We start from the raw sequence: 56,799 nt of genomic DNA on the forward strand, positions 1-56,799 counted from the left end.
CGGATGGCCGCTTTTATGTTTTTCTCAATTTCTTTTTTCTTTTCAAAGGTGATGTCCAATACATCAGCCAAAAACAATTGTGGAAAGGCTGCCGAAGTTGTCTGTTCCACACAACCATGGGGATAGCGCAATAGATAGTCCATCCGTTTTGAAAAATCCATAGGAGGCAAAGTGGAAAATTCAATAAAGGCTTCGTTGGTTCCCGAAGTTCCAAAGGTTTCAAATGGGACGGTATATGAACCATTGGCCTCAATGGTATACAGTTGACTTTTTGTAGTTATGGGATTTGGATTTTCCACATCGATTTCTGTTTCGCTGCTGGCACGTTCACCAGCTCCGGAAGCACTCACCTTAATGGTTTGGTATGATGAAGAGGGATTAACCTTAAATTCAAAGTTTACTATCTGTTCACCGACCGCATTGAACTTGATGTTTTTGGAAGTGCCATCAAGTGGCTCCAACGCTTTTCCGGCATCAATGGAAACCTTTACGTTTTTTACTTTGGGTTCCATGGCAAAAACAGTAACGGGAATGGTCACTTTTTCGCCTGGGGACAATTTTCTCGGGATGGACGTGAGCACCATGAGCGGTTTACGTACCGGGGTGGTCTTTTCGGCATTGCCGTAGGCACTGTTTTGGTTTCCGGCAACGACCATGGTTCTTACAGCCCCTACATAGTTGGGCATGTCTATGTTATGCGAGGCCTTTTCACCCGCGTTTAGTGTAAACGGCCCCAAATAGGTTACCACGGGTTTAAAACGCTGTGCTTTTCTGTTTTTGGCACCTTCACCAATACCACCTCCACCTATGGCATATATATTATCCACGCTTATGGAGTAGGCCCCCATAACATCATCAAAAATATCGAAGGTTTTTACACCTAAGGCCTGCCTTGCATAAAACGAGCCGTGAATGTTTGGTGTTTGAAATCTTGTTAAGTCCAATAACCCTTCATCCACCACCGCCAAGGAGTAGGTCATAGCTTTTTTACTAGCTTCAGATACGGTAACCTTAAACGATTTTTCGGGCTCCAGAACATCGGGCATTGTAAGCTGGGGCTCCAAAATAGTGGCTGGATTTTCCACCAAAAGAGGCACTACACCATAGAGCCTAATGGGCATGTCGTTTGAAACCTGTCCATGAGGTTGCAACAAGGAAATATTTATATAGGCATTGGGGGCCATTTCTGTGGAAATGGGTATCGATGCTTTGGTTTCTTTTGCCGATGTTTCTATCCATTGCTGGGCAAGTACTTCGGTGCCATTTTCTATACTGATTAAGGCACGTCCTCCTCGGTCTGAAGGAAAGGTTATTGTTGCTTCTTCACCCAATGCGTATTTTTCTTTATCTGCGGAAAAAATCAAGATTTTGGAACTTTCTGTGTCAGCAGAGACTGGTCTTCTCCACCAGTTGCGGTAAAAATAAGCTGTGCGACCGGTGGCATGGCCTGAGGCTTCGTCGATTACCCGAATCAAAAAACGGCCACTTTCCTCATCGGGAATATTGAGGGAGAAATTTGCCTTGCCATTGCTTCCCGTTGTTAAATTCAGCTCTTTGAATGGGCGGTGTACCATGGCATTTTCATAGCGTGAAAGGTTATCGCGCCCTCGGTTCCACCACCAGCGCCACTCAATTTTGAATACCTGTACTTTTAGTTTTCGATGGCCTGAAGGATTTCCTTGAGCATTGACAGAGGCAACATCAAAAGTGGTGCTTTCGTCGGTCAAAAATGAGCCGTATTGTCTTGCTTTGGGTGACCGAAGTCCCACAAAATGGGAAAAGGGGGCGACTTTTTTTGAGAATACATCAATGGAAAAATCCCCTCCACCTTCAAAAACCTTGGTGGTGAAGGTAGCCTGAAGCATACCCGGAGCCTTTCCACTGACATTTATTGTTTTGTTGATCTCGAGAATACCGTTGGCATCCAATTTGGAGGATAACCATTGCAGTTCTGTTTCATTGAACGTGCGCACGGGATCTTGAAAAATATAGTCCCTCAGTTTTGGAAATGGTTGATTGGTTGGTTGTAATTGTGCATTGATATCGATTTTGAGATTTCGGGCTGGAGCACCGTGCAACCATTGCACTATGGCTTTTCCCTTGTTGTTGGTGTTGGCGTTTAGGACTTCGTCTTCAAATTGAAAATCTATTTTTAGCCTATTCGGTTTTACAGTGGCCACTTTCAAATTTTTGTTGAATTGGGCGCCCCCCACAACAATTTTGGCATTCCAAGTACCCGTTGGAGCATTGGCTTTGGTAGGTATGGGGAAATAATAGAATTTTTCCTCTTTTTTGGCATACAGACCATCCGATATGTGGGCGGCATTTTGGGCAAGCACGTTGTGCTGTACCAATTTACCTCGAGCATCGGTAACTTCCAGTGCTACGGGATGGTTCTTGGGCAACGGATTTCCTTTATCGTCCAAGACAAAAGTTAGGTGAATGACATCTCCGGGGCGGTGTACTCCTCTTTCAGTATAGATGAATCCTTGTAATCCTCGTTGCAGTTCTTCGCCCGAAACATCAAACTTGCTCAGGGAAAGCGCATTGCCATCCATCAGTTTGGCATAGGCATAATTGCTGTTTTTCTCTGCTACGGCAAAGGCAATGTTCTTCTCTCCATCGTATACGGCAAACCCAGAAGCATCGGTAGTAACTTCCGCCAACAATTGCTGTTGAAAGTTGTAAAGTTTAATTATTGCATTGGCTTCAGGCTTGGTGGTCAACAGGTTGGTGGCAGCAAAATGATAGGAACGATTATTTCCTTTTTTGACAATAAGGCCTAAATCACTTCCTAAAAGGTTGGTTGCCGCTACCCGGTCATAGTTGTAGTAAGCCTGGTGGCATGGGTTGTCCCTTTCCTGCCAATTGTAGTCATAATTTCTCCAATAATAGATTTCATTGTCCCAATACCTTTCTTCCAAAGTTTCCTGTTCCGAATCCTGAGTAGCAAATTCGTCGGGGACCTGTTCATTTTCTTTGGAATCTTCACACACATAGGTGGTATGCTCCTTTTTAAAACTAAATTCAATACGGTACAAAGATCCCGGGTCAATCTTGATTAATTCAGAAAAGTCCAGAGCATGTGCTTTCCAATAACTGTTGTTTTCATCTCCGTTTTCCGTCAATGGAATCACTTTATAGGCTACCCTTCTTCCCACAGGCCTGAAATCTGGATTATAAGCCGGGGTAAGGTTGTTATTTTGTAGGTATTGCAATATGTTGTCCTCAAAAACTTGTATCACCCTCACTTCTACAGCTGAAAGGTTGACGGTCTCAAAATAGATGGGTGTGGATGCGGCATTGGGCAGAATGGTTCCTTTGGAAATAAGACGGACATTGGGCTTTAGTTGTTCAAAGGAGACCAGTTCCGAGAATGTGTTTTTAAGGGTAAATCCATAGTCGCTTTTTATGCCTTCATAAGCTTGGATGCGCACTTCTCCCAAAATTCGATTGGACGGATACACCTTTAACACATTTCCATCAATCTCGTACCTTAAACTTTCGGCATTTTCCACAGTTACCAACCCATTCAGGTTTTGATTTTGTTGTAAGGGTTCCGAAAAATTCAGCGTCAAGACAGCATTGGGTGCGGAGGAAGTATGGGCATCCACAATTACAAATTTGTTTTTGCCCGGGATGGGATACTGCTCTGAGCCCTCATTTTCAATACCTAGTTGTTTTCCATTCCATCGAATGATCAATTTACTATCGTCTGTTTTACGGGCAATACTGTCAATCTTAAAGCTAAAATATTGACCATCTGCCGACAGGTCATCCCATTTTACAGCGATGCTGTTATCGCCCTGCGTTACGGAAAGAACACCTTTTATTTTGGAGGCATCCAAGATATCTGAAGCGTCCAAGGTGCCCGACAAATATTGCCAATCCTTGCTATAAGATTGAAGGTTTCCCAAGTTGATTTTGAAATCAGGCGCAATGGTCCTGAAGCTGAACGTATATTTTTTGAAACCCGGTTCAATGTCCTCAAAAAGCTTTTTCAGGGCCAGTGTTACGGTGTACTCTGTATCTGGCCTTAAATATTCCGAAGGTTGAAAAATGAGCTCTCTCCCATTTTCCAAGATTAGCTTTCCTTTAATTTTGGGAGAGATTTTAAGGTAGTTTTCGGGTATTTCCTGGGTCAGTTCAAATTGATCCAACTGTTGGGCCAAGGCAATTATTATCGGTGAAGAAATGCTTTGATTCCCGTGGGTATGATAGCTGATGTAGTCTTTAAATTTAAAGAGATTGTCAGTTTCGCTGGAATCTATTTTCTTTTTGCAGGAAACAACCAAAATAAGAACAGAAAGAACAAGGGTTTTGAAAGAACATGCCATGCTGAAAAAGGATATTGATTATAAGAATTTTTTAACCATAACCAAGATAGTTAAAATTAGATAGGAGGGAATCCAAAGTTTATGGATGGGGTGTTTAGATTTACGAATGATATTTGCAAGAAGGATGAAACATTAGGAAATATTTAGCACTCACCATCGAATAGTGGAATAAGAAAAACTATAACTTCCATCCATTAATCAATTAAACAACCTAATCATGAACAAACTTCTGGCAACACTACTATTGGTTATTGGATTGACAACATATACCCAAGCTCAAGATTCTGATTATGATGAAGTGGTTAAAACAGTTAACTACTATCTGAATGGAGGTACCAAAAACGATTTTCAAACCCTGAAGAAGGCCTTTCACGAAACCGCAATCATGAAGTTTATTGGAAATGATGGATACACAGAGATCAATGCGCTGGAATTTTTTGAAAAAGGCATGAAACCTGGCCCTAAACAAAATAGAACCACCCGAATATCGAATATCTCCATCGCAGGAAATGCCGCAAACGCTCGATTGGAAATCGAATATCCTGATTTTACCTTCATCGACTTTATGAACTTACTTAAGGTTGATGGAGAGTGGAAAATAGTGAGCAAAATATTTTATAGAAAAGTTGATTAACCTAAAACCTTATATAATGACCCTGAAATATGTAGCAGCAATAGTATGCATAGGCATTTTCCTTACTTCTTGTCAAAATACAACGAAACAAGAAGAAACTGCAACCATCGACAATACGATTACCAAAGAAGAGGCATTGGAATTATTGCACAATTGGACAGATGCCTATCTTGAAGGAGATTCAGAACGGTTGAAGACTCTTCTCGATGATACTTGGATCTATTCCGGGAGTATAGATGGGTCGACCTCTAACAAAAGTACAACTATAACCGAATTTGAATCCGCTGATTATTCATTTGATGAAATAAAATATCAAAATTTGGATGTACGACTCTTCGATGATATTGCTGTGGTAAGGGGTTTGGAAACCATGGTGATTTTGGGAAGCTCCAAACAAGATACCACAAAATTACGTTTACGATTTACCGATGTTTATAGGAAAACCAATGGAGAAGTTAGGGCAATAGCAACGCATAGTTCACCAGTGGAATGATTGATTGGGAGACATTACCATCCCCCTGAGGCGCCACCGCCACCAAAGCCGCCGCCACCGAATCCACCACTAAAACCACCGCCACCAAAGCTGCCACTTCCAAAACCACCAGAAGAGCCTGAGCTTCGACCCATATTGCTGAGGATAATCATGTCCCAGATATCGGGTCCTCTGCGTCTTCCTCCTTTTCCACCCCGGTTATTTCTATTTTTTCGAGATAGAATGATCATCATTATGATAAAGATGAGTATAAGGAAAAAGACTTTCTTGGGAAACTGTGAATCCTTACCGAAGGTTCGCTCTTCTTTGAATTCACCCGTCAGGACTTGAAATATAGCATCGGCACCTTGGTTAAGTCCCTGGTAATAATCTCCCTTCTTGAATTCCGGAATAATCACAGACTCAATTATACGCTTGGACATGATATCGGTAAGCGCTCCCTCAACTCCATATCCGGTGTTTATGGCAATTCTTCGGTCATCTTTGGCCAATAAAACCAAAACTCCATTGTCTTTATCTTCTTGCCCGATGCCCCATTTTTGACCCCATTGTGCCCCAAGGAAATTTATGTTTTCTCCTTCGGTGGAACTAATAATGGCTAGAACAATTTGCGTTGAGGTACTGTCCGAATAGCGAATCAATTTTTGCTCCAAAGCACTACGCTGTGCAGTGGACAACAAATCTATATAATCATAAACGCTGGTCTGTTTTTGGGGTTTTTCAGGTATGGAAAATTGCCCCCAAGCTATTGAAACAAAAAGAAAAGTTACAAGAAAACTAACCTTTGGATATGGCATCACTCAATTCGTTGGTATCGTTGTGGTCCCATGGGAAATGGTCCTCCAGTTCTTTGCCTGCTCTTAAAACACCTTCAATAATACCTTGTTTGAAGTTTCCCTGCTTAAAATGGGAGGCTATAACATCTTTTGTGGCGTTCCAGAAACCTCTAGGCACGACTCGGTCGATACCCGAATCGCCATACAAAACAAACTTTTTGTCATCAACGGCTACATAGATCAATACCCCATTGGCATCTTTTGTATTGTCCATTTTTAAAAAATGAAAGAGCTGCTGAGCCCTACTGAAATGGTCTATTTTGGCAGTGGCCTCAATGTGCACACGGATTTCACCAGATGTATTCTTTTCTGACCTTATGATGGCCTCAATAATTTCCTGCTCTTCCTCCTGCGTTAGAAATTCCTCTACGTGTGACATGGCTATTCAAAATCAAAGTTTACCTCTGGCGCATCTTCGGCGCCTGGCTTGGAACTGAAAAGGGCAATGGCGTCAAAGTTTGCAATACTCGCAATGATATTGGTCGGAATTTGATTAATTTTAATATTGTAATCCCCAGCGAGGTCATTGAAACGGTTCCGTTCCACATTAATACGGTTTTCTGTTCCCTCCAATTGCGATTGCAGTTCCAAAAAGTTTTGATTGGCCTTTAGTTCCGGATACCGCTCTACGGTAACCAAAAGTCTGGATAATGCAGACGACAGGCCGGTTTGGGCTTGCTGAAATTCTGCCAGTTGTTCCGCTGTGATGTTGTTGGCATCAATGGTGGTTGAGGTTGCTTTAGCTCGAGCTTCAATAACATCGGTTAGTGTCTCACGTTCAAAATCGGCTGCCCCTTGAACTGTTTTCACCAAGTTTCCGATAAGGTCACTCCTACGTTGATACGAACTCTCAACATTGGCCCATTGTTTGGTGGCTTGCCCTTTCATGTCAACAAGGGTGTTATTGGTGCTTACATACCAGCCTCCAAGTATAACAGCCAATACAACAAGCACAATTACTGCAAGAATGCCTTTTTTCATTTTCTGGTTTTTTAGTGTTTATAGTTCGTCTTTGATTTTGAGGAGTTCGGCCTTCACCTTTTGAAGTTTTCGAATCACCTCAAACTTTGAAAGTGTTTTTTGCTTCTGTTCACTCAAGTGCGTTTTTGCCCCATCCAAAGTAAACCCTCGTTCTTTCACCAAATGGTAAATCAGCTGCAGATTTTTAATATCCTCAGGAGTAAACTTACGATTGCCTTTGGCATTTTTTTTTGGCTGGAGCACATCGAATTCCTTTTCCCAAAATCGAATAAGGGAAGTATTCACACCAAAAGCCTTGGCTACTTCACCAATGCCATAATATCGTTTTTCGGGAAGATCTATATGCATTAATCGAGGGATTGGTTCTCTTGGTTGGCAAACTTGAGCATATTTTCAAACTCTTCTGCCGTCAAACTTCCATAGTAAAAGTTAATGGGATTGATGCGTTCCTCATCCTTAAAGACTTCATAATGCAAATGGGGCGCTTCAGATCGGCCCGTGTTACCGACAAAGCCAATTAGATCTCCTCTTTTCACTTTTTGGCCAACGCTTACGTTGTATTTGCTCAAATGCGCATATAATGTCATATAGCCATAGCCATGGTCAATTCGGATGTGCTTGCCATATCCGGAAGATCGATTGTCTGCCCGCTTAACCTTTCCATCACCGGTAGCGTAGATGGGGACGCCCCGAGGAGCGGTAAAGTCCATCCCCCAATGCATTTTTCTTGCTTTGGTAAAGGGGTCGGAGCGCCATCCATAACCGGATGCCATTCGTGTTAGATCCTCATTTCGGACAGGTTGAATGGCAGGAATGGATGCCAATAATTTTTCTTTTTCCTCAGCCAATTTGGCAATTTCATCCAACGATTTGGATTGGATTACCATTTGTTTTTGAATGATGTCCAAACGCTGTGTGGCGTTGATGATTATTTCGGAATTGTTGAAACCGTCCAGGGACTTATAACGGTTAACACCACCGAAGCCGGCCCTTCGTTGTTCTTCAGGGATGGGATTGGCCTCAAAATACAAGCGATAGATGTTGTTGTCGCGATCCTCAATGTTGGCCAAGACCTGCTCCATTTGCTCCATCTTTTTGTCTATGATCTCAAATTGAAGTTCATAGTTCTGAACCTCTCGTTCCAACGATAGTTCTCTTGGGGTGTTCAACCAGCTTGTATTCAAAAGTATAATAAGGCCCAAGAATCCAAATAGGGCAGAACCAGAAAGAAACAGGAACAGATTCCTGTACTTTTTGGATTTTTTGGGTTCTATTTTCCTATAGGAAAGCGTATCCGGGTCGTAATAGTACTTAACTTTAGACATGAAGGGATTTTATCCTATTTTTGCTCACTCTTCTAATCAAAACAAACAAATATAAAAATTGTTTTGCTTAAAGTGTTAATTTTAATAAAACCCTAGCAGTTCCGATGACATCCCAAGAAATCAGAGCCCAATTTTTAGACTTTTTTAAAGGGAAAGAGCACAAAATAGTCCCTTCGGCGCCGATGGTCATAAAAGATGACCCCACGCTTATGTTCACCAATGCCGGGATGAACCAGTTTAAGGAGTTTTTCTTAGGAAACACGCAGTCCAAGGTAAAACGTGTTGCTGATACGCAAAAATGCCTACGGGTGAGTGGAAAGCACAATGATTTGGAAGAAGTGGGCAAGGATACCTACCATCATACGATGTTCGAGATGTTGGGGAATTGGAGCTTTGGGGATTATTTTAAAAAAGAAGCTATTGCGTGGGCTTGGGAATTGCTCACCGCTGTCTATAAAATAGACAAAGCGAGTTTATATGTTTCCGTTTTTGAAGGAAGTGACGATGCGGACAACCTTGAAATGGACAAAGAGGCTTTTGACCTTTGGAAATCCATAGTACCAGCGGACCGCATCATCATGGGAAACAAGGATGACAATTTTTGGGAAATGGGAGACCAGGGTCCCTGTGGCCCGTGTTCTGAAATCCATGTGGACTTAAGAACCAAGGAGGAAAAGACCAAGACCCCAGGGGCTTCTTTGGTCAACCAAGACCATCCTGAAGTGGTAGAGATTTGGAATCTCGTTTTCATGCAGTACAATCGCAAAGCCGATGGCAGCTTGGAGAACCTGCCGGAAAAACACGTAGATACCGGAATGGGTTTTGAACGCCTATGCATGGCGCTTCAGGGCGTGAAGTCCAACTATGACACCGACATCTTTAAGCCCTTGATTCGGGAAATCGAGATTATTACCGGACAAAAATATGGCAAAGATGAGGAGACAGACATTGCCATTCGGGTCGTGGCCGATCACATTCGGGCGGTGGCTTTTTCCATTGCCGATGGACAGTTGCCCAGCAATACAGGGGCTGGTTATGTGATTCGTCGCATTCTCCGACGTGCCATTCGCTACGGATTTACCTTTTTGGACATTAAAAAACCATTTATATACCGTTTGGCAAAGGTGTTGAGTGAAACTATGGGCCAGGCGTTTCCAGAACTTCGGGAGCAGCGTCAGTTGATAGAGAATGTTATGAAGGAAGAAGAAAGTTCCTTCCTGAGTACTTTGGAACAAGGCTTGGTTTTATTGAATTCCGTTATCAAATCATCCAAAAATAACACCATTGAAGGTGAAAAGGCCTTTGAGCTCTATGATACTTTCGGATTTCCCATAGACCTCACCGCCTTGATTCTTGAGGAAAAAGGATATGAATTGGATGTGGAAGGTTTTGAGAAAGCCTTGAAAGCCCAAAAAGATCGTTCTCGCTCCGCATCGGAAGTGTCCAAAAGCGACTGGAATATCTTAATGAAAGATGCTGAACAGGAGTTTATTGGTTACGATAGTCTTGAGGCCCATGTAAAACTGGTAAAATACCGAAAAGTAAAAACAAAAAAAGAAGGCGAACAGTATCAACTGGTTTTCAACCTAACCCCTTTTTATCCTGAAGGAGGGGGTCAAGTGGGGGACAAGGGTTATTTGGAATCTGCCAATGGAGATGTCACGTATATCGTGGACACCAAAAAGGAGAACAATGAAATAGTCCATTTTGCCACTTCACTTCCCAAAGATGTTTCGGGAACCTTCAAAGCAATGGTTGATGAAAAACAACGATGGCGGACAGCCTGTAACCACACAGCCACCCATTTGCTGCATCAAGCCCTTCGGGAGGTTTTGGGAGACCATGTAGAACAAAAAGGCTCTGCAGTGCATTCTAAATATTTACGGTTCGATTTCTCCCATTTTTCCAAGCTTACAAGGGAAGAACTTCGCAAGGTTGAAAACTTTGTCAATGCCAGGATAGATGGTCAATTGCCGTTGGAGGAAAACAGAAGTGTTTCCATGAAAGAGGCCATGGAGCAAGGAGCCATGGCACTTTTTGGTGAGAAATACGGCGATACTGTTCGTACAGTTCGATTTGGTCAATCTATTGAACTTTGCGGAGGCACCCACGTGAAGAACACGGGAGATATATGGCATTTTAAAATTGTTTCTGAGGGAGCTGTAGCTGCTGGAATTCGAAGAATCGAGGCAATTACCTCGGATGCGGTGAAAGAATTTTACTTTCAGAATAATCGCATGCTGTTCGAGATAAAGGATTTATTGAACAATGCACAAGATCCCGTCAAAGCAGTGGTTGGTTTGCAAGATGAAAACAGCGCACTGAAGAAACAAGTGGAGCAATTGTTGAAGGATAAGGCCAAAGGCCTAAAAAATGAATTGATAGGTGAACTTAAGGAAATCAACGGCATTCAGTTTTTGGCCAAAAAGGTGGATTTGGATGCTGGTGGAATCAAAGATTTGGCCTATGAAATGGGTGGACAGGTATCCAATTTATTCCTTCTGCTCGCTACTGAAAAGGATGGAAAAGCATTGTTATCCTGTTACATTTCCAAGGATTTGGCGTCCAACAGTGGATTGCATGCCGGAAACATTGTACGAGAATTGGGCAAACACATCCAAGGAGGAGGAGGCGGTCAACCCTTTTTTGCAACCGCAGGAGGGAAGAACCCGGCAGGTATTGAGGCTGCTTTGGACCAAGCCAAGGAAATGGTAAGCACAACCGTTGAAAAATGAGTTTTTTCAAAACGAAAACAATCAATTGGAAATATATTGTTGGAGAAATACTTCTCCTTTTTGTAGGGATTAATTTGGCCATTTGGTTCAATGACTGGAATACTTCAAAGGTTATCGAGAAGGACAAAGAGATTGCCCTGAACAAAATAGAGGGCGAAATCAAGGCTAATTTGGAAGAGTTGGTTGAAAACAGTGCCCAGAATCAGAAAATCCCTGCCTTCTATAAAGCAATCAACCTATTAAGAAAAGAGGATTCAGGGCTGGTAGTGCCTTCAAATGAAATCCGAGCACTGGTTGAAGAATTTCCTGAATTTGTACAAAAACTGGATTCCACTCCGGCAGATAATGGCCTTTACCAATACGAGATGGATACCTTCATTAATCTTGAAATCACCGATTTGAGCAGCATTGCTTGGGACATTTCCAAATCCACAGGAATATTTCATGAGTTTGGATATGACTGTCTTTATGAGCTTCAAGCCCTTTACAATACCCAAGAATTGGTAAAGAGTGAAATTAGAAATGCCACCAATGCCCTTCGTGACCAATCTATTGATGACTTAATCAGAATTTTGGGGGTGTTGCGCCAATTGGAAGAACAACTGGAAGCGCAGTATAAAAATATGCTGGAGAATATCAGCAACTGCAAATAGCAAATCCTTGTCATTATGAAACTTCAAACCCATGTTCCACTTAAAAGGACCGACAATCCCATTGCATATAGCAGTAAAATTTTCCTAGTTGGCTCCTGTTTTGTGAAAAACATAGGTGGCAAACTCGATTATTTCAAGTTTCAAACATTGCAAAATCCTTTCGGGATTTTGTTTCACCCCCTTGCTGTCGAAAAATTGATTCATCGAGCGGTGTATAGTCACAATTACCAAAAAAGTGAAGTTTTTGAACGAGATGGGACTTGGTATTGTTTTGATGCGCATTCAGATATACGGGGCCAATCGGAAAAGCAGCTTCTTGAAAAACTGGACGAAGGACTACGGTTGACCCGGGAATGGCTTCAAACGGCCACCCATATCATCATTACCTTGGGAACGGCGTGGGTATATGAGCATTCTGCAGGTAATTCGGTCGTGGCCAATTGCCATAAAGTACCGCAAAAACAATTTTCCAAAAAATTGCTTTCAGCAGATGGCGTGCAAGTCAGCTTGGAAAATAGCATCAAAAATGTGGAAGAAATCAACCCTCATGTACAGTTTATTTTCACGGTATCTCCAGTGCGACATCTTAAAGATGGTTTTGCCGAAAATCAGCAAAGCAAAGCCCATCTTATCGCTGCTATTCATTCAGTATTGTCTTCTCGGGTGCAGTCGAGAAATCTATTGTATTTCCCAGCTTACGAGATCATGATGGATGAGTTGAGGGATTACCGATTTTATGAAAAGGATATGGTGCACCCCAATGGATTGGCCGTTGATTATATTTGGGAGAAGTTCAAATCAACCTGGATTGATTCCGAAATCTATGAATTGATGGATGAGGTGGATACCATTCAAAAGGGATTGCAACACCGACCTTTTAACCCAGAATCCGAGCAACATCAAAAATTTAAGGAAGTACTGAGGACTAAAATTGCATATCTTCAAGAAAAGTTACCTTTCGTAAAATTTTAGTGATGAAAAAAGTACTGGCCGGAGCCTTGATTGCTCTGGCGTCCGTGTTGATTTATAAATCTTGCTCCTCGGAACGGAATGATAGGGCAACACTTCGTGAAAATTCGATGCTCATTCAGCAGGAACTTAAAAAAGTATCCAAATTGATCGTGACCGAAGGACATTTTTCCGAAGTGTACAATTATAAGGATTCGAAGAAACTGTTTGGAGATCTGGTCACCGCGGATAAAAAGGCTTTGGTGGTTGTGAATGCGGAGGTCACCGTTGGGTACGATTTATCCCAGGTGGAGTATGAAATGGATGAAGCACAAAAAACAGTGCATATCACAAGAATCCCACCCGCAGAGATTAAAATCAATCCCGATTTTGAATATTACGATGTCACCGCGGATTACCTTAATCCTTTCAGTGCTGAGGATTATAATGCCATCAAGCGCAGTGTAAATGCCTCCTTGTTGAAAAAAGTAGCGGTATCTTCCTTAAAATCCAATGCGGAAAACCGATTGATCAGTGAACTTTCCCGAATTTATGTATTGACAAATTCATTAGGTTGGACACTGGTCCACAACCAGAAAACTGTTGATGCACCTTCCGAATTTATTGCACCTCTGAAAGACTAGCGTCCACCAATGCAATGCCGTCATCAATCAAGTGCCCCACTTTCGGATTGTTCAGTTTGACGGATTCCAAATGTTCCAAAATTTCTTTTTGATATTCCCTATTGTCGTCCTTTTTGGCCAGCTCATAAAGTTCGACTGAGAGCAACCAATCCTGTGGATGTTTGATCTTTAGCTCTTGGAAGACCTTGTTTCGCGAAATGGTGGTGTTTTTGCCTTCCCTGAAGTCCCGTATTTGTTGATAATAGGCTTCCAGTTGCATTGTTTCCGAACCCTTTTTGGTCTTAATGGTGGTCTCCGTCAATTGGTGGGTGATCAAATCAAAACTATGCAGGTCTGCAGGTCCATTATAGGCAGATACAACCTCTTGTCCCACTGCCATGTGATAGAGTCCCCATTCTGGTGCAAACAACGTGTTTCCATTGTGGGTCACCGTACAATCCTCAAAAGTGATCAAAATGATTTTCCCCATAAGGTTTCTCGTTCCCGTAATTATTTTTCCTTCCACATTTAGGCCACCTTCAAACTCCAGTGACGTTCGTTCCCCTTCATAAATATTATAGGCCCTCAAGTCTCTTGGTCCCATGTCCTCGATGGCCAAATTGATGCCTTTCAACTTGCCAATGGGCATACCGAAACCATCCGGATGCGACAAGGTTCCGTGACCTACGAGTTCTTTTTCCCTGTAGGCCAGCGCAGTGGGACCTTCGGTTTGAATGTAAATTGGGTTTCTTTCGTGGGCTATTACGTTTTTGAACGTACCAGAAATCTGGATACCGGTGCTGAGTTCCAGGGTTCCCAAGGCTTGGGATTCAATCAATTTTTGTACTCCGGACAGTCCACCAGTACGTAGTGCCATGGTGTTGGCGAAATCTTCCAGAACCTGACTCAAAAAAGCAAAATCGGGGGTAACAAAAAGTTGGGGTTGTGGCTTGGTGATGTCAAACTCAGTATGTGCCGCCTCTATGGAATAGGGAATCTTCTTCACTTTGTCCGTCATGCACCAAGTGCTTTCACCAATGGAGGAGAGCAATCCTGCTCCATAAATTTTTGGATTTTCCACAGTGCCTATGAGCCCGTATTCCACCGTCCACCAATGCAGGTTTCGTATGAGGGCCATTTCACTGGGTTTGCCCATGTTGTTTTGGAGTTGTTCTATGTGCTTTTCGGCTTGCTCAATTTCTTCTTGAGGTGTACCATGGGCCTCTTTAATGATGGAAAGGTGGCGGACCGCATCATACAATTCGTAATCCTTGGCACTGGATATGGCTTTACTGCCAATTTCCCCAAACCGTCGCAAGTATTCTGCATATTCTGGGTTTGCAATGATGGGCGCATGTCCCGCACCCTCATGGATGATATCCGGGGCCGGGGTATATTCAATATTTTCAAGTTGCCTGATGTCTGAAGCTATGACAAGCACATTGTACGCCTGAAATTCCATAAAGGCTGATGGCGGGATAAAGCCGTCCACCGCCACTGCGGCCCAGCCTATTTCTTTCAAAATACGGTTCATGCCGTACATATTGGGAATATGGTAAATGGAAATCCCAGTTTTCTTCAATCCCTCCGCATAGGATTCGTGGGCCACGCGACTTAGATAGTCTACATTTTTACGCATCACATAGCGCCAAACTGCTTGGTCAATGGCTGAATAGTCATCGTAATTTTGGGGTTTTATATATTGCTTTAAGTGCTTGGGCAGTTTGTCCAAAATAGGGTTCGACTCGTACTTCATGCTTTCGTTTTTCTAGCTTAAAGATACGAAATCAGGATGGCTTTCCCATACTGTTGAGGATATGACAGACAAAAAAACCGCCCAAAGGGCGGTGTTGAAATCTTAGTTTAAGGCGATGGTGGTGTTCGGAGGATATTCCTTTAAAATTTGAGAAACAAATTCACGGATACGCTCTTTTTTTCTTTCAATATTGCGGGTGTTGTTCAGGGTGCCAACCCCACGACCTTGCCATACCAATTCCTTCGTATTGGCATCGATCACATCAATGTAGAGCGAACCTTCGGTACGAGTGCTTACATTGTTGCCCCAGCCCCAGCCCCAACCGGGACCCCAGACCCATGGATTGTAGAAGCCTCCCCAGCCCCAGCCCCAACCAAAGTTGTTGTTGTAAACATCTACGCGTTCACGCTCTTTGGTAAAGATGCTGATCAAAACATCGGGTTGTTCCGATTTCACGAAACCACGGTTGTTCAATTCCGAATCTATGGCCCTAAGAATGCGTTTCTTATCCAAATCGGAGATTTGTGCCTTATCAATACCGGTTTTGTAAAAAGCATAGCTTTTGTACGCATTAAAATCAGCTTGTTGGTCGTAATCGGAAATGACGCGCACCGAGGCACAAGAAGTCAAAAAGGCAATGGCCAAAGCGGTCAGGGAAAATAATCTTACATTTTTCATAGTTCTTTTTTTGAAGTTGTGGAAGCTCTTGAACAACCACAAATATTATGCCGAAAAAAGCTTATTGGATGCTGCTTGTTTTGTAGTCAAATCCATACGGGCAGTGCCTGCAACCACTTTCACAACAATAGCCTCTTTTTAGTAGATATTGCTCTGTGAATACCTTGTAACCCTCTTCAGAAAGGTAGTAATCGCCCTCCTCTAAGGGAATATGCTCTTTCATAACTTTTTAGGCCGCATTTTGATACTAAATTTAGAACATTCTCCCGAGAGTCCCCAGTATTTTATGTTTTCTGAAACAAATGGTTATTCACCGAAAATGTTGAAAGTATTATCGATGGTATCCAATTTTCTTATTCAATTCCAGTTATATTAGAGTTAAAATTGGATAGCCTGAGTGATTTTAGTCTTTAAACACTTTTTCTACAAAAACTACGTAGGCCTGTCGTTATGGCCCTTCATCATCCTTAAGGAGGATTCCCTTAAGACGGATGGGGTGCTCATCAACCATGAACGAATCCATCTAAAACAACAGCGAGAATTACTGATTGTACCCTTTTATCTCTGGTATATGCTGGAATGGCTGTTGCGGACCATCCTTTATTTAGATAGTTACCGTGCTTACCAGAACGTTAGCTTTGAACGTGAGGCCTATGCCCATGAGAAGGATATGACGTATCTTTCCCGAAGAAAAACCTTTGGTTTTTTGGACTATTTGACGCGTTAAGCCCATATTTTGAACATTCCGAACCAACATGTGGATTTGCCTTTGTTCCAATCCCGAGGGGTGACTTTGCACATCAAAAGGGAGGACACCATTCATCCGCTTATTTCCGGGAATAAATACCGCAAACTCAAATACAATTTAGAGGAAGCCGAAAAAAAAGGGTATGACACCTTACTCACCTTTGGCGGGGCATTTTCGAACCATATTGCGGCGGTAGCCTGTGTAGGAAAGGAAGAGGGTTTTAAAACCATAGGAATCATTCGTGGGGAAGAGTTAACCGACACTTGGAACCACAATCCGACCTTATCATTGGCCCATGACAACGGCATGCGGTTTCAATTTGTCCCGAGAAGTCAGTATCGCCAAAAAAAGGAACCACACTTTTTGCAAGAATTGAACGAGCGCTATGGAGATTTTTACGTATTGCCTGAAGGCGGAACCAATGCTTTGGCCGTAAAAGGCTGTGAAGAAATCTTGACCGAAGCTGATGCCCTGTTCGATGTAATTTGTTGCAGTGTCGGTACAGGAGGGACCCTGGCAGGGCTCATCAACAGTGCAAAACCCCATCAGCAGGTGTTGGGATTTTCCGCCCTCAAGGGTGACTTTTTAAAGCTGGAAGTGCAAAAACTAACTCAAGGCAGCTCGTGGGAACTCATCACCGATTATCACTTTGGTGGATACGCCAAAATCACAGCGGAATTGGTACACTTTATCAACAATTTTAGAAAAAATACCGGTATTCCCTTGGATCCCATTTACACCGGAAAGATGCTTTTTGGTATTTTTGAACTCGTAAAGCAAGATTTTTTCCCAAAGGGAACCCAAATTTTAGCCATTCATACCGGAGGATTGCAAGGGATACAAGGCATGAATTTGGTGCTTAAAAAGAAGAACGTACCGTTATTGGATATAGGATGAAACAATTAGGATATGCACTGGTAGTGGCGTTGCTGTTGACGGGATGCGGCTCGAAAAAAAGGACCGTTAGCCAAAGAAACTCAGAAGTCAAAACAATCCAGACCGAGAACATCGCCGAAGAAAATACAACCATACCCAAGAGTTCGGGGCGTTTTGTAAAATTTCCCATTGCCAGTACCGAGGAATACATCGAGACCTTTGCTGAGATTTCCCAGCAAGAGATGAAAGCCTATGGCATCCCTGCCAGCATCACCTTGGCGCAGGGTATTTTGGAGAGTGGTTCGGGCCGTGGCGAACTTACCCTAAAGACCAACAACCACTTTGGCATTAAATGCCATACGGGTTGGGAGGGTGAATACGACTATCACGACGATGACGAAAAGGGAGAGTGTTTTCGTAAGTATAACCATCCCATGTATTCGTTTCGGGACCACAGTATTTTCTTGTCCACACGTTCCCGATATGCTTTTTTGTTCAATTACCGACGGGATGATTATAAAAAATGGGCGCATGGTCTGCGACAAGCAGGTTATGCTACCGACCGGCGCTATCCTCAAAAATTGATATCCATCATCGAACGCTACGGGCTGGACCGTTACGATGATGCCGTGGTTCGCGGTGGCGGCATTGAAGTGGTGCGCCAACCTAAATCGTACGAAGTTTTCACCCACAAAGTCGTAAAGGGGGATACGCTTTATGCTCTATCTCGTAAGTATGCCATTTCTGTGGAGGAATTGAAACAATTGAACAATCTCAACGGCAACACTATTTCCGTTGGGCAGGAGTTGAATATCCGAAGAGAGAAATCGAAGTAAAACACGTCAGTTCGAGTGGTTTGCGCCTTTAGGGGCAAACTATATCGAGAACTGGAACGGCAGTGCTTATTCTCGATACAATTCGCCAGCGCGAATTACTCAAATTGACGCAAGGCTTCTTTCCCACTAAAAGGATGTTTATTTTTGCTGCTTGTTTGTCGTTCCTACGTCAACCTGAACTGGTTTCAGGTTCTCACGGGAGGCTTTTGACCGATGATTATGTGATGCTGAACCAAGTTCAGCATGACGAAAGATAGTTAACAAAAAGACCATATGATCTACCAACGAAGCAGCGCCTTGTTCGCTGAAGCCAAAAAATACATCCCCGGAGGGGTCAATTCGCCGGTACGGGCGTTCAAGGCGGTGGGGGGCGACCCCATTTTTGTAAAGGAGGCCAAAGGGGCCTACCTCTACGATGTGGACGGCAACCAACTTATCGACTACATCGCCTCTTGGGGACCCCTGATTCTCGGCCACGCCTATGAACCCGTGATCAACGCGGTGGTGGAGAAGGCCAAAAAGGGCACTTCCTTTGGAATGCCCACCGAAATTGAGACTGAATTGGCGAAGTTGGCGGTGTCCATGGTACCGAATATTGACAAGATCCGCTTTGTGAACAGCGGTACCGAGGCCTGTATGAGTGCCGTGCGCCTCGCGCGCGGGTACACCGGCAAGGACAAGATCATCAAGTTTGCGGGCTGCTACCACGGCCATGCGGATGCGTTTTTGATACAAGCGGGGAGTGGTGCGGTCACTTTTGGCAGTCCCAACAGTCCCGGGGTGACCCAAGGCACGGCCAAGGACACACTCTTGGCCAATTATAACGATTTGGACAGCGTAAAAACTCTGGTGGAAGCCAACAAAGGGGAAATCGCCGCCCTAATTTTGGAACCCGTGGCTGGAAATATGGGTTGTATCATCCCTACCGATGAATTTATCCACGGTTTGCGCAAGCTGTGTACCGAAGAAGGCATTTTGTTACTTTTTGACGAGGTGATGACCGGATTTCGATTGGGAAAAGGCGGTGCACAGGAAGCGTTGGGCGTGGATGCCGATATGGTGATGTTTGGCAAAGTGATTGGGGGCGGACTGCCCGTGGGCGCTTTTGCCGCCAAAGCCGAAATTATGGCGCATTTGGCTCCGGAGGGGCCGGTATACCAAGCAGGGACCCTAAGCGGAAACCCTTTGGCGATGAGTGCCGGATTGGCCATGCTCACCGAACTGAACAACCGACCTGAAGTGTTTACCAGCCTGGCCGAAAAAACGGAATACCTCCACAAAGGCATTACCGAGGTATTGACCGAAAAAGGGGTAGTGCATAAGATCAACCGTTTTGGCAGTATGATCTCGGTGCATTTTACGGAAGAACCCGTAATGGATTTTGCCTCCTCTGCCAAGGGCAATAACGATACCTTTAAAAAATACTTCCACGGCATGCTGGACAACGGAGTGTATTTACCCCCCTCCGCTTTTGAAAGCTATTTCCTAAACGATGCCCTAAGTTATGCGGATTTGGATAGGACGGTTGAAGCGGTAAAAACTATATTTTAGGAGTTTTACCACCAGAAGGATTCTGGCGGGAGCGGGGGGTTATACATTGTTATGTGCTGTCAATTTCACCCAATTACTTTGTTTTCTTGCAAAAGGTTCATAAATTTTTATTCCAGTGTTTACAGCATTTAAAATATGAGAAAATATTGGTAGATGACCTCCTATTGCATCTATCCAAAAACAAATTTTAGTTTCTTTATATTCTTTTATGTATTTTAATTTTTTCAGCGCATTATTTGCCTTTCTTAAATCTTTTCTCAATTTTTCTTCAATATTAATGTTTCCTTGATGAAAGGAATCCAACCAAAGTGACATAACATTTCTAAAATCTTTGATTTCCTTTTTATTCCTAAAATAAAAGGCTTCTTCAAAATTGTCAGGTTTAGGTAAGTATTTGATTTCATCCGTTAATTTAATCTCTGCTAGATAATAAAATTCGTCAATAATGTCTGTTGTTTGTATATGGGAAGATTTTGAGATGTATTGAGAATCTAATGATGATGCAAAAATTGATTTTCCTTTTATCGAGTCGCTGATTCCAATATAAGCTATGTAAAAAATATCTTCGACTATCTCTATGAAATAAGAATAATATCCAATTGCAAAATCTTCTTTGTCAACATCTATATTTCCTTCTAATACATTAATAATTTGGTCAAATGCATTAGACGCTATTTTAAGGTCATTAAAAGAGTAAAATTGGAAAATATAATTTAAAATCTGTGCTTTTCTATTTCTTAATATTTCTAATGCTGAATTATATAAATAAATTTCTTCAATATTGGCTTTCGGGTCACTTCTTAGATTCCATAAAATTCTAACAGGATGTGAAATATAATCTAAATCATTTTTATATTTCAATAATCCCTCACTATGAAATCTTGATAAATCATAATCAACGTCACTGCCGATATCATAAATTTTATCAAATAAGACCAGGTATAGTAAAACTTTATCTTTGTTGTCAAAGTAAATTTTTTTAGAAATAAATCGTCTGGCATCATATAAATCATCAGTGATTAAACCCTCATTTTCACCCATTGAAATGAAGGTTTCCCATAATGTTTTGTCAAAAAATGCTGTTTCAAATTTCATGATTGCACATAACGTTTAGTATATGAAAAGTAGGCGGTTTCGAAGCACAGAACTTTCAGTTAAGCACAAAGTTAGATGTGAGCCAAAACCCTTTATTTTACTGCTATTTCGCCTATTTTTTATATACATTGTTGTAGCCAGTACTTTTCACACATTTAAAGTTCCAATATAATATTCAAATGTGCTTTTATATTCGTTTGTCAAAAAGTCAACACTGTAATTTTCGTTAGATGAATAAATATGCACTTTTCCTGTTTCGCATTCAAATGTTATATCTTTTGCAGAATTCTGTCTTATTTTATTGTGATTGGGATATCTAGCGTAATCAGAGTCATTCGAATGAGCTTCCCCCATAACAATAATATCTGGATCCATTGCATCAACCCATTCTTGTGGTAGTTTGGCACTTTTTCTTCCGTGATGTGGGGCAAATAATATATTTGTTTTTCCAAAACTGACTTTGTCTTTAATTGCTTCCATAAAATCAGTTTCCAAATCTCCCATCCAAATTGCAGTCACACTATTTTTAAGTTTGTATTGGATGATGCAAGATATATTGTTGAATGCTGTTCCATCTTTTGCTTTTTGAAGTTCAGCTTTATAGTCAGAATTTGAGGTATCTGGCCATAATATATTTATTCCAGAACTGCCTAATTCTTTACCATTTTTATCAGGCCCGTCATCGTTCATCCATTTTCGTTTGCAACCTTTATAAATGTTAAAAGCTTTTGTCGAATCTCTTAATTTTTTATATCGGTTAAAGCTTGTGGTTTCAATTGGTTTTGTTGCCTCATTGTCAACACAATAAAAATTCAAAATTTCGATTTCATCATCTAGGTATTCTAATTGTTGAATATGGTCTCCATCTGGGTGTGTTGAAATAAATCTTGAAATGTCTTTATTTTTTTTCTCTTCTTTTATTTCATTAACGATGTCCTTTCTGTTTTCAGGTTTTAAACAACAGTCAATTATAGTGAAATTTTCAGAGCCGTGCTTTATGTAGTACATATCTCCAAGACCAACAGAAAAGGATTTTATTATACTCATAGATTTTTATTTTTTTTCTGTTCTTGATGCCACTCTTTTAACTACAAATCCTGTTTGTTTGCGGTATGAAAAGACAAATAATACAATTAGAACAATTATTAAAAGGATATAAGATACATTCTGTGATATGTTCAGCCAATTAGAAATAGCTTGATAAAGTTTAGATAGAAGTAAGAGACAAAAAAGAGAAATCAATGTTCTGTACATATTATTGATTTCAGAGAATAGTTCGATTTTCTGGTCTTTGTCGCTAGCAAAAACAAAATCTTTGTAATCAGCAAACTTTATAAATTTCAATTTTTTACTTTGAAGGATTTCTCCGATAACTAAAGAACCAAATCTGCTAATTACTAATCCAATGAAGTAATACAAAAAAGCTCCCAAAAAATTATTATTCTGCACCAAATCATATTCTGTTACTTCGCGAAGAAGAATCACAAAAATTATTCCCGGGAATAAATAATTGAATAGGTTGTAAGATGATATTTTGTCTATTATTTCTTTCATATCTCGTATTGGCTACAACTTGTTTATATCAGCATAAAATACATCCATATACCTCCAAAGGGGCATGTTATCGATGTATTTGGTAATCTTTTATTCCAAAAAGCGGTACGGGTCAAGGTGTGTTGGGGAGGAGCAACAAAATACCAAAATTGGCCGTTTTCCCATTACACAAAAACCTTAAAAAAACTGGGGTTTTTCTACAATTTCAGTGAGATCCTTCGCTTTGCTCAGGACAAGAATTTTAGCCTTTAATGATGTAGCGTAAAAAGGTGTCCACAGCCTCCGAGCGGCCCAAGGGTTCCAAAAAGCAAGTATAGATATTCACCAAAACGGCCAAATAGGTGGCCGGGTGTTTTAGTTTTTGGTATTTCCAGGCGGCCAAGAGGATCAGTGCAATAATCAGCGCTTGGGTCAGGTAAATGGGAGCCATAATGTCGATGTTGGGCCAGTCCTCTAAATGTATCAGAACAAACACATTCTGTATACCGCGCCCCAAAGCTGGCATCATAATGATAAAGACCGTACTGATCAGCCACCAGGCATGGTCTTCGAGGCTTTTTCGTTTTATAATACTCATGACGATGGCATAGCCAAAAGCGGTGATCATTATAATCTCCACAGCCGCTACGCCCATAAAAAACCAGGGTTCAAAAGGGCCAAAGGCATCCCGCAGTTCTGCGGAACGGTCGGCATTTACAATATCCCGGTGCAGCATGCTCAAAGCGGTAATGCATACCCCACCGGCCAAAAACATGCCAATAATGCCATTGGTGCGGTGCTTATCTAGTTTTCCACGCGTCGCGTAGTAGGGTTGTAAAATCAGGTAGAGGTACCAAAGCGTTCCGGTCCAGTAATGGATATGCACGGACCAGGCGTTGTCCGTAAAATCACCCCAATAATCCCTAAAAATTCCAAATTGCATCAATACCATGGGAAGAAGCATCCATAGGTGGAGGGTTTTGTATTTTTCCATGTTTCTTGAGTTGGTGGTTACCAGGGGGGAAGTTTGCTCCCGTAAGATAACCATATTTTTTGAATGTAGGGAACAAAAAACGGGGCTAATGCCCCGTCTTTCAGCTAACTAACTAAAAAACCGAAACTAAATCGGTTTGATCCATAGCAGGTGTTGCCACCGCTTTTTTTCTTTCAAAACCAACAAAATGTTGATGAGAAACAGTCCTCCCGTCTGGAGCAGTTCGCGCAGTTCGTCCCGTTCCAAAAACAAATGAAATAGGAAAATGTGGAGTGTGATGGGCAGTAAAAACACCGCTCCTACAAAACTGGTGCCCTGCAAGATCAGTAACAAGCCAAATAGCAGCTCGCAAATGCCCAATACCTGCCAAAAATAACCGGTCTGCTTCGCTCCGCTGATGTACAGAATCTTCTGGAGGGTGCTTTCCTTTTCAGGCGAAGTGAATTTTTCGGCCTTTTCCACCACTTCTACAGGCGATGGAATGGGCTTTTGGAACTTTTGGATGCCGCCGTAGACCATAAAGCCACCCAAAACCAAGCGGAACACGATAAAGAGTATGTTGATTGCTTTCATCTTAGTTGGCAGCTAAATTGGTTTCTCCTTCATTGGGGTTGTACACATAATTGAAGGTATACATACGGGACTCATCCATAAAAGGGTCGGGTACTGCTGGTGCATCCCGGTAATAGCTTAAAATCTCCACCTTGGCGTACCTGCCATCATGGGTTCGGAACACCAAAACCCGCCCAGGAATTGGGCTTAGCGTAAACGTAGCGGGATTGTAGTTGTACCAGCCTTCGCCACTTCCGGTTGGGATGGCAAAAGCCCCATCGGCATCCACCTCAAAAGTGAGTCCGGCCGCTGAGGTCACCTCGGCGAACAGTCCTGTTTCGATGGCTGCTCCTCCGTTTCCGTTTCGTGCGGGTTCATCGTTGGTTCCCGTTACAGTACCTCCGTTCACGGCAATGGTGGTTCCGCGAAAGGCGATGTCCCATTCGGTATCGCTATCGGTTACGGCCCCGGTTTCAAAACTGAACTTGGTAAAGGGTCCGCCTGCGGGTTCCCCTTGACTTCCTGTTTGTGGGGCTTCCAGATTTTCCATGGTACCGCTGACCAGATTAGCCAAAACCGTGAATGAAGTAGTGGCATCCTGGGTAAATCCATTGGCTGATACGGTCACTGCTCCCGAGGTAGCACCTGTGGGCACCGTAACCACTAGTTGGGTACTGGTCGCTGAGCTTATGGTCGCCGGTACGCCACCAAAGGTCAAGTTGATGGCAGAAACATCCGGAAAATTGGTTCCGGTGATGGTTATTTCGCTGCCCACGGTTCCTGAGTCCGGCGTGATGGCGGTCACGGTAAATTCCGCAACGGTATCCCCGTCGTCATCGCTACAAGCCATAAAGGCGAACAATAAAGTACATAGGCTGAATAGTTTCAAGGTAGTTTTCATGTAATGGTGATTTTTAAAATTGAATATTGAGTCTTGCAAAAAGTTGTGTTCCAGGATTGATCAATTGTTCGTTGTCCTGGGTGGCCAATGGATTTGATCCTTGAAAGTCCAACAGGTTATTGGCCCCCAATTGCAATTGATAATGTTCGTAAAACGTCTTTCCGAAGGAAAGGTTTACCAGGGCGTAGCCATCCACAAAGGAATTGTCCAGTTCGTCCAGTATATCGTTTCCATTTCGGTCGGCAAGTCCAAATCGACTGCGGTACACGACGCGCAGGTTCGCATTGGCTCCCCATTCCGGCACCTCGTAAAATGCCTTGAAATTTAAAGTATGCCGGGAACGGTTTTCCAAACCGAAGTAATCGCTGCGCTCCAGACGGATGGTTTCCAAGGTTTCGGGATCACGTCCAAAGACCTCTCCATTCTCCACGGCATCCTCTTTATCCTTATCGAATGCATAGAGCAATTGATAGCCTGCGGAAAGATTTAGATTTTCGAGCGCCTTGTATTGCAGGTCCACTTCCAGCCCTTGGGTGTACACGCTTTCCCGGTTGATGTAACCAAAAACGTTTTGTCCATTGGTCTTGGCGGCCAAAATGCGAGTGTCAATCAGATTTTCGAAGTCGTTTCGGAAGAAATTCAGGTCACTGCGCAATTTTCCTTTTTTGAAACCCACCCCTAGGTTGATCCCTACCGAACTCTCGGCATCCAAGGGCTCACCAAGGTCATTGGGGTCCACGGCCAAGTTGGCCACTTCATCATTGGCCTGCAATCGTTGGATGCCCTCGGCTTCCACTTCTTTGCCAAACACGGAATAGCCACCTCCGGACGCATTGGTGAAATCGAGGTAGAGTTGTCTAAAATCAGGAGCTTTAAAACCACTGCCCACGGAACCTTTTAGTGCCCAATGCGGATTCAGATCATAGCGGGCGGATAGTTTCGGGCTCAGTTGGGAATTGTATTCGCTGTGGTTGTCAAAACGGGCCCCGGCGATGATGTTGAGTTTTTTGAGCGGTCTAAAATCATATTGGGCAAACACATATTGGGAGTTGAAGGTAATCTCATCCGCAAAAAGCGAACGATTTAGCGTTTCCAAATTATAGCCGCCTCCAAGAGTCAAGGTGTTGTCCGAACTGAAATTATGGTTAAAACGAACTTCTGGGCGAAAGAGTTTTTGGTCAAAATCGTTGTCGAGCAGGATTTCATCATTAATGGGATCTACGGTCTGCTCGTTGGTGCTATAATTGGTATAGTAGAATTCATATTCAAACCCTGATTTGTCGGTAAGATTATGGTCCAATCGCAAATGAAGGTTGCCGTCCCGCTCTTCACTGGTGCCCGAAGGGATGTCAAAATCTTGTAAAAAATAGCGTCCCGAGGCAAATGCCTTTAGGTTTTCGGAGACATTAAAATACAGCCTTCCATTTAAGGTATAATTGAAAAAGGGATTCACGGTCTGCCCCTCTTGGTTCGGGGTGAGGTCGAAGCCATCGGTGCTCAAACGGTCCACAAAAACAGAATAGCCCAGTTTCCCTTTTCTTTGATTGAGGTTGATGGTACTGTTTTGGTTGTTAAAAGAAGCCGCCCGATGGGAAATTTGCCCCGTTACCTTATCCGAATTCGGTCGCTCGGTGATGATATTGATGACCCCGCCCAAAGCTTCTGAACCAAAAAGACTGGAGGATGGCCCTTTGACCACTTCAATTTGTTTTATGTTGCCGATGGCAAAACGGCTCAAATCCAAATTTCCGGAGCTTCTGCCCACCACGGGAACCCCATCGATCAACACCATGACATAATCCGAAGCGATGCCTTGAATCTGTACGCCTTCGCCACCGCCAATGGTCACATCTGGGGTCATGACTATTCCGGTCTGTTCGTTCAGAATTTCGTTCAATCGTGTTACCCCAGAACGTGCAATCTGCTCTTTGGCAATTAAGGTCACGGGTAGGGGCAGGGAGGAAAGCTGGCGTACCGTTCGCGTGGCCGTAACCACAACCTCTTCCAGATTTTCCGTAAGAATCGAGTCGCGTTCGGTCTTTTCTTGGCCTAGGGCACAAGGGGTGGTAAAAACGAAAAAAATAATCAGAAAATTATTTTTATTTAGACTCATTCTTATTTAGATTTGCGAACAAATATATATTTATTTTTATTCAATCTAAATAATAATAAAGTTTTTTTATCACAATCCAATTAACAGACCACATCATGAAAACACGACCTTTTTTTACCATTTTAATGCCACTTACTTTATCGATTACTGTGCTGACCGCGCAAACCAAAAAAGAAGCCGATCGCCAAGCCATTCTGGATATGTGCGGTTGTTACGACATTACTTTTAAATACACAGAGACTTTTGCTCCGAGCGAGGATTATGAAAAAAAACCAGATTATACCGCTTCTGCCTTAGAGCTCGCACTACCCATTATTAATGGAAATGACCAAATTTCCATTCAGCATCTGTTGGTAATCAATGACAGTACAGTGATCAAGCATTGGAGGCAAGATTGGCTTTATGAAAACCAAGAGGTGTTCCACTACGAAAAGGACAACAACTGGACCTTTTCCAAATTACCATCGGATGCCGTAAAAGGACAATGGACACAAAAAGTGCATCAAGTGGATGATAGTCCAAGGTATTCGGGATCTGCCAGTTGGGTGCACGTGGATGGAAAGCACTTTTGGGAAAATAGGAGCGATTCCCCACTGCCCCGCCGCGAGTACACCAAACGCAGTGATTACAATGTTATGAAACGAGGCAACCGACATGAAATTACCGACTACGGTTGGGTGCATGAGCAGGATAATGACAAAATAGTGAGGAAAGAAGATGGTGAAGCTATTTTGTTGGCCCAAGAAAAGGGAATGAACATCTATAAAAAAGTGGATGACCAAAAATGCCAAATAGCTTTGGATTGGTGGCAAGGACATAAAGACTTTTGGGCCGAAGTGCGTACCGCCTGGGACCAAGTTTATGATCGAGAAGGAAACTTAACTTTGTTAAAGAAGGTAGATGACAAGCCACTGTACAAATACTTGCATGCTTTGGAAGAGGAGCGAGCCAATAGTTCTCAAGTTCTGGAAGTGCTCAATCGTTTTGTGGCTACCACGGCTGAACAAAATGAAGTTACTGGCAAATAAGTTACATCGCTTAAAGGAGAAAAGGCCGTGAAAATCACGGTCTTTTTTTGTCTTTCACTGTTTCATCTGGAACTTTTTCGAAATTTGATTAATTTAAACGACGATGACACGAGACATTATCAACATCAACGATTTCATCATTTTGGTGGAGGAGGCCCACGTAGGCAAGGAAACACTTGACACCTGCAGGTTTGATGAGCCTGTCATTGCCGTGGCCTTTTACGGTTCTGGTAATGTGGACCTTACCATGCGCTATGATGGCAAAGAGAATCGCTACAAGCACACCAAAGGTTTGGCCCTGGCCTTTTATGCGGACGAGACCGTGGATGCAGAGCATCGGGTTTCTGCTGACAGACCTTTGGAATGTATAGTAATTGCAACTTCACCGCGAAATTTGGAGAAATTACCAAATGCCGAAGGCGACCTTTTTTCGGAATTATTGGAAGAACTGGTCAAGCCCTCCGACCACTATGTCGAAGGTCCTCGGTTTTTCATGACCCCGGAGATGCAATCTATCGTGGATCAGATTTTTCACAATCAGCTTAAGGGAAAGACCAAGATGATGTTTTTCCGCAGTCAAATCACCGCCCTGTTGTCCTACTTTTTTGGACAATTGGCCACGATGCCCTCGAATACGATAAAGCGTTCGGAACGGGAGAAGTTGGAGGAAGCCAGAACGATTTTGTCCAACAACCTTGACAATCCGCCTTCCTTGTCAGAACTGTCCCTGCAAATAGGGCTGAACAGTTTTAAACTCAAGAAAAATTTCAAAGAGGTTTTTGGGGTGCCTGTATTCAAATATTTGCAAAATGAACGGCTGAACAAGGCGCATGTACTGCTTCGTGATGGAGAGGCCACGGTACAGGAAGCAGCCTGGCATGTGGGCTATGATAGTCTGAGCTCTTTTTCGAACGCGTTCTCCAAAAAATTTGGCTTTCGACCCAGTGAGATACGAAGATAGACTTCAAGCGGTACTGGGAACAACAGCATAGATAGCAACCTTTTCCTCTTTTCCTTTTAGGGGAACATTTCCCTTCGATTCAAAATTGTAGCCATTGACCTGAAGTTGGGTTTTCATTGCTTCAGAGAGCAATAATTCACTACCCAATGCGTTGCATTGGCCCTGGATTCGGGCAGCGGTGTTTAAGGTGTCCCCGTGATAGGCAATTTCCTTTTTATATTTTCCTACTTCAGTGACCGTAACAGTGCCTCCGTGCATTCCTGCCTTAAAAAATGGTTGGACCCCATATTTTTTCAAATAATACCCCTCTTTATTTTTCAATGCTCTTTTGAAGCTGAAAAAGGCTTCAAGGCAGTGTGATTTTTTAATACCATCTTTCAGTGGCCAGGTCAATACGGCTTCATCACCTACGTATTGGTATATTTCAGCTTTATTATTCACGATGGCCATTCCCAAATCATTAAAACAATCTTGGATGAAGCGGCTGTAATCCAAATGACCCAACTTTTCAGCCAGTTTTGTGGAGGATTGTAAATCCAAAAACATGAATATCCGCTCTTCTTCATTTGGGGAATAGAATTTTCCCCGCATCAATTTCCACAAGTTGGTTCCGCCCAACATCAGACTAATCTGTTGGAGTGCCGACAAGAAAAAGTCCACGAAAAGCACATAAAAATAGATGGCTCCGCTCCCTGTATCAAAGGCAAAAGTCCAAAAGTGTATAGAAGTTCCAAAATAGAGTTCATATACCCCATAGGCAAGCAAGGTGAGCAGTATGAGAAACAGCAGGGAGTACAAAAAACGAAGCAGTAAAAGCCGTTGAATGGAAATATACTTATAAATACGTTCCTCGACCAATATTTGCGCAAAGCCCGAAACAAAACCCATTAGGGGGCCCAAGGTCACAGCAATCATCATGCTGGATTTAAAATCAAACTGCAAGGTTCCCAACTCCATCGTGCCAACACCTCTCACAATACTGAGGAAAATAAAGGCGAATGTCCATCCAACACAATAGAAGCGTATGATGCGCCACCTACGGCTATGAAAAAATGAAATTGCCATGAATTTCAAAGGTATCCTTTTCGAACAAATCTTCCTCCATTTCAAACAAATGTTAGGAGTAAGGTGAACCTAGTTTTGTCCTGTAATCAATGAGTAACCATAAATCAAAAACAATGAGGAAAGTAAGAGCAATAATTATCGGAACAATTATCTGGGCACTGGGAGTGAGTGTGTACTCCCTATCCTTTTTGGCAAACATTATGGAAGATGCACAGCAACAGGCCAATCTGGTCTTGTTCATCGCGGTAATGCCGTTAGTCTGGTTTGGGTCAAAACTGTACTACAAAAAGGGTAACAGCATGCATGGATATTTTGTTGGGCAGACCTTCTTTTTGGTTGCCGCGGCCTTGGATGCTTTGATCACCGTACCCTTTTTAGTGATTCCAAATGGTGGAAGTTATTTTGAATTCTTCACTGATATGGGTTTCTGGTTGATAGGCCTGGAGTTTATCGTCACTGCAACACTGTACTGGTATGCAAAAGTGTATACAAAATCCCAAACAACAAATTAATCACTTTATACTATTCAATATGGAAATTACAACAAGCAACGTCATGCTTTTAGTTACAACACTTTTGTTTGGTCTGGTAGCCGGACTGTGTTTCACCTGGGGTAACGCTGTAACCCCTGGAATTGGACAATTGGAAGACATGGGGTACCTGCAGGCTTTTCAAAAAATGAATCGGAGTATAGAAAATCCCTTATTCTTTGCAGTTTTCATCGGTTCCTTTTTTGTGGGAATCGCTACAGTGTTCATTAATCGAGGAATTTCTCCAACCCATTTTTGGTTGGTGACAGCTGCGGTAGCCATCTACTTTGTAGGCGTGGTACTCATCACAGTTTTTGGCAACGTTCCTTTGAACCAAATCTTGGATAAGACGGACTTAATAAATAGTACGACTCAAGAATTGGCGTCGCTCAGGGAAAAGTTTGAGCAACCGTGGAATCGGTTTCATAGGATTCGAGTGGTATCCGCAACCCTCTCATTTGCACTTTTGATTATTGCAGGAATTGGAAAATAAGCAACACATAAATAATAACATCAAAAATTCAAAATCATGAGAAAAAATGTATTAGTAATCGGCGGAACAGGAAAAACCGGTAAAAGAGTGGTCGAAGTTTTAAACCAAAGGGGTCATAATGTCCGCATAGGATCAAGAAGTCAAAACCCTGCATTTGATTGGGACAGTCAGGAAACCTGGAGTTCTGCCCTAGAGGGAATGGATGCTGTCTACATAACGTATCAACCCGATTTGGCGGTGCCCGGAGCCTTGGAGGCCATAGAAGGGTTAACCAAGGAGGCAATACGACAAAAGGTAAAGAAACTGGTTTTGCTTTCGGGTAAGGGTGAGCGAGAGGCAGAGCTCTCTGAGCAGGTGGTTATCAACTCTGGTTTGGATTACACTATTGTCAGGGCCAGCTGGTTCAACCAAAATTTTAGTGAGAGTTTCTTTTTGGAACCCATTCAGCAAGGGTTTGTGGCACTTCCGAAGGCCAATGCCCAAGTTCCTTATGTGGATGCCAATGACATTGCCGCAGTTGCTGCTGAAGCGCTCACAAACGATGAGCATAACGGGGAGATTTATGAATTGACCGGTCCTCGCTTTTTGACCTTTGCAGAAATCATGAAAGAAATTGCTCAGGCGACGGGCAGGGAGATTGCCTTCACCCCAATTGCATTGCCGGCATACACGAAGATGCTCAGAGAGCAGGGTGTCCCTGAGGATTACGTTTGGTTGATCGATTATTTGTTCACTGAGGTTTTGGACAATCCCAATAATCAGGTTATCACTGAAGATGTTGAAAAGGTGTTGGGCAGAAAACCTATCGACTTTTCAGACTATGTGAAGGAAACCGCTGCTACCGGAGTTTGGAGCCAAACGGTAACAATTTAGGGGATTATCATCAATCAAAAAACGGAAAAGCGGGCCCATATAGGGTCCGCTTTTTTTAGATAAGTTCAACCAAGTAGTTGTAAGCCATGCCTGAAAGAATGGCCAGGCCAAAACTTAGCAAAGTCCCAATTAACACATATTCGGTCAATTTTCGGTTTTTTCCCTTATTGAGGTCACCGAATCGAAAAACGGATTTGGCAGTGATTAAAAGACCGATGGCCGACCATTGTTGTACCAAGATAAACCCAAAGACAAAAAGTCGTTCCAGCATTCCTATATATTTCCCGGCGTTTTTGAGCGAACCACCCTCACTAGATTCATCTTCTTTGACAATTTCCGCAATATATGGCGCCAGAAACATCCGCATGATAATCCCGCAGACAAAGGTTACGAATACCAGAAAAGTGGTCAACAGCAGATTTTTTTCTCCGAACAGGGTGTTGAAATCGATTTCAAAAGGGGAGACCCAATATACCATTGCTGCCAACACAAATAAATGAAGTGCTTGATCCAATACAAAAAGCCATCGAAAGTTTTTTTGGTTGGTCAATGCCAATTTTCCGAGATCAATCAAATAGTGGGTGACAATTATAATGCCGACAAGTCCCAGGTATTTAAATTGGAGAAGTAGTAAAAGGAGGAGTAGGTGAACTCCTATATGCCAATACAAATATTTGGATTTCCACTTTTTCTCAAGCTTATTGGATACCCAATGCTTGGGTTGAAGGGCAAAATCACCAATAAAATGGGCTAGGAGGAGTTTTAGGGCCAGTAGTGTCATAGTTTTTCAAGTTGGATGCTGTAAAATTGGATCATTTTTTGGATTTCGTCAAAACCGGCCTTATTCAACTCCTCACTGATGTTGCCTTGGGACTTGTTGAGGATTGATGCCAGTTCCCGTTGGTTCATTTTTGGGTTTTCTAGAGCATGCTTCACCGTTTTGGAGATGGCTGGGGTCCAATGATCCATGGTCAAAAGAGCGAGACCCAAAAGCAGGTTAATGTGCCTGTCAAATTTTTCATCGGGGGATTTGAGGGCCAGGGTTTGCTTCTTGAGGCCCTCAAAACATTTTCCTGAGTTTACAAAGGCCTCTCCGTTGGATTCTGTTATTTTTTCGGCCTGGTATGTTTTTTCTCCTAGCCCTATGGCCATTCGAACATCGATATTACGCAATTGTTTGATACATGCCTTTATGTGAATGCTGGCCTTCAGGGCTTTTTCGGGGGTTGTTTCCAGTTGAAAACTATCACCTCGGTAAATCTCCCAAGCAGAAGGTTCATTGCCATAGTGGTTTAAGGCTTCTTTTAGCAAGGGTAGCCATTTGGAGGCGTTTTGTTCCGTGGAATTTTTGATGTCCCCCGTGATTACGGCAATCATTTTTGTTTCCATTTAAAAGAATCTGCTAAATCAAAGATAATTAAAAATATCTGTTTATTTACAGATAATTAAAAATATCTGCTAAAAAGTAGATATTTAAAGTAATGGAAAAAAAAAGAAGCCACACCCATGGCTGGTGTGACTTCTAAAATCAACAAAAAACACGCTATCCTCTTCTTCCTCTCTCCTGCATTTTCTTTTTGCTGTGCATGGACTTGTGCAGTCTCATTTTCTTCCAAACTTCATACTGCTCTTCGGTCAGTACTTGCTTCATTTTTTGTTGCTGGGCAATTTGACGGTCCAAACGAGCGTTTTCCATTTCAAATCGCTGCTCAGGAGTGGGTTCCTCCCAATCTCCACTTTCTTTTTTGCCCTTAATCTCCTCACGCCTAGCCTTGCGGTTTTCTGCTTCCACTAAACTCAGCTTCATTACCTCATCTTGTTGGGCTTGGGTAAGATCTAAGGCCAAGGTCAACTTTTTGGTTTTTAAGGTAGCCAATTGTTCCGGCGTCAAATCATGGTGAAAACCCTTGTCCATTCCACGACCTTCATGTCTTTGGCCCATGGCTCCGATAGTGGTCAGTACGACCAATACAACTACTAATTGTTTCATATGTTTAAATTTTTAAATGATTTGGTAGTTGGATAACAAGCGCTACCGATGGTTTAACCATCCTGGTCTCATTTGAGAAAAATTTAACATGTAATGGGAAGGACTGTTGTTATTCGACCAAAAAACCGTCGGATTCCTTTTTGGAAGGAACATCCGTATCCTCAAAATCGGCTTCCACATAAGTTTTGGATTCCAATTGATTTTGAAATTCATCATGCTTTTCAATAGCGTAATAAATAAAACTGGCTGCTAAAAAGCATGAAAAATAGAGAAGACTTTTGATTTTGTAGGTCATGATATTACAATTTGGGATCACTAAATTAGGGAAAGCGTTTTTCAATCCCCATGATATGTTGTGAAATTATATTTTTTAGATGTATGCCGGACAAAAGGCATGGTATAATCGACAAAATGCAAGGTTTGGCGTAAAAATTGAATGAGTTAGGACAGTATCTCCTGAAATTGATTGAAGCCTTTATGTTTTTTAAGGGAGTTTTTCGACCCAAAACAGGAGCTTTTTAACTTTTTAGAAACCCAAAAGGGACAAAATCGATTGTTAAATAATTATTAAGACACGATTTTTACCGCAAAGTGCTCAACCTTTGGGAACTCCGTATTTTATTGATGCTTTCGACGAAAACCCCAACTATTGCTGGCCTCAGGGCGGATATACTTTTCTTAAAAAAATCTAAGTGAGTGTAACAATTGTGTTTTTGTGCCGTCTTATAGGCATACAATATCAATCAAAAATTCAATCAAAAAATGAACAAGTTATTAATGATTTACGGATGTGTGCTATTGAGTAGTTCCGCCGTAGCCAACGACCAACAAAGTGCAGAGGCAGCCATTTTTCAAGACGATTTGGAGTCTTCTGTCACGTTTGAGAACAGTACAACAGCATTGAGCATAAATGCAGAAGAATGTGAGCAAAGCTTTGAGCCATGCAACTTTATTAATGAGCATGTATATGAGCTAAGTCTGGATGAAATAGTTTTTATAGAGGAAGATTCGGAGGTCAATCTTGGTTTTGACACCACCGACTACCTGCCTGAGGGTTTCGACCCTTATGAAACCTATTTTGATTTGAATTCCATCATATATCTTGAAAGTGAAGTCGAATTGGACCTAGGGTTCAACAATGAAGATTATCTTCCAGAAAGCTTTGATGCCTATACACAAATTGTGGAGATAAGTTCAATCAACTTCATGGAAGAAGAGGATTTGAAACTAGGTTTCAATACCGAGGACTATCTTCCCGAAGGTTTTTCACCTTATGAGGAATATGTGGACCTCAAAGCCATTCCTTATATCGAGGAAGATGTAAAGTTGGAATTGGACCTTGACAGTAGCTACTATTTGCCTGAAGGCTTTAATCCGTTTACCGATGTATTGGATGTGGCCTCTGTGAATTTCATAGAGGAAGAAGAAATGGATTTGGGTTTTGATACCAGTGCGTATCTCCCAGAAAATTTTGACCCCTACGTGGCGTCAAACTAAGTAGGATGCATTAGTTTTCATTTTACAAATTTTTGAGTTAGTTAGTTGAAAGGCCCTCTATCAGAGGGTCTTTTCTATTTATGGTTTTACTTTTATCACGCAACGTTTTCGTTAACAAAAAAATAACAGAAAAATTGATAAGGAGAACCTGTTAAAAAAAGGATTTTGAAACTGGTAATCCTGCAAATTTTTATATCCTAGATCAATAGCTTTTCAAGAAATTCTTCAAAGGATTGCGAACTTGGTTTTTACGTAATTTCCCACAATACGTTAACAAAAATCTAATTGTAATAATCTTAGCATTTTCTGGTTGTACATTTGTATAAACAATTAAAAAACGACCATTATGACCTACAGAAATTATTTGATGATAGTTTTCGCAACAGCTGTTTTGGGCTTTACAGCCAATGCTAATGACATATCCACTTCTACCAAGGAGCTGGATGTTCAGAGCATCGAGTTTATTGAGGAAGACCACAGCTACGAGTTGGGCTTTGATACTTCAAAATATTTGCCAGAAGGCTTTGATCCCTATCAAGGACAGTTTTCAGTATCATCGATTAATTACATGGACCTTTGTGAAGAAATTGAGCTGGGATTTGAAACGACGGAGTATCTTCCAGAAGATTTTAATCCTTATGCAGAATAAGTAAAGTTAAGTTAGTTTCTTACTTTTTTTTGAGTTAGTTAGTTTATTAATGGCCTCCAAACTTGGGGGCCATTTTCATTTAGAAAAGTAGCGGTATCACAAACTGAAAGACTAAGATCAATAATCCCACCGCAATTAAGTTTAAGATAACCCCAACCCGTGCCATTTGTGCAATTTTAATATAGCCGCTTGCAAAAACAATAGCGTTGGGCGGTGTGGCCATGGGCAACATAAAGGCACAGCTACTGGCAATGGTCACGGGAATGAGCAAATAAAGAATGGGGATTTCCAAGCCAAGGGCAATACCAGCAACCACAGGAGCCAAAACAGCAACCAGGGCTACATTGCTCATCAATTCCGTCATAAACAACATTAAAAAAATAAGTAAGGCAGCGGTGAACAGAATACTTATTTCGCTTTGCGCAATGGCGTTGGCCACCAAGTCCACAATACCACTGGAGCTCATACCCTGGGCCAGGGCAAGTCCACCCCCGAAAAGGATTAGGATTCCCCAAGCCAGTTTGGAAGTGTCTCTCCAGTAAATGATAAAATCACCCTTTTTAAGATTATAAGGGATGGCGAAAAGTGCAACTGCGGCAAAAATACTTATCATGGTATCGGTCAACCTAAGAGCAGGAAAAAGTGCGTTGATCAGCGTCCGAAAAATCCAAAGAAAAACGGTGATTCCAAAAATGATGAGTACCATCTTTTCCTTACCGGATGTGGGCCCCAATTTTTTTAGCTCGTTGTCAATAACTTCTTTGGAAGCATTAAAAGTTAGATCCCGGTTTGGATACATCCACTTCACCAGTACCAGATAACACACCCCAATCATAACAACGGAAAAGGGCAGACCAAGGGTCATCCACTTTAAAAAAGAGATTTCAGTATTGTATTCGTTTTCCAATAAACCTATCAGAACAGAATTGGGCGGAGTACCAATTACCGTGGCAATACCTCCCGCATTGGCTGAGAAAGCTATACCTAACATAACACTCAAAGCAAAGTTTTGGTCGTTTTTGGTGAAGCCGTCCTCATCATCAATCAATAAATTGATTACGGATAGGGCAATGGGCAGCATAACAACCGTACTTGCCGTATTACTGATCCACATACTGAGTGTTGCCGTTGCAATCATAAAGCCCAGAATAACTTTATTCGGGGTTGTTCCGGTCAATCGAATTATGTTTAGGGCAATGCGTCGGTGGAGGTTTACCTTTTCCAATGCCAACGCCATGACAAACCCACCGAAGAACAAAAAAACAATGGGACTTCCATAGTTGGCACCCACATCGGCTATTGGCAATATTTTAAGAATAGGTAATAATAGTAAAGGCAAAAGCGCAGTGACAGAGATGGAAACTGCCTCGGTGATCCACCAAACAAGCATCCAAACGGCAACCGCAATTACGGCATCACCCTTTTCGGATACCAACTCCATGGGTAGATTAATCAAGATTAAAAAGGCCAAAGGGCCCAGCAAAAGGCCCATTTTTTTGCTTAGTTCCATATGGGATTCTAAACTAAGGGTTTTGGAGATTAATTAAAAATGAATGAAGAAATGAAATATTTATCAGCTTATTTTTTATTCGTATTCTACACTTTTTTAAATCATGGCTTTCCAATTTTTTTTATGAAGTCTACATTTTTTTGAGAATGGATTTCAATTGTTTTAATCCATGGTAAATGTTTGGACAATACTGTTCAATAAAAGATTGATCCGACACATGATTTTTTGAAAAACCTTTGGTAGCTGATTTTCCGTCAAAATCAACATAAGCTAACCGAAAATTCAATGTATTTTCATTATAGTAAAAATCTGACCCTGGTAAAAGTGCAATACCTCCATATTCCAAAAGATAGTTTGCAATTTCTTTACTTGTAAAAAGCTGTTTTTCTGCAAAAAGGGCTCTGTACTTTTCAAAATCTACCATTATATAAAACCCTCCTTGTGGCTGTGTGCATTTGACGCCAATGCCCTCCAACTCATTAAAGACGTAGTGACCGATTGTTTTTAAAATTGCGGTGTTTGTGGTTATTTGTTCTAAAACTTCCTTTTTCAATGAGAAGGCCTCACATGCAGCATACTGTATGGGTGATGCTACGGCACTGAAGGTTTCACTGAACAAAGAGCTGAAATTTTCATGCATGAATTTCAGTTCTTGGGGCAATGCCATAAACCCTAGTCTGTATCCCCCGGCAGAAAAAATCTTGCTCAAACCTCCAAAAACAATCGTTTTTTTTGGGTAATACTCGCCAATGCTGGAGGACCTACCATTTTGAAAACTCAGCAGGGAGTAGATTTCATCAGAAAGCACAATAATGTTGTGCTCTTTGCATACTTCGGACAATGATTTTAGTTCTTCCGCCGAATAGACCGCCCCCGTTGGATTATTCGGGGAATTTAGAATCAAGTTTTTTTGTCCGGCAAAGTTGTTCGCACAATAATCCAATAGGATATCTGCAGTTACCTTATAGTTGTTTTCATGGGGTGTTTTCAAAATGGCGTATTTTCCACCCTTTGATTTCACTTGTGGAAGATAGCTTACCCAACTTCCCTGTGGGATTAAAAAGACGCCTTCAAGCATCAAAATAGTTTGATAGAGTAACTCTTTACTACCGGGGCCAATGTAGATGTACTTGGGATTGGCAACAACACGATGGTATTTTTTCAAATAGGAAGAAATATTTTCCTTCAGCTCTGGCAAGCCCGTGGAAGGAAGATAATCGTTGTTGTCCGCATTGTCTATCAGCGCGGCTACAATTTTTTGGTGAATGGTAAAGGGCGACTGTCCAAAACCAAAATTGTATACGATATGGCCCTGATTGCGTAATCGCTTTACCTTTTGGTTGATTGCCAATGTAGCAGAGGGCTTAAGATTTTGTATCCGGGTGTTAATCTCTATCATGATAGCACATTATATAAACAAAGAAGCTCCAAAAAATGAAGCTTCTTATATTTTGAATCGAAAACGGTATTATTCTTATTTGATTTTAAATGTCAACCTTCCAAAAATGTACCTTCCGTTTATTCCAAATTGAACTGATCTTCTGGAATAGATGAACCTACCACTTGACCGGAAAGCAGGATCGTTTTCGTCAGGATAAACATCCAATAGATTATTTGCTCCAATGGTTAATCTTAAATCTGGAGAAAGATTATAGCCCACCGTTAAATCAGTGATTATCTTGGCTCCAAAAGTAGTATCGACCGTTGGGTCATCATTGTTTGTTGCTTCCTCCACTTCTCCGAAATAGCTGTTTCGCAAAAAGAAATTCCAGTTATCACCTACTCGAACATTATGTGACAGATTTCCCTTGGTGGTGGGTACGGCCGACTCTAAAAAGATTCTGCTGGTTGGATCAAAATAGGTGTCGCTTAGCCCCGCATTCGCAACTGCCGTAGGCACTTTGACATTTTCAACACTGGTTTCTGAAAAAGTGAAGGCCAAAGTATTGGTCAATGAGATATTATCCGAAATCGTGGCATTGTGATCTATTACCAAGTCCACTCCCTTTGTTTCGGTATCTACAGAATTGGCAAAGAATGCCGCTTGCGTGGCATTGGCTTGAGCAAATAGCGCAGCTAATTCCGGATCACCCCCATCATCAAACTGCCCCGTCAATACAACCCTGTCATCAATATTCACAAGAAAACCATCAACTGTAAATTTGAGGTTTGCATTGGGCACCCTTGCCGTGAAACCTGCAGCCACACCAAAGGAAGTTTCTTCTTTGAGTTCCTGAATGCCTAATAATCGAGCGACCCTTGAGGTGTTTGAAAAAATACCCACTTCGTTGGGCACGCCGTCCACAAATAGCGTAGAGGTAGAATTAAAGTGGATTTGGTGCAATGAGGGAGCTCTAAAACCTGTTTGCAGACCTCCCCGGATGTTGAAGTTTTCTGACGCCTTGATTCTTGATGCCAATTTGAAATTGACCGTACCACCAAAATCAGAGAAATTTTCATATCGGACCGCTCCACTCATTAAAAAGGATTCTGAAAAATCGGCTTCAACATCAAAATAACCAGCGATTGAGTTCCTAAATGCATCTATCTCGTTGTCGGGTTTAAAACCTGGGAACACCTGGATACCACCAGGTCTGGAACTGCCAAAAAAGTCAGTGGGTACAACTGAATTGGGGTCTGTTGGATCGTGAACATTGCCCAAAGTATTGTATTGTGCATAAGAGGCTTCTTCCCCAGCTACTATTGCATAGTTTTCTACGCGATACTCAGCTCCAAAGGCAATGTTAAGTCCGGCCATTATGTCGCCAAAGAACTGGCTCATATCAAAATTGGTGGTATTTTCACTATAGTTGAACCCACCCGAGTCAGCTTCAAATGGCGTTGAATTGGCCAAGGAGGCATTATTCGAATTGGTCACCCTATACAGAAATGAGTTTTTCCCATATGAATTGCTAAAATCAACGTTCCAGTCTCCAAGCATACCTCGTATGCCAAATGCTGCAGATTGGTCTGAGATACTAGAATTGATTTCAGGTCTAAAACCGTTAATATAGGCTGGAGTATAGGCTCTAGATTGAAATGGCAAGCGATAAAAACCTGCGGCATTACCGGTTTTGAAGCTAATACCCCCAAAACCATAAAGTTCAAGATTTTCTCCCAAGGGAATTGATAGATTGGCAAAGAACTGCGCTCCTCTCAACTCAGATTGACCCACTCTCATATTGAAGTCACTTCTGACCAAATTTCGTGCGGACAATTCTGACTCTGTCACATCGGCATTAAGTATTCCCTGAAGCTCTTCTTTGGTTTCACTTCCTGTAAGGGTAACCCCGGCCGCACCGGCGTATTGAAAAATATCGTCTAGGTCGTCGTCCAAGAGTAATGAGATGTCATATCCGTCCGCAGCAGCGACCCTTTCAATCGAATTGTACGAATTGAATATTTGTCCTTCCCATTCCAGCATTCGATTGGTCCATCCCCTGTAGTTAAAACTACCGGTAAAGTTCACGAAACCTCCTTCATCCCCAATGGGAAGGCCGTAATTAAGGCCCAGATTCACTTGTTCACCGTCAACTTCTTTTTCTGGACTGCTTTCGCTGGTAAAATTGGCTCCAGTGGTTACATCTACCTGAAGTTCATTCACATTCCGTCTGAGCACAATATTGATTACTCCGGCAATGGCGTCGGATCCATATTGAGCGGCAGCTCCATCCCTTAGAATTTCTATTCGTGAGATTGAATTTGATGGTATGGTCGTCATATCCGTTCCAACACTACCACGCCCAAACGTACCATTTACATTTACCAATGCCGTTTTGTGCCTACGTTTGCCATTGATCAAGACTAGTACCTGATCGGGACCAAGTCCTCGCAAAGCCGCTGGGGCAATATGATCCGTACCGTCGGAAATGGTCTGTGGGTTTGAGGTAAAAGATGGCGCGGCATAATTCAGGATTTCTTCAACAGTTACCTGTGGAGATGATAATACCAATTCTGTAACATCCAAGACATCGACAGGCACAGGAGTATCTGTAGCTGTCCGATTCACATTACGGGAACCCACAACAACGACATTCTCCAAGGCCAAGCCAGCTCGCAGTGTGACATCGAGTGTACTGCCATTTACAATTACTTCCTGTGTATTGAAACCAACATAGGAAAAAACAAGAGTGTCTCCAATGTTAGCTTCAATGGAATAATTTCCATCAAAATCTGTAATTACACCGGTCGTAGTACCCTTAAGCAGGATTGAAACTCCCGGTAAGGGTTGGTTCTGGTCGTCGAAGACCGTTCCCGTTACCTCTTGTGCTAGCGAGGCAAAAGAAACCAACAAAACTGAAAAAAGAGCAAGTGTTAATTTTTTCATGGTTATATTATTTAGAGTTAGGTTCGCATGTTTAAATCATAGAAATTGTTAAAAAAATCAATATCACACAATTTTTACCTATGTAAGGTATTGATTTTTATCTAAAAGAAGATTTTTTTTATGGATTCTATAAATTTTTTTAATGAAAAAAATTCGGAATGATTTGGTGTTTATTCAAAAATCTTTTGAGTCAGTTTTAGGATTCTCAGTAAAGATGGAAGATATGCCGATAGACTAAAATGCTATCTATCCAGATATTAAAACTCCTTTCAAAAACGAATTTTTGGTGATTTTTTTTAGAAATCTCAAAAAGAAAAACCTAACTATTCTAATAGGTCAACTTGATATTTTGAGCTGGGACAGGTATCAGAAAATAACAAAAGTTGGGTTAAAGTTTTGAAAGAGCAAAGAGACCATCGTCCCTTTTTTCAACTTTAAATAGGCCGTGTTTAGATAGGTTCTTTGTGCTCTTATCCCATTTTTTGCCACTTAGCCCTGCTTTTTCCTTAAGTTCAGCAAGAGGCAACTGTCCAATAGGTTTTAAAATATCCATAATCACTTTTTCCTCATCCGTAAGCTCCACTTGTTTTTTCTCAGGTCGCATTTGTGGGAAGAAAAGCACTTCTTGTATGGATGAATTGTTGGTCAAGAGCATCACCAAACGGTCAATACCGATACCGATACCAGAAGTAGGAGGCATGCCATATTCCAGGGCGCGTAAAAAATCTTGATCGATGAACATGGCTTCATCATCTCCCTTTTCAGAAAGGCGGAGCTGATCTTCAAAACGCTCCCGTTGGTCAATGGGATCGTTGAGCTCTGAATACGCATTAGCTATTTCCTTGCCATTGATTATGAGTTCAAAACGTTCGGTTAGTGCGGGATTGCTTCGGTGCTCCTTCGTCAGCGGACTCATTTCTTTGGGGTAATCGATAATGAACGTCGGTTGTATGTAATGATGCTCACATTTTTCGCCAAAAATCTCATCAATAAGCTTCCCAACCCCCATGGTTTCATCCACCTCAATGTCGAGTTTTTGGGCAACCTCCCTAAGCTGGGCTTCATCCATGCCAGCTACATCGTATCCGGTATGGGTCTTTATGGCTTCTAAAATGGGAACTCTGGGGTAAGGTGCCTTAAACTCTATTTCATGGTCACCCACCTGTACCTTTGTGCTTCCTGTGGCATCAACAGCAACTTTTTCAAGTAGTTTTTCCGTGGTCTCCATCATCCAATTATAGTCCTTGTAGGCCACGTAAAGTTCCATTACCGTAAATTCTGGATTGTGGGTGCGGTCCATACCCTCATTGCGGAAGTCTTTGGAGAACTCATAAACGCCGTCAAAGCCACCTACAATCAGCCTTTTCAGGTATAATTCGTTGGCAATTCTGAGGTAAAGAGGCATGTTCAACGCATTGTGGTGCGTAATAAAAGGCCGAGCTGCTGCCCCTCCCGGTATAGGCTGTAGAATAGGGGTTTCCACCTCCAAATACCCCATATTGTTGTAAAATTCCCGAATACTATTTGTAATTTTTGTCCTTTTGATGAAGGTGTCCTTTACGGATGGGTTTACCACCAAATCCACATAGCGCTGTCTATAACGCAGTTCAGGATCGTTGAATTCATCATAGACTTTACCTTCTGCATCCACTTTGGGTAGCGGCAGTGGATGTAAGGCCTTACTCAGCAAGATGAAGTTCTTCACCATCACGGTTTTTTCTCCAACTCGGGTTTTGAAAAGCACACCTTCCACACCTATGATGTCACCAATATCAAGCAGCTTCTTGTATACTTCGTTGTACAGTGTTTTATCTTCACCAGGGCATATTTCGTCCCTATTAAAATATACCTGAATGCGCCCATCACTATCTTGAAGCTCTGCAAAGGAGGCCTTCCCCTGAATTCTTCTGGACATCAATCTACCGGAAATCACCACCTGTTTTCCATCCTCAAAATTGTCTTTGATGCTCTTGGAAGTGGCATCAACAGGATATAAGGCCGCAGGATAAGGATTTATTCCCAGGGCTCTCAACTTGGTCAATTTTTCCCTTCGAACGATTTCTTGTTCCGATAGTTGCATAGACTGAAAAAAAATTAAAGCGCAAAATTACACTTTTGCGCTTTAATTCCTTGTCTTGGCGTTGTTTATTGAGCGTAATTGGGTGTATAGGGCTTGTTATGGACAATTTGGGCCATGTCCTCCTCCAAAGATTCGATGGGACTTTCCACAATCCGATTGGTTTCTCTACCATTTTTAAAGAAAACCATTGTGGGCACTTTGATGATATTGAGCCCTTTTTCTTTGCCTGTGGGACTTTTTTTGTAATGCTCCTTGCGTCTGTCCAATGCCACTATTTCCAACTGTTCCATAGGGTAGTTGGCCTCCTCCAAAATTTTTAAAAATCTGGGCGTTTCCCGCTTACTGTCGCCGCACCAAACGCCCAAAAATAGTTTGATGTCATATTTCGCCAATTTTCTCTGGAAAAGCTTTACGAGAGATGCATCAACTTCGTAAGAATCCCATCCCCCGTGAAACCAAGCGGCATAAGGTTCAGCTTTCAGTCCTTCGAGATTGATTTGTCCTACCAGAAATTTTCTACCGTCTTCTTGAACGATTTCTTTGTTGAATTCCTGGGAAAACATAAATAATGTACACAGCACAAAAGCAGGTGTCAAAATGTGTTTCATGATTTTTCGGTTTTATGATTCGGACCGAAAATCCATAAAATGCGATTTCAAAATGATTTTGGACAGATGGAAATCAGGACTAGACCTGGGGTTGATTTTATTTTTTGAAACAAGCTTCTACCTCTTCACGAGAAGAAACTTCCAGTTTTTTGTACAGATTGTTAATGTGTGTTTTTACGGTACTATGGCTTACGAAAAGGGAAGCGGCAATCTCCTTATTACTTTTCTCTTCCAGGATATGCTCCACGATTTTTTGTTCCTGTGGAGTAAGTCTGCTCCACAGCATAGTGCTCTTTTTTGCGGCCTTCGTTCTCTTGGAAATAAAAAAATAGATGTTTGCTCCTACGGAAAGAAATAACAGTACTCCCAAAATCCAATTCCAATCCGGTGATTTTGGCTCAGAAAATGAGGCGAGTTGTTTGTCGGTGGAAATTTCTGCTTCATACTGAGTTGTAAAGGAGGTATTGGGATATTTGGACTGAAGCCGGTCGGAAAGTTCGTTGTAATATGGGTTTTTGGATACATCTTGAAGATAAAACCTATAGGTTTTGTTTCTTCTATCCGATAGAAAATCGTAAATGTATAGCTCCGCCAGAGGTTCTTCTGTATCGGCGCCAAACTGTTGCAATGTAGAGAACCATTTGTTTAAATTGAGTTTTTTGTTGGCTTCACTGGGGAAATCCATAAAGTCAAAGGCCATTGCTTCTTTCAAAGCATCGATTTCAAGTAAAAGCGACGCCTTTAGATTGGTTGAAGCAATGGTACAAAGAGGCTGGTTCTCAAAAGAGGTGGGAAGATGAAGCGTATCCTGATTATGGGCAATGAACAAGATACTTTCACTATTCTGGCATTCCCCCAAAAAATGATCAGTGTCCATCCCTTCGAAGCAACCATCCACATGAATACGGTATATGCGGTCGCTGTCCAAAAGATTATCACCTTCAAACTGAAAGAAGCCCAAGGAATCCACTTTGGTTTTACGGATAATCTGGTTCAAATAGATGCGAGACGCTTTTCGGTAATCCTCCACCAAGGAGAGATATACAGATTTTCCAGAATTGGATTTAGCGACTTCCCCGGTAAACCGATATTGCCCAAAGAGCAACTCAGTATTCAGAAATAGGGATAAAACGATAAAAACCCGCATAGCACACCAAAAAAACAAACTAAAAATAAAGGTTTTATGTAACAAATCGGGAAATTGGACAACTAATGAATAACATCAATCAAATTTAAGAACATGAGTTTCTGGAGAGTGCTTCTTGCCATTCTTTTTCCGCCTTTGTCCGTCATCGGAAAAGGTTGTGGGTCTTTTGTTATTGTATTACTTTTAACGCTTTGTGGATGGGTGCCCGGTGTTATTGGAGCCCTCGTCATCTTGAACAATACAAACTAAAGTGATACACATGAAAAAAATCCAAATCTTGGCCTTGATGGTATTCTTGGCACTGTTCACCGCATGCAATTTTACGGAAGAAATCCACTTGCAAGAAGACGGTTCGGGAAAACTTTCCATCTTTTTTGATGGTTCCGAACTGATGGAAATGGCCGGAGAAGAAATGCAAAAGAACAATGAAAAACCTGTGGATTCCCTAATTTATTTTAAGGATTTTCTAGAAGCAAAAAAAGACAGTATCGCCCAATTACCAGAAGAAGAGCAGGCCAAATTAAAAAAATTGGAGCCTTTTACCCTGCACATGCTCATGAATCCCGAAGAGAAGTTGATGAAGTTTGACCTGTCCAGTGAGTTTAAGCAGATTGCCGAGGTGAACGATGCGTTCAACACGTTCCAAGAGGCCAGCGCCCTAGGTCCAGGAAGCAGTGCAGATCAACCAGGGCCAAAACCGATGGAAAATCATTCTACGGAAGTCAATTATAGCTTTGAGGATGGGGTGTTCACCAGAACGGCAAAAATTCTGGATGAGGAGCTTTTTGAACAGAGTTTGGACAGCTTGCAAGGAGCGGACATGTTTCTTTCGGGTTCTACCTATACTTTAAAATATCATTTTCCGCGTAGGGTGAAATCCGCTTCCATAGAGGAGGCCACGTATAGCGCTGATGGGAAAACCCTTATTTACGAAGTAAACTTCATGGATGTGATCAAAGATCCCAAGGCGTTGGACCTTAAGGTGGAATTGGAAGATTAGTTGGACCGTGAAGCACTTCGTATCTTTGTAGGATGAACAAGAAAGTTGTCCTTCAAGATTTAGGCCACAAGGATTATAAGGAAACTTGGGATTACCAAGAGGCCCTGTTCAAGGAAATTATTGACCTAAAGGTCAAAAATCGAAGGGAGAACACCCAACTGCCCACGCCCAATCATTTTCTATTTGTGGAACACCCACATGTGTACACTTTGGGCAAAAGTGGAGACATCGGTAATTTGCTGGTGGATGAAAACATACTCCAGGAAAAAGGTGCCACTTTTTACAAGATCAATCGCGGCGGCGACATTACCTACCACGGACCGGGGCAGGTAGTGGGCTATCCCATTTTGGATTTGGACAATTTTTTTACGGACATCCACAAATACCTGCGGTTTTTGGAGGAAATGGTGATTTTGACCTTGGATGAATACGGGCTTGAAGCAGAACGCTCCAAAGGAGAGACAGGGGTATGGTTGGATGTTGGCACCCCTTTTGCCAGAAAAATTTGCGCCATGGGCGTGCGTGCCAGCCGCTGGGTGACCATGCATGGGTTTGCATTGAATGTTAATGCCGATCTTGGTTATTTTGACCTAATGATTCCCTGTGGTATCAAGGACAAGGCAGTGACTTCGCTCAATGTGGAACTTGGGAAAAAGGAAGTTGACATGGACGAAGTGAAACAGAAACTGCAGCACCACTTTCAACAACTTTTTGAAGCGGAAATGATGCTCCAAAACAGTGATGCTTAATTTTGACTTACACATCAATTCATTGGCGGCCCTCGTCAATATCTGCTCCAATTTTTAGGAGAAAAAAGGCTAACTTCACTTATCGTCGGATATAAATTATTAAAACGAATTCATATCCTTAATAAGTTGTGCTCAATTGTAACCTTTGACATTTTTAAGCGTCTTTATACAGATGTTTAATATAATGTACATGAAACAATTAATATTAGTCTTAGTCATTTGGGTGTTTTCGTTTAAGATGTTTGCCCAAACTATTGAACCAAAACCATTTGAATATCCCTTTAAAGTGCTTGTTTATGATTTGCCTACAGCATCAAATGGCATAAATTACAGGATATATATCAGGGAACCCCTTAGAGATGCTGAAAATGGTGAGCAAGCTTCTGCCTTCTATTTTCTTGACCCTTTAAGGTTATTTGTTCCTTCAGCTGCAATGAGCTCCAATTATGAATACTTTAACTATATTCCATCTGCATATTTCATTGGTATAGGCTATAGCAATGAAGCAGACGGTATACCAAAAGTAGAAAATCGAACTAGAGATTATACACCGACCAAATTCACTCCACCTGATAGCACTCATTTTCTCGCATCCAGTCCTGTAGATTATATTGGTTCAGGTGGTACGGCCGCATTTTTAAAAGTTCTTAAAGATGAGCTTATTCCTTTTGTTGAAGAGCATTGCAATGTAAGTGATTCTGATAGGGTTTTAATTGGAAATTCCCTTAGTGGTCTAGCAGCAACACATACGTTACTTACCCAACCAGACTTGTTTAATCGTTATCTTATTATAAGTCCATCGTTATGGTGGGACGATTGGAACAATGACAGGCATGACAGATATGTTATGAAACAAGTTTCAGCTCTGAATAAGAATTTATTCAGTAGTGAAACGAGAGTATATTTTGCAGTTGGTGAAGAAGAAGAAGGCATGGGGATGGTTACTGACTTGTATCTTTTGGTCAATAAACTAAAAATGAAAAGGATTGATAATTTGAAATTATTTTTAGATGTGCTTGAAGGAGAGCAACATGAGGGTGTCTTTCCTTCCGCGTTTATGAAAGGAATTATCGGAATATATAGCAATGAAGAAAAAAGGAGACCATCTGCATCACCAGTTAAATGGGAAAATTGATAAGAAACACTGAGCATAACATTTTGTATAAGCAATAGCGGGAAAGTGCTTAAATTGAAGGGCTGTAACCCGTTCGAGCTTTGTTTCGGTTTGACAGGTTTGTGGTACGCAAATCGCTACTGCTCATACAATTCACCGATAAGTGAACCTACCATATTTTTCTCCTTTTATTTGCAAAGCAAATGAGGCTGACACCTTGTGTCAGGTTCTCTATGTATCAACCAAAAAACCGAGGCACCCGAACCAGGTCTCTCCATATTGTTTCCTAAAGCTGATATGCCGTTAGCGCTACGGTTCCTCGAAGCGGACCATCCACGTACTCATAGTCTTCCGATTTCATCATACCAATACCTTCGGCCAACCACTGTTTGGTATGTGAATTAATGGTGGCTCCCATGTTCATGATCATATCATGGCTAACAATAAAACATTCTCTGGACACTCCATTGGGATCCGTCAAGGTTTCCGTTCCTTCCACTTTACGGTTGACCATTTTTATGGAGATGTTCATTACGCCAGGAGTACCGCCCGATTTTAGTTGCATTTCTGCATCAGGAAGGGGAAGCCCCACGCTAAGTTCATTGGGGATATAAATATTGGTGCCGGTAACTTCGACATCTATATTGGAATATCGAGATAAAATGCCACCTCCCATAGAATTGAAATCCATGGCAACTCCGTCGTCAGTACATGAAATGTCGTAATGTGCATTGCTCAACACGGTTCCACCTCTGGCCATGGTGTAGGTATAGCGTCCAGAATCGCCGGTTACTTCGTTCACTTCATATGTTACAGTTCCTTGCGCAGTATTGTCTTGGTCATACATGGTGAGTGTAAACTTTGCCCCTTCTATCAAGGGATAAAACTTACTGCACCTGCCTTGGGCCATCAGGATATTACCGCCAAGGAAGAGCGAAATTAAAATGGTGTAAACTATTTTTTTCATGGTTATTGTTTTATGAATTCCACTCTTCTGTTCTGGGCCTTGCCATCCGGGGTATTGTTATCACCAACAGGATCAGATTCTCCCTTGCCTTCGCTCGTCAATCGGCCGGAATCAATCCCGTAGACGGAAACCAAGGCATTTTTGACGGCTTCAGCACGATTCTTGGACAATTTCATGTTGCTCTCTTCCGAACCATCGGCATCGGTATGCCCCACAATTTTAAGCTTCATGCTCGATTCCTGTTTCAACACTTGGGAAATCTGCCGGATGATTCCCATGGATTGGGGTTGAATATTGTCCGAGCCCGAATCGAAAAGAATCCCGTTAGTGGATATTTTCCCTTCAGAAATCAATTTTCTTCTTAAATCGACACCGCCCTCAGCCACTTTTAAGTTGGTGATGAACACTTGCTCTTTGCCATCCTTGAATCCGTTGGCATGGAATTTAACTGTATTTATTACGCTTCCCGGTGCTATCAATCTGGGGACGTCGACATACTTTACTTCATTTACCCACAGTCTAAAACGTTGGTTGTTTACTGCAATGGAAATGTGGGGACTATTCAAGACCTCGTCCCGAATATCCGCTGCAACAGTACTACGTATTTCACGTTTTCCGGCAATGTTGTTTTGAATGGTAATCCCGATGGGAGAATATTGGCAAAAAGGAATCTCTGCGTACGCATAATTTCTTCCTTGGTCAAATTTGTCATTTTCACTTAGGTAGATTGCAAGCTTGCTATTGGAGGACGTCTTCCTATCTATGCCGACTCCAGCGATATCAAATTCGATGGTATACTCCTCTGGCAGTTTGGGGACATCAGGAATATAATAGATGTTGAATCCAGATTTGATGCTTAACCATTTTTGTGGGGAATCACCTAAAGTTACTATTTCCCCGCCCGCATTTGTATTCCACTTAGACGGAAAGTCGCCAACAAAATCATTGCCAAAATCATCGAAGAACATAAGCTTGTCACCGGGAACATAATCAAATTTGCTGTAGACGGCAATGGTTTTCTCGGAACTTGAAGCTGCACCTTTATTGGAACCCGAAGAACCTTCCGAACCACCTCCCGAAGAATTGCCAGAAGAATTACCAGAATCGGTTCCACCACCATTGGTATTTGGAGCTTGTTTACCCCCAGAACCTGGTTCCAGAATACTGTCAAGGGCTTGGTCGGTTTTTTCGGATGTTTCCTTTTCTACTCGTCGTTCTACTGTGCGTTCGGCAGCCTTTTCAGCTTTTTTTGCCAGTTTTTTGAAAAATTGGGCATTGGCGTTAAGTCCAAATCCCAACATCAGCACAATGGACAATGAGATTTTGACTACGGATGAGGTTTTCATTTTTATAGTGTTTTGATTGTGTGCTCCTTAAGGTAAGAATAAGCACTTGAATCTACAAAAAGAACCATACAAAACACCTAAACTTGTATGTTCGGCTCAAACAATTGTATGAATAGTTGTATACCCCTTATTAATTCATTTTGTAGACAATCAAGGAATTTTCCTGATCTTTGGCAACCAGCTCCAGTTTTTTGTCGTTGTCCATATCGGTTAGGTCAATTAAAGAACTACCAAAGACAGGAAAGTTTGCAATGGGTTCGGCCTGGCTGTCGAACATATAGATCTTTTGGTTTTGGATGTCCGTGACACTCACATAAATTTTGTCGTAGATGTAAAAAATCTTGGGTTTTGAGTAAACGCCCAGCTCCAGTTCCACTTTTTTGCCCTTAATACTAAGAATATTGTCGTTCATCAGCGCTAGGGTCTTGCTTGTGGCATACATGCCGTGGTCTGCGTTCAGGTTAAAGTTGGTGGCAGTGAGCTTTCCACGGGTGTCTATTTGATGGAGCACACCTTTTTGGTTGGTCATTGAAATTTTATTTCGATAAAGGAACACTTCGTTGGATGAAAAATCGATTTTCTCATCCACTTTGATCCGTTCACGCCCCACGCGATGTAAAATTTTGATTCTATCGTTTTCCAGTTGAAAAACAAGATAATCCTTGTTGCCGACCCGAAAGTGCTTCGGAGTTTTTATGATGGGGCTCTCTGCCTCTTTGAAGGTAAAACCACTTACTATTTTTCCGCTGTTGCCGTACATATAAACTTTGCGTCCTTGCGTAATCACGAATCGATAGTCCTTTTTGCCTTCATAATCAAATACAGCCAGTGGATTTAGGTTGCCGCCCTCAAAATCAATCTTAAAAGGAGGCACTTCATCCCCATTGCGGTCAATGATCATAAACTGGTTATTGGTACAAAACGCCAATTGTAGCCTTCCATTTTTATAGATGTCCACTTGAGCTATGGCGCCCTGTATGCGTCCTTCGAGCTGTTTGGACCAAAGCACCTTGCCGTCCGTTGAAATAAGATAGAGCACATTGTTTTGATCTTGAACCACGATTTCCTGTTTGTTGGTTCTGTGGTTCTTCACAAATTGTGGGTCGATGGCCAAGTCGGTATCCAGTTCCAAGGTGAACAACGGGGTCACCGTATTGCTCTCAACGGCACGTCCAATTTTGGAAATAAAAACATTGAAGTGCGCAAAATCATTTTCGGACACTACTTGGGATGCAAAGGCAAACTCCGAAAGATCTGCTTCTTTTAGGGAATTGGAAAGTTCGGGGGAAAATTCTTGTTCGGCAAAAAGTTCAATACCAGCTTTATCTGCAATAAAAAGCATGGAAGACTCATTGGCTAGTGGGGCTTTCGCCGTGGTAAAAATTGCAGAGCTTCCAAAGGAAGAGGTTCCCCTGTAATTATTGATTATGGTCTGGAGTGGTTCCTTGCTTTCAGCGAACACGAAGCTGTTTTCCAAAATAGTGTAAAAATTGGACTGAAAATCTTGCACCAGTGGGGCAAATGCTTCAGTGATGAGATCAGGAATACCCAATCCAATGATCTCACTGCCTTGGTAGGATTGTGTGTTGGTCTTGTTGCTTTCCAAGAACTCAGAAAGGCCATCTGTACCAAACGAATGTAAAACAACAGTTTTTTGACCGTTAAGATAGATGAGTCCTATCTCTTCCGTCGTTTGGAATAGCGAATCTATTGGCTTTACACGGTCTAAATAGGTATTCTGATTTTTTGCGAAGACCTGATAATCATCAAAAGTATACGAAACCACGGCCTGTGCATTTAAAGGGGCCACCAAAGGTGTTTTATTTAAAAGGGGAGAGGTGCCCTTAAAAAGGCTGATAAAACTTTTGGTTGAGTCTGATGCCAATGCTACTCCGTTTAGGCTGAACGCATCAGAATTGGCCGAAAAATCCAAGGACACCCATTCAGAAAAGGGGTGGTCAATTTTATCTTGGTTTTTATGAAGTGAAAGTAGTGAATTGTCCTCGGCCAAATTCAAAAATAGTGCAGCAGACTTATCTGGGTCAACGGTTTGATACAATTTTTCCAAAGACGGATCAACAGAATTGCCTTTTTTGGTTCGTACTATATTTTCCATCAAAAGTTGGGAAGAACTCAACAATATATTGTCGCTGTCATGCCATCCAAAAATGGTATTTTCCTCCACAGAATACTTGGTTATCTTGTGGTTTTGGTAGTTCAGTGTTTCAACGGTTTTGTTGGAAGCTTGGTCAAGATCAAAAAAATCCGGACTATTCTTGGCAACCATCACAAAGCCATAGTTTTCCTTTCCAATTTCATAAATCGCTAAGAGGCACGGTTGTTCGGCGGCCACATAGTCCAACGTCTTCATTTCGTCGGTCAGTGCTTGGTTCAACGCAAAGTTTTTTGTGTTTTCCAAGAAAGTATTGTTCTTCAATTCGCTCTTAAAGTTGGACAGATTGGTGATTTTGAGTATGGCGGCTGGGGTAGGGGGCAAATAACCCAATAAGGATTCTTCGGTTGGCAACTTTTTTTGACAGGATATGATCAATGACGCTGATAAGAAAAACAGTACACGCAATTTCATTGTTGAAGTTTGAAACAAAGTTAGGACTTTTAAATATCCAAGGTCAATTGTTCGGGTAGTTGTCTAAAGCTTTTTCGATGATATTTTGTCAACCCATATTTTCTTATGGCCTCTCGGTGTTCTTTTGTGGGATATCCTTTGTTCTTTATCCAATTGTACATCGGAAACTCTTGGTGAATGGTGGCCATATATTCATCGCGATAGGTTTTGGCCAAAATGGAGGCAGCTGCAATACTCCTGTATTTACCATCTCCTTTTATTATGCATTTGTGCTCAATACTAGGATATGGCTTAAACCGGTTGCCATCCACCAAAATAAAACTGGGATTTTGTTCCAAGGTATCCAGGGCCCGGTGCATGGCCAAAAAAGAAGCGTTCAAAATGTTCACTTGATCGATTTCTTCTTGAAAAACATGACAAACCGAAAAGGAAACCGCCTCTTTTTCAAGAATTGGTCTTAGCAAATCCCGTTTGTTTTCGGAAAGCTGCTTGGAATCGTTCAGCAGTTGATGTCCAAAATTTTGGGGCAAGATAATGGCCGCTGCGGTCACTGGCCCGGCCAAACAGCCTCTTCCAGCCTCATCCGTTCCGGCTTCATCCAAATATTTATAGCGCTCTTTTAACATAGGATGTCGATGTTCCAAAAAAAAAATTACGTACCCTTGGTCAAACCAAAAATAGGAAACCTCTTTGTACTAAACCTACTAGAATGTAAGCGAGGAACTTTTCACATTTCTTTAGAAACAAAACCTATACCTTTGCCTCACCAATATAATGGAATGAGGTTTTTATTTTTTGCCCTGCTTCTTTTTCTGGGTCAAATCCTACAAGCACAGCAAGATTCACTTCCGCCACAAAAAGAGGTGGATTCCCTAAAAATGATTGTGGTTGATTCGATCAGAACGGCACAAAAAGATTCTACGGTTTTAGACTCTGTTTCTGGTGATGCAGGAAGGTTGCAACAATTTAAAAGGAAGCAAAAGCAGGAGAAGAAGATGGACTCTGTTACCATCAAGGATTACAAGATTGTTTCCCACCACCGGGATACCGTGTTTCTTGACACTACCCTTACCATTCAGAAAGAATATATATACAATTATATACGGCAGGACGATTTTGAATTGATGCCCTTTGCCAATATTGGGCAACCTTATAACATATTGGGTAGATCTTTTTCCCAAGAGAGCTATTATCCCAAAATTGGTGCAGCAGCCAAGCACGCCAATTATTTTGAAGTGGAGGACATGAAATACTATAACGTACCAACACCCATGACGGAACTGATGTTCAAGACAACATTGGAACAAGGGCAGCTTTTGGATGCCATGCTGACCTTTAATCTTTCCAAAAGGTTCAATGCATCAATTGCCTACAAGGGATTTCGTTCTTTGGGAAAATATAGGTTTGAACAAGCCCAAGCAGGAAACTTCAGGACTACCTTTAATTACAGTTCCCAAAATGATAGATATAGCCTAAGGGGACATATAGCCGCACAGGATTTAGAAGCCCAAGAAAATGGAGGATTATTGAATCGGGATCAGTTTGAAAATGACGAGGAAGGGGAGTTTGAGGATAGGTTTCGAATTGATGTACGATATACGGATGCCAATACAAGAATTTTAGGGAAACGATACTATTTGGACCATAAGTTCAAGTTTCTAAAAGGTAAAAAGGATTCGTTGAATCCGAAACCAACTACTTTAAGCATTGGTCACGAATTTATGTATGAGACCAAGTTCTACGATTTTACACAGACTTCGCAAAACGATGCCTTTGGCGAAGACCCATTTTTGGTTCCGATTGAGGATAGAGCAAGGTTAAAGACCATGTTCAACAAAGGTACATTGGCATTTTCAAACAAGTTGCTGGGGAAAATTTCAGGGGGAGTGGGGCTGTACAATTACAATTACTTTTTAAACAGTGTTGTTATTACAGATGAAGGCACAATACCCAATAAATTGGAAGGAGAGGAAATTGTGGTCAATGGTGCATATTCCAAAACAGTTGGCCCATTGTCCTTACATGGGGATTTGAATTATACCGTATCAGGAGAACTTACCGGAAATAGTTTGAATGTTTTGGCAAAGTATCAGATTAATGAGAATAATACTGTATTGGGGGGAATCAATTTGATGTCCCGCATGCCGGATTTTAACTATCTTCTGTATCAGAGCGAGTACCGAAATTTCAATTGGTTCAACGCCAATTCTTTTGAAAAACAACAGACACAGAACATCAGGTTTGGATTAGATTCAAAAAAGTTAGGATTTCTAGAAGCTGAATACAGCGCCATTGATAATTATACTTATTTTGCTTCCACAGCCACACAAGAACAAATTGATGCGGGTCAGGAAACGGCATTCGTACAAGCTTTTCAACAATCCAATACCATAAATCACCTAAGGGTAAAATATACCAAGGAATTAAGATGGAGAAAGTGGGCCTTGGCCAATACCGTATTATATCAGGAAGTAACCCAAGAAGAGAACGTAATGAACTTGCCCCAATTGGTTACAAGAAATACCCTGTATTTTTCAAGTGATGTTTTCAAAAAAGCCTTGTTTCTGCAAACAGGGGTTACCTTCAAATATTTCACCTCATACAATATGAATGCATTTAATCCCTTACTGGGCGAGTTTTATATTCAAAACAATGAGGAGTTTGGAGGATATCCCTTAATGGATGTTTTTATCAATGCCAAGGTACGCCAAACAAGGATATACCTAAAAGCGGAACATCTGAATTCCATTTTTTCAGAACCCAGTTATTTTTCCGCACCGAACTATCCCTACCGGGATTTTGTAATTCGTTTTGGCTTGGTCTGGAACTTCTTTTCTTAAAGTTCTCATAACGAAAAAGAAATTTTTGTTGATAAACAGCAACTTACACCAAAGTCGCATTTTTTTTCAAAAAAAATGGGCCAAAACTATTTGCGGGTAAAAAATAACCTGATTATATTTGCACCCGCTTAACCGATAAGGGTTGGGTAGTTTTGGAGGGGATCGACTCTTTTTAGGGGTTGTTTTTTTCTGATTCTGGAAGAAGTTCATTTGACATATTGTATAGACAGCGTAAAAGAG

53 protein-coding genes (1 of these 53 cut by a window edge) are annotated in these 56,799 nt (G+C 41.8%); 22 read left to right on the forward strand and 31 right to left on the reverse strand.

Going from position 1 to position 56,799, the window contains the following annotated elements:
* Positions 1–4,337 carry the 5' portion of an alpha-2-macroglobulin family protein gene (locus tag GTQ34_RS09775; protein ID WP_166523585.1) on the reverse strand. Its footprint begins 1,222 nt before the window's first position, so only the first 4,337 of its 5,559 coding nucleotides appear in the window; its start codon is at positions 4,335–4,337; its stop codon lies off the left edge, out of view.
* Between the two features lie 217 nt (positions 4,338–4,554).
* On the opposite strand from GTQ34_RS09775, the gene GTQ34_RS09780 reads away from it, so the two are divergent.
* Entirely contained in the window at positions 4,555–4,971 is a 417-nt protein-coding gene (locus GTQ34_RS09780) for a nuclear transport factor 2 family protein (protein ID WP_166523586.1), read from the forward strand.
* Positions 4,972–4,987: 16 nt separating this feature from the next.
* Positions 4,988–5,464, forward strand: a complete 477-nt coding sequence (locus GTQ34_RS09785) for a nuclear transport factor 2 family protein (protein WP_166523587.1) — start codon at positions 4,988–4,990, stop codon at positions 5,462–5,464.
* Positions 5,465–5,478: 14 nt separating this feature from the next.
* Here the strand turns inward: GTQ34_RS09785 and GTQ34_RS09790 are convergent, their stop codons facing one another.
* From GTQ34_RS09790 to GTQ34_RS09810, 5 genes are read right to left on the reverse strand one after another with little or no spacing between them, the layout of a single operon-like run.
* The gene (locus GTQ34_RS09790; protein ID WP_166523588.1) at positions 5,479–6,261 is read right to left on the reverse strand and encodes a TPM domain-containing protein; all 783 of its coding nucleotides are present in this window, start codon (positions 6,259–6,261) and stop codon (positions 5,479–5,481) included.
* Positions 6,242–6,679, reverse strand: a complete 438-nt coding sequence (locus GTQ34_RS09795) for a TPM domain-containing protein (RefSeq protein ID WP_166523589.1) — start codon at positions 6,677–6,679, stop codon at positions 6,242–6,244. The genes GTQ34_RS09790 and GTQ34_RS09795 overlap by 20 nt, the downstream gene beginning before the upstream one ends.
* Positions 6,680–6,681: 2 nt before the next feature.
* Entirely contained in the window at positions 6,682–7,281 is a 600-nt protein-coding gene (locus GTQ34_RS09800) for a LemA family protein (RefSeq protein WP_166523590.1), read from the reverse strand.
* 18 nt (positions 7,282–7,299) lie between these two features.
* A complete protein-coding gene (locus tag GTQ34_RS09805) occupies positions 7,300–7,629 on the reverse strand; it encodes a MerR family transcriptional regulator (RefSeq protein ID WP_166523591.1) in 330 nt (109 codons plus the stop codon).
* Entirely contained in the window at positions 7,629–8,606 is a 978-nt protein-coding gene (locus GTQ34_RS09810) for a M23 family metallopeptidase (RefSeq protein WP_166523592.1), read from the reverse strand. Before GTQ34_RS09810 ends, GTQ34_RS09805 begins: the two co-directional genes overlap by 1 nt.
* Before the next feature lie 104 nt (positions 8,607–8,710).
* Between GTQ34_RS09810 and alaS the strand changes: the two genes are divergently transcribed.
* From alaS to GTQ34_RS09830, 4 genes are read left to right on the forward strand one after another with little or no spacing between them, the layout of a single operon-like run.
* The gene (alaS, locus tag GTQ34_RS09815) at positions 8,711–11,341 is read left to right on the forward strand and encodes an alanine--tRNA ligase (RefSeq protein ID WP_166523593.1); all 2,631 of its coding nucleotides are present in this window, start codon (positions 8,711–8,713) and stop codon (positions 11,339–11,341) included.
* Positions 11,338–11,994, forward strand: a complete 657-nt coding sequence (locus tag GTQ34_RS09820) for a hypothetical protein (RefSeq protein WP_166523594.1) — start codon at positions 11,338–11,340, stop codon at positions 11,992–11,994. Before alaS ends, GTQ34_RS09820 begins: the two co-directional genes overlap by 4 nt.
* Before the next feature lie 15 nt (positions 11,995–12,009).
* Positions 12,010–12,966 (forward strand): GSCFA domain-containing protein, encoded by a 957-nt coding sequence (locus GTQ34_RS09825; RefSeq protein WP_166523595.1) that lies wholly within the window; start codon positions 12,010–12,012, stop codon positions 12,964–12,966.
* A gap of 2 nt (positions 12,967–12,968) precedes the next feature.
* The gene (locus GTQ34_RS09830) at positions 12,969–13,586 is read left to right on the forward strand and encodes a DUF4230 domain-containing protein (RefSeq protein ID WP_166523596.1); all 618 of its coding nucleotides are present in this window, start codon (positions 12,969–12,971) and stop codon (positions 13,584–13,586) included.
* On the opposite strand, the gene GTQ34_RS09835 is transcribed toward GTQ34_RS09830, so the two are convergent.
* The 3 genes from GTQ34_RS09835 to GTQ34_RS09845 form a co-directional block, all read right to left on the reverse strand.
* Complete coding sequence (locus GTQ34_RS09835; RefSeq protein ID WP_166523597.1) at positions 13,564–15,321, reverse strand: aromatic amino acid hydroxylase; 1,758 nt, start codon at positions 15,319–15,321, stop codon at positions 13,564–13,566. The genes GTQ34_RS09830 and GTQ34_RS09835 overlap by 23 nt on opposite strands.
* A gap of 102 nt (positions 15,322–15,423) precedes the next feature.
* Positions 15,424–15,999: a DUF4136 domain-containing protein gene (locus tag GTQ34_RS09840; protein WP_166523598.1), complete on the reverse strand. Its 576-nt coding sequence runs from the start codon at positions 15,997–15,999 to the stop codon at positions 15,424–15,426.
* A 61-nt stretch (positions 16,000–16,060) separates the two neighbouring features.
* Positions 16,061–16,222, reverse strand: a complete 162-nt coding sequence (locus tag GTQ34_RS09845; RefSeq protein ID WP_166523599.1) for a DUF5522 domain-containing protein — start codon at positions 16,220–16,222, stop codon at positions 16,061–16,063.
* Positions 16,223–16,396: 174 nt separating this feature from the next.
* Here GTQ34_RS09845 and GTQ34_RS09850 point away from each other — a divergent pair, with 174 nt between their 5' ends.
* From GTQ34_RS09850 to hemL, 4 genes are all read left to right on the forward strand, one after another.
* Complete coding sequence (locus tag GTQ34_RS09850) at positions 16,397–16,726, forward strand: hypothetical protein (protein ID WP_166523600.1); 330 nt, start codon at positions 16,397–16,399, stop codon at positions 16,724–16,726.
* A gap of 9 nt (positions 16,727–16,735) precedes the next feature.
* Positions 16,736–17,644: a 1-aminocyclopropane-1-carboxylate deaminase/D-cysteine desulfhydrase gene (locus tag GTQ34_RS09855; protein ID WP_166523601.1), complete on the forward strand. Its 909-nt coding sequence runs from the start codon at positions 16,736–16,738 to the stop codon at positions 17,642–17,644.
* A complete protein-coding gene (locus tag GTQ34_RS09860; protein WP_166523602.1) occupies positions 17,641–18,459 on the forward strand; it encodes a glucosaminidase domain-containing protein in 819 nt (272 codons plus the stop codon). The genes GTQ34_RS09855 and GTQ34_RS09860 overlap by 4 nt, the downstream gene beginning before the upstream one ends.
* A 273-nt stretch (positions 18,460–18,732) precedes the next feature.
* Positions 18,733–20,010 (forward strand): glutamate-1-semialdehyde 2,1-aminomutase, encoded by a 1,278-nt coding sequence (hemL, locus tag GTQ34_RS09865; protein WP_166523603.1) that lies wholly within the window; start codon positions 18,733–18,735, stop codon positions 20,008–20,010.
* Between the two features lie 39 nt (positions 20,011–20,049).
* Here hemL and GTQ34_RS09870 read toward each other — a convergent pair whose 3' ends face one another.
* The 7 genes from GTQ34_RS09870 to GTQ34_RS09900 form a co-directional block, all read right to left on the reverse strand.
* Positions 20,050–21,105, reverse strand: coding sequence for a hypothetical protein (locus tag GTQ34_RS09870; RefSeq protein ID WP_166523604.1), 1,056 nt, complete (start codon positions 21,103–21,105; stop codon positions 20,050–20,052).
* A gap of 147 nt (positions 21,106–21,252) precedes the next feature.
* Positions 21,253–22,152, reverse strand: a complete 900-nt coding sequence (locus GTQ34_RS09875) for a ComEC/Rec2 family competence protein (protein WP_166523605.1) — start codon at positions 22,150–22,152, stop codon at positions 21,253–21,255.
* Positions 22,153–22,158: 6 nt separating this feature from the next.
* The gene (locus tag GTQ34_RS09880; RefSeq protein ID WP_166523606.1) at positions 22,159–22,659 is read right to left on the reverse strand and encodes a hypothetical protein; all 501 of its coding nucleotides are present in this window, start codon (positions 22,657–22,659) and stop codon (positions 22,159–22,161) included.
* 241 nt (positions 22,660–22,900) lie between these two features.
* Positions 22,901–23,632: a hypothetical protein gene (locus GTQ34_RS09885; protein ID WP_166523607.1), complete on the reverse strand. Its 732-nt coding sequence runs from the start codon at positions 23,630–23,632 to the stop codon at positions 22,901–22,903.
* Positions 23,633–23,758: 126 nt separating this feature from the next.
* Positions 23,759–24,205 carry a DoxX family membrane protein gene (locus GTQ34_RS09890; RefSeq protein ID WP_166523608.1) on the reverse strand — a complete coding sequence of 149 codons (447 nt, stop codon included), beginning with the start codon at positions 24,203–24,205 and terminating at the stop codon, positions 23,759–23,761.
* A 1-nt stretch (position 24,206) separates the two neighbouring features.
* A complete protein-coding gene (locus GTQ34_RS09895) occupies positions 24,207–25,085 on the reverse strand; it encodes an IPT/TIG domain-containing protein (RefSeq protein ID WP_166523609.1) in 879 nt (292 codons plus the stop codon).
* A 13-nt stretch (positions 25,086–25,098) separates the two neighbouring features.
* Positions 25,099–27,198 carry a TonB-dependent receptor plug domain-containing protein gene (locus GTQ34_RS09900; protein ID WP_166523610.1) on the reverse strand — a complete coding sequence of 700 codons (2,100 nt, stop codon included), beginning with the start codon at positions 27,196–27,198 and terminating at the stop codon, positions 25,099–25,101.
* Between the two features lie 95 nt (positions 27,199–27,293).
* Between GTQ34_RS09900 and GTQ34_RS09905 the strand changes: the two genes are divergently transcribed.
* Both GTQ34_RS09905 and GTQ34_RS09910 read left to right on the forward strand, forming a co-directional pair.
* A complete protein-coding gene (locus tag GTQ34_RS09905; RefSeq protein WP_235915005.1) occupies positions 27,294–28,226 on the forward strand; it encodes a DUF6607 family protein in 933 nt (310 codons plus the stop codon).
* 103 nt (positions 28,227–28,329) lie between these two features.
* Complete coding sequence (locus tag GTQ34_RS09910; RefSeq protein ID WP_166523611.1) at positions 28,330–29,187, forward strand: helix-turn-helix transcriptional regulator; 858 nt, start codon at positions 28,330–28,332, stop codon at positions 29,185–29,187.
* A gap of 3 nt (positions 29,188–29,190) precedes the next feature.
* Here the strand turns inward: GTQ34_RS09910 and GTQ34_RS09915 are convergent, their stop codons facing one another.
* Positions 29,191–30,252 carry an adenylate/guanylate cyclase domain-containing protein gene (locus tag GTQ34_RS09915; protein ID WP_166523612.1) on the reverse strand — a complete coding sequence of 354 codons (1,062 nt, stop codon included), beginning with the start codon at positions 30,250–30,252 and terminating at the stop codon, positions 29,191–29,193.
* 113 nt (positions 30,253–30,365) lie between these two features.
* Between GTQ34_RS09915 and GTQ34_RS09920 the strand changes: the two genes are divergently transcribed.
* From GTQ34_RS09920 to GTQ34_RS09930, 3 genes are read left to right on the forward strand one after another with little or no spacing between them, the layout of a single operon-like run.
* Positions 30,366–30,764 (forward strand): DUF5367 family protein, encoded by a 399-nt coding sequence (locus GTQ34_RS09920; protein ID WP_166523613.1) that lies wholly within the window; start codon positions 30,366–30,368, stop codon positions 30,762–30,764.
* A 43-nt stretch (positions 30,765–30,807) separates the two neighbouring features.
* A complete protein-coding gene (locus GTQ34_RS09925; protein WP_235915006.1) occupies positions 30,808–31,275 on the forward strand; it encodes an anthrone oxygenase family protein in 468 nt (155 codons plus the stop codon).
* 36 nt (positions 31,276–31,311) lie between these two features.
* Positions 31,312–32,148, forward strand: a complete 837-nt coding sequence (locus GTQ34_RS09930) for an SDR family oxidoreductase (RefSeq protein ID WP_166523615.1) — start codon at positions 31,312–31,314, stop codon at positions 32,146–32,148.
* 55 nt (positions 32,149–32,203) lie between these two features.
* Here the strand turns inward: GTQ34_RS09930 and GTQ34_RS09935 are convergent, their stop codons facing one another.
* From GTQ34_RS09935 to GTQ34_RS09950, 4 genes are all read right to left on the reverse strand, one after another.
* Positions 32,204–32,929 (reverse strand): DUF3307 domain-containing protein, encoded by a 726-nt coding sequence (locus GTQ34_RS09935; RefSeq protein WP_166523616.1) that lies wholly within the window; start codon positions 32,927–32,929, stop codon positions 32,204–32,206.
* On the reverse strand, positions 32,926–33,537 hold the full coding sequence (locus GTQ34_RS09940; protein ID WP_235915007.1) for a transcriptional regulator: 612 nt from the start codon (positions 33,535–33,537) through the stop codon (positions 32,926–32,928). Before GTQ34_RS09940 ends, GTQ34_RS09935 begins: the two co-directional genes overlap by 4 nt.
* Positions 33,538–33,691: 154 nt before the next feature.
* Positions 33,692–34,138 (reverse strand): hypothetical protein, encoded by a 447-nt coding sequence (locus GTQ34_RS09945; protein ID WP_166523617.1) that lies wholly within the window; start codon positions 34,136–34,138, stop codon positions 33,692–33,694.
* A 109-nt stretch (positions 34,139–34,247) separates the two neighbouring features.
* Positions 34,248–34,433, reverse strand: coding sequence for a hypothetical protein (locus GTQ34_RS09950; protein WP_166523618.1), 186 nt, complete (start codon positions 34,431–34,433; stop codon positions 34,248–34,250).
* Between the two features lie 467 nt (positions 34,434–34,900).
* On the opposite strand from GTQ34_RS09950, the gene GTQ34_RS09955 reads away from it, so the two are divergent.
* Together GTQ34_RS09955 and GTQ34_RS09960 are read left to right on the forward strand one after the other, a co-directional pair.
* Positions 34,901–35,635: a hypothetical protein gene (locus GTQ34_RS09955; protein WP_166523619.1), complete on the forward strand. Its 735-nt coding sequence runs from the start codon at positions 34,901–34,903 to the stop codon at positions 35,633–35,635.
* A gap of 346 nt (positions 35,636–35,981) precedes the next feature.
* Complete coding sequence (locus GTQ34_RS09960; RefSeq protein WP_166523620.1) at positions 35,982–36,284, forward strand: hypothetical protein; 303 nt, start codon at positions 35,982–35,984, stop codon at positions 36,282–36,284.
* Positions 36,285–36,363: 79 nt separating this feature from the next.
* On the opposite strand, the gene GTQ34_RS09965 is transcribed toward GTQ34_RS09960, so the two are convergent.
* From GTQ34_RS09965 to GTQ34_RS09990, 6 genes are all read right to left on the reverse strand, one after another.
* Positions 36,364–37,794 carry an SLC13 family permease gene (locus GTQ34_RS09965; RefSeq protein ID WP_166523621.1) on the reverse strand — a complete coding sequence of 477 codons (1,431 nt, stop codon included), beginning with the start codon at positions 37,792–37,794 and terminating at the stop codon, positions 36,364–36,366.
* Positions 37,795–37,924: 130 nt separating this feature from the next.
* Entirely contained in the window at positions 37,925–39,193 is a 1,269-nt protein-coding gene (locus tag GTQ34_RS09970) for a pyridoxal phosphate-dependent aminotransferase (protein ID WP_166523622.1), read from the reverse strand.
* Positions 39,194–39,268: 75 nt separating this feature from the next.
* Positions 39,269–42,121: a TonB-dependent receptor gene (locus tag GTQ34_RS09975; protein ID WP_166523623.1), complete on the reverse strand. Its 2,853-nt coding sequence runs from the start codon at positions 42,119–42,121 to the stop codon at positions 39,269–39,271.
* A gap of 388 nt (positions 42,122–42,509) precedes the next feature.
* Positions 42,510–44,201, reverse strand: coding sequence for a lysine--tRNA ligase (lysS, locus tag GTQ34_RS09980; protein ID WP_166523624.1), 1,692 nt, complete (start codon positions 44,199–44,201; stop codon positions 42,510–42,512).
* 65 nt (positions 44,202–44,266) lie between these two features.
* Positions 44,267–44,809, reverse strand: coding sequence for a thioredoxin family protein (locus GTQ34_RS09985; RefSeq protein WP_166523625.1), 543 nt, complete (start codon positions 44,807–44,809; stop codon positions 44,267–44,269).
* Between the two features lie 97 nt (positions 44,810–44,906).
* Entirely contained in the window at positions 44,907–45,956 is a 1,050-nt protein-coding gene (locus GTQ34_RS09990; RefSeq protein ID WP_166523626.1) for a helix-turn-helix domain-containing protein, read from the reverse strand.
* Positions 45,957–46,049: 93 nt separating this feature from the next.
* Between GTQ34_RS09990 and GTQ34_RS09995 the strand changes: the two genes are divergently transcribed.
* The 4 genes from GTQ34_RS09995 (at position 46,050) to GTQ34_RS10010 (ending at position 48,840) form a co-directional block, all read left to right on the forward strand.
* Positions 46,050–46,205, forward strand: a complete 156-nt coding sequence (locus GTQ34_RS09995) for a YqaE/Pmp3 family membrane protein (RefSeq protein WP_106143045.1) — start codon at positions 46,050–46,052, stop codon at positions 46,203–46,205.
* Positions 46,206–46,215: 10 nt separating this feature from the next.
* Positions 46,216–46,956 carry a hypothetical protein gene (locus GTQ34_RS10000; RefSeq protein WP_166523627.1) on the forward strand — a complete coding sequence of 247 codons (741 nt, stop codon included), beginning with the start codon at positions 46,216–46,218 and terminating at the stop codon, positions 46,954–46,956.
* Between the two features lie 32 nt (positions 46,957–46,988).
* Positions 46,989–47,705, forward strand: coding sequence for a lipoyl(octanoyl) transferase LipB (gene lipB, locus GTQ34_RS10005; protein WP_166523628.1), 717 nt, complete (start codon positions 46,989–46,991; stop codon positions 47,703–47,705).
* Positions 47,706–47,895: 190 nt separating this feature from the next.
* Entirely contained in the window at positions 47,896–48,840 is a 945-nt protein-coding gene (locus GTQ34_RS10010; protein WP_166523629.1) for an alpha/beta hydrolase, read from the forward strand.
* 265 nt (positions 48,841–49,105) lie between these two features.
* Here GTQ34_RS10010 and GTQ34_RS10015 read toward each other — a convergent pair whose 3' ends face one another.
* The 4 genes from GTQ34_RS10015 to GTQ34_RS10030 form a co-directional block, all read right to left on the reverse strand.
* Positions 49,106–49,786 carry a TapB family protein gene (locus GTQ34_RS10015; RefSeq protein ID WP_166523630.1) on the reverse strand — a complete coding sequence of 227 codons (681 nt, stop codon included), beginning with the start codon at positions 49,784–49,786 and terminating at the stop codon, positions 49,106–49,108.
* Between the two features lie 2 nt (positions 49,787–49,788).
* Positions 49,789–51,132 carry an OmpA family protein gene (locus tag GTQ34_RS10020; RefSeq protein ID WP_166523631.1) on the reverse strand — a complete coding sequence of 448 codons (1,344 nt, stop codon included), beginning with the start codon at positions 51,130–51,132 and terminating at the stop codon, positions 49,789–49,791.
* A gap of 130 nt (positions 51,133–51,262) precedes the next feature.
* Complete coding sequence (locus tag GTQ34_RS10025) at positions 51,263–53,719, reverse strand: ribonuclease HII (RefSeq protein ID WP_166523632.1); 2,457 nt, start codon at positions 53,717–53,719, stop codon at positions 51,263–51,265.
* Between the two features lie 29 nt (positions 53,720–53,748).
* Complete coding sequence (locus GTQ34_RS10030; protein WP_166523677.1) at positions 53,749–54,345, reverse strand: ribonuclease HII; 597 nt, start codon at positions 54,343–54,345, stop codon at positions 53,749–53,751.
* 153 nt (positions 54,346–54,498) lie between these two features.
* Between GTQ34_RS10030 and GTQ34_RS10035 the strand changes: the two genes are divergently transcribed.
* On the forward strand, positions 54,499–56,559 hold the full coding sequence (locus GTQ34_RS10035; protein ID WP_166523633.1) for a putative porin: 2,061 nt from the start codon (positions 54,499–54,501) through the stop codon (positions 56,557–56,559).
* The last annotated feature ends 240 nt before the right edge of the window (positions 56,560–56,799 follow it).

It is taken from the genome of Flagellimonas ochracea (genome assembly GCF_009903685.1).
Classification (GTDB): Bacteria; Bacteroidota; Bacteroidia; order Flavobacteriales; family Flavobacteriaceae; genus Flagellimonas; species Flagellimonas ochracea.

Excerpts from the sequence above, each read along its gene's own strand:
- GTQ34_RS09885 (WP_166523607.1), bottom strand. The coding sequence starts at position 23,632 with ATGGAAAAATACAAAACCCTCCACCTATGGATGCTTCTTCCCATGGTA.
- GTQ34_RS10015 (WP_166523630.1), bottom strand. The coding sequence starts at position 49,786 with ATGAAAAAAATAGTTTACACCATTTTAATTTCGCTCTTCCTTGGCGGT.
- GTQ34_RS09950 (WP_166523618.1), bottom strand. The coding sequence starts at position 34,433 with ATGACCTACAAAATCAAAAGTCTTCTCTATTTTTCATGCTTTTTAGCA.
- GTQ34_RS09960 (WP_166523620.1), top strand. The coding sequence starts at position 35,982 with ATGACCTACAGAAATTATTTGATGATAGTTTTCGCAACAGCTGTTTTG.
- GTQ34_RS09930 (WP_166523615.1), top strand. The coding sequence starts at position 31,312 with ATGAGAAAAAATGTATTAGTAATCGGCGGAACAGGAAAAACCGGTAAA.
- GTQ34_RS09830 (WP_166523596.1), top strand. The coding sequence starts at position 12,969 with ATGAAAAAAGTACTGGCCGGAGCCTTGATTGCTCTGGCGTCCGTGTTG.
- alaS (WP_166523593.1), top strand. The coding sequence starts at position 8,711 with ATGACATCCCAAGAAATCAGAGCCCAATTTTTAGACTTTTTTAAAGGG.
- GTQ34_RS09940 (WP_235915007.1), bottom strand. The coding sequence starts at position 33,537 with ATGGAAACAAAAATGATTGCCGTAATCACGGGGGACATCAAAAATTCC.
- hemL (WP_166523603.1), top strand. The coding sequence starts at position 18,733 with ATGATCTACCAACGAAGCAGCGCCTTGTTCGCTGAAGCCAAAAAATAC.
- GTQ34_RS09965 (WP_166523621.1), bottom strand. The coding sequence starts at position 37,794 with ATGGAACTAAGCAAAAAAATGGGCCTTTTGCTGGGCCCTTTGGCCTTT.
- GTQ34_RS09915 (WP_166523612.1), bottom strand. The coding sequence starts at position 30,252 with ATGGCAATTTCATTTTTTCATAGCCGTAGGTGGCGCATCATACGCTTC.
- GTQ34_RS10025 (WP_166523632.1), bottom strand. The coding sequence starts at position 53,719 with ATGAAATTGCGTGTACTGTTTTTCTTATCAGCGTCATTGATCATATCC.
- GTQ34_RS09820 (WP_166523594.1), top strand. The coding sequence starts at position 11,338 with ATGAGTTTTTTCAAAACGAAAACAATCAATTGGAAATATATTGTTGGA.
- GTQ34_RS09905 (WP_235915005.1), top strand. The coding sequence starts at position 27,294 with ATGAAAACACGACCTTTTTTTACCATTTTAATGCCACTTACTTTATCG.
- GTQ34_RS09795 (WP_166523589.1), bottom strand. The coding sequence starts at position 6,679 with ATGTCACACGTAGAGGAATTTCTAACGCAGGAGGAAGAGCAGGAAATT.
- GTQ34_RS09970 (WP_166523622.1), bottom strand. The coding sequence starts at position 39,193 with ATGATAGAGATTAACACCCGGATACAAAATCTTAAGCCCTCTGCTACA.
- lipB (WP_166523628.1), top strand. The coding sequence starts at position 46,989 with ATGAACAAGAAAGTTGTCCTTCAAGATTTAGGCCACAAGGATTATAAG.
- GTQ34_RS09985 (WP_166523625.1), bottom strand. The coding sequence starts at position 44,809 with ATGAAACACATTTTGACACCTGCTTTTGTGCTGTGTACATTATTTATG.
- GTQ34_RS09790 (WP_166523588.1), bottom strand. The coding sequence starts at position 6,261 with ATGCCATATCCAAAGGTTAGTTTTCTTGTAACTTTTCTTTTTGTTTCA.
- GTQ34_RS10030 (WP_166523677.1), bottom strand. The coding sequence starts at position 54,345 with ATGTTAAAAGAGCGCTATAAATATTTGGATGAAGCCGGAACGGATGAG.
- GTQ34_RS09920 (WP_166523613.1), top strand. The coding sequence starts at position 30,366 with ATGAGGAAAGTAAGAGCAATAATTATCGGAACAATTATCTGGGCACTG.
- GTQ34_RS09800 (WP_166523590.1), bottom strand. The coding sequence starts at position 7,281 with ATGAAAAAAGGCATTCTTGCAGTAATTGTGCTTGTTGTATTGGCTGTT.
- GTQ34_RS09880 (WP_166523606.1), bottom strand. The coding sequence starts at position 22,659 with ATGAAAGAAATAATAGACAAAATATCATCTTACAACCTATTCAATTAT.
- GTQ34_RS09845 (WP_166523599.1), bottom strand. The coding sequence starts at position 16,222 with ATGAAAGAGCATATTCCCTTAGAGGAGGGCGATTACTACCTTTCTGAA.
- GTQ34_RS09840 (WP_166523598.1), bottom strand. The coding sequence starts at position 15,999 with ATGAAAAATGTAAGATTATTTTCCCTGACCGCTTTGGCCATTGCCTTT.
- GTQ34_RS09955 (WP_166523619.1), top strand. The coding sequence starts at position 34,901 with ATGAACAAGTTATTAATGATTTACGGATGTGTGCTATTGAGTAGTTCC.
- GTQ34_RS09995 (WP_106143045.1), top strand. The coding sequence starts at position 46,050 with ATGAGTTTCTGGAGAGTGCTTCTTGCCATTCTTTTTCCGCCTTTGTCC.
- GTQ34_RS10020 (WP_166523631.1), bottom strand. The coding sequence starts at position 51,132 with ATGAAAACCTCATCCGTAGTCAAAATCTCATTGTCCATTGTGCTGATG.
- GTQ34_RS09805 (WP_166523591.1), bottom strand. The coding sequence starts at position 7,629 with ATGCATATAGATCTTCCCGAAAAACGATATTATGGCATTGGTGAAGTA.
- GTQ34_RS09860 (WP_166523602.1), top strand. The coding sequence starts at position 17,641 with ATGAAACAATTAGGATATGCACTGGTAGTGGCGTTGCTGTTGACGGGA.
- GTQ34_RS09945 (WP_166523617.1), bottom strand. The coding sequence starts at position 34,138 with ATGAAACAATTAGTAGTTGTATTGGTCGTACTGACCACTATCGGAGCC.
- GTQ34_RS09870 (WP_166523604.1), bottom strand. The coding sequence starts at position 21,105 with ATGAAATTTGAAACAGCATTTTTTGACAAAACATTATGGGAAACCTTC.
- GTQ34_RS09975 (WP_166523623.1), bottom strand. The coding sequence starts at position 42,121 with ATGAAAAAATTAACACTTGCTCTTTTTTCAGTTTTGTTGGTTTCTTTT.
- GTQ34_RS09910 (WP_166523611.1), top strand. The coding sequence starts at position 28,330 with ATGACACGAGACATTATCAACATCAACGATTTCATCATTTTGGTGGAG.
- GTQ34_RS09925 (WP_235915006.1), top strand. The coding sequence starts at position 30,808 with ATGCTTTTAGTTACAACACTTTTGTTTGGTCTGGTAGCCGGACTGTGT.
- GTQ34_RS09900 (WP_166523610.1), bottom strand. The coding sequence starts at position 27,198 with ATGAGTCTAAATAAAAATAATTTTCTGATTATTTTTTTCGTTTTTACC.
- GTQ34_RS09935 (WP_166523616.1), bottom strand. The coding sequence starts at position 32,929 with ATGACACTACTGGCCCTAAAACTCCTCCTAGCCCATTTTATTGGTGAT.
- GTQ34_RS09785 (WP_166523587.1), top strand. The coding sequence starts at position 4,988 with ATGACCCTGAAATATGTAGCAGCAATAGTATGCATAGGCATTTTCCTT.
- GTQ34_RS09825 (WP_166523595.1), top strand. The coding sequence starts at position 12,010 with ATGAAACTTCAAACCCATGTTCCACTTAAAAGGACCGACAATCCCATT.
- GTQ34_RS10000 (WP_166523627.1), top strand. The coding sequence starts at position 46,216 with ATGAAAAAAATCCAAATCTTGGCCTTGATGGTATTCTTGGCACTGTTC.
- GTQ34_RS09990 (WP_166523626.1), bottom strand. The coding sequence starts at position 45,956 with ATGCGGGTTTTTATCGTTTTATCCCTATTTCTGAATACTGAGTTGCTC.
- GTQ34_RS09890 (WP_166523608.1), bottom strand. The coding sequence starts at position 24,205 with ATGAAAGCAATCAACATACTCTTTATCGTGTTCCGCTTGGTTTTGGGT.
- GTQ34_RS10010 (WP_166523629.1), top strand. The coding sequence starts at position 47,896 with ATGAAACAATTAATATTAGTCTTAGTCATTTGGGTGTTTTCGTTTAAG.
- GTQ34_RS09895 (WP_166523609.1), bottom strand. The coding sequence starts at position 25,085 with ATGAAAACTACCTTGAAACTATTCAGCCTATGTACTTTATTGTTCGCC.
- GTQ34_RS10035 (WP_166523633.1), top strand. The coding sequence starts at position 54,499 with ATGAGGTTTTTATTTTTTGCCCTGCTTCTTTTTCTGGGTCAAATCCTA.
- GTQ34_RS09780 (WP_166523586.1), top strand. The coding sequence starts at position 4,555 with ATGAACAAACTTCTGGCAACACTACTATTGGTTATTGGATTGACAACA.
- lysS (WP_166523624.1), bottom strand. The coding sequence starts at position 44,201 with ATGCAACTATCGGAACAAGAAATCGTTCGAAGGGAAAAATTGACCAAG.
- GTQ34_RS09835 (WP_166523597.1), bottom strand. The coding sequence starts at position 15,321 with ATGAAGTACGAGTCGAACCCTATTTTGGACAAACTGCCCAAGCACTTA.
- GTQ34_RS09810 (WP_166523592.1), bottom strand. The coding sequence starts at position 8,606 with ATGTCTAAAGTTAAGTACTATTACGACCCGGATACGCTTTCCTATAGG.
- GTQ34_RS09875 (WP_166523605.1), bottom strand. The coding sequence starts at position 22,152 with ATGAGTATAATAAAATCCTTTTCTGTTGGTCTTGGAGATATGTACTAC.